Source organism: Streptomyces sp. NPDC033270 (assembly GCF_055576575.1).
Map to the genome: position 1 here is coordinate 36,340 of NZ_JBVIRA010000027.1, position 56,789 is coordinate 93,128.

A 56,789-nucleotide genomic window follows, 5' to 3' on the forward strand; every position below is an offset into this window, starting at 1 on the left:
GAGCCGATTCCGTCTCCGCCCCCCCTTCCCCCCCCCCCTCCCCCCCCCCCCCCCCCCCCCCCCCCCCCCCCCCCCCCCCCCCCCCCCCCCCCCCCCCCCCCCCCCCCCCCCCCCCCCCCGCACCCGGATCGATCCGCTCCGAAGAGCTCCGCTCAGCCCGCGCTCGCCAGCGACAGCTTCGCCGCGAAGCCGAGGAACGCCGCGCCGGCGCCCGCGGACAGCCCGGCCGTCAGCCGCCTGCGCCGCCGGAAGGTCGCCGCCAGGAACGTCCCGCTGAAGATCAGGATCGACAGATAGGTGAAGCTGAACAGCTGCGCCCAGGCGCCCAGCGTCAGGAACGACAGCACCGGGTGCGCGTAGGACGGGTCCACGAACTGCACGAAGAAGGAGATGAAGAACAAGATCGCCTTCGGGTTGAGCAGGCTGACCACGAGCGCCCGGCGGAACGGCCGCTCGACGGCCTCCTTCGCCGCCTTGGGCGCCCCCTCCGTCCGCTCGGCCCGGCGCGCCTCCCGGCCGCGCCACAGCGCCCAGGCGCCGCGCAGCATCCCGACCGCGAGCCACGTCAGATAGCCCGCGCCGGCGAACTTGACGACGGCGAACAGCACCGGGCTGGTCTGCAGCAGCGAGGCCACCCCGCCCGCCGACAGCGTCATCAGCACCGTGTCGCCGCACAGCACACCGGCCGCCGCCCGGTACGCCACCCGGGGCCCGCGCCGGGCCGCCACCGACACCACGTACAGCGAATTGGGGCCCGGCAGCAGAATGATCAGCGCCAGCCCCACCAAATAGGTGGACAGATCCGTTATCCCCAGCATGGGTGGCAGGATCTCACCCCCCGATACCGCCGCCACCGGATTTTTCAGCATGCGGACTTGCACCTCACGCGGCGTGAGGACACATCGTGGAGCGCGTACCGAGAAGGGAGCGGAAGTGAGCTATTCGGTAGGGCAGGTCGCGGCCTTCGCCGGCGTGACGGTGCGCACCTTGCACCACTACGACGAGATCGGACTGCTGCTGCCCGGCGAACGCAACCACGCAGGTCACCGCCGCTACGGCGACAAGGACCTGGACCGGCTGCAGCAGATCCTGTTCTACCGGGAGCTCGGCTTTCCGCTCGAAGAGGTCGCGACCCTCCTGGACGACCCGACCACCGACCCGCAGGAGCACCTGCGGCGCCAGCACGAGCTGCTGACCGCGCGGATCGGCCGACTCCAGGAGATGGCCGCGGCCGTCCAACACGCGATGGAGGCACGCAGAATGGGCATCAACCTCACACCGGAGGAGAAGTTCGAGGCCTTCGGGGACTTCGACCCCGACCAGTACGCGGCGGAGGCCGAGGAGCGCTGGGGGCACACCGACGCCTACAAGGAGTCGCAGCGCCGGGCGGCCACGTACACCAAGGACGACTGGAAGCGGCTGATGGCGGAGTTCGACGCCATCCACCGCAAGATGGCGGACCTGCTCGGGCAGGGGGTGCCGGCCGGCTCCGAGGCCGCGATGGACGTGGCGGAGGAGCACCGCCGGTTCATGGACGGCGCGTCCTACACGTGCACCCACGAGTTCCACACCTGCCTCGGCGAGATGTACGTCGCCGATGAGCGCTTCACCGCCACGTTCGAGGCGATCAGGCCCGGTCTCGCGGTCTACCTGCGCGACGCGATCGTCGCCAACGCCGCCCGCCACCAGTGATCCGTACGGGCCGGAGCACCCGCCTCCGGCCCGTACGGGTGTGCCGCCGACCGGCTCAGCTCTTCGGCGCGATCACCACGGCCGTCCCGTAGGCGCACACCTCGGTGCCCACGTCGGCGGCCTCCGTGACGTCGAAGCGGAACATCAGCACCGCGTTCGCGCCGCGGGAGCGGGCCTGCTCCACCAGCCGTTGCATCGCCTGGTTGCGGGTCTCGACGAGGGTCTTGGTCAGCCCCCGCAGCTCGCCGCCGACCAGCGACTTCAGGCCCGCGCCGATCTGGCTGCCGAGGTGGCGGGAGCGCACGGTCAGGCCGAAGACCTCGCCGATCACCCGATCCACGTGAAACCCCGGCACGTCGTTGGTCGTCACGACCAGGACGTCCGACTGCTCCTGCTGCCCACCGCCGTACTCGTCGATACCCATGGGTGCGCACCTCCTTGTGGCCAGCATCACCCGGCCCCGGGGGCTCGGCCAGCGGTCGGGGAGCGGTCGGGTGGAGGCCGGCGAGGTACGTCTGGAACCACGGGGGGTAGCACGGCGTTGATAGCTTTGGGCCGCACACGCGCCTGCAACCCCGTCGCTCGCACGATCCGGCGCCCTCGACCCAGGAGCCTTCACCCCGTGAATACTCTCGCGCTCGGCCCCCAGTGGCTGGACCCGGACTATCTGATCGCGACATTCGGCCTGATCGGCGTCCTGGTCATCGTCTTCGCGGAGTCCGGCCTGCTGATCGGCTTCTTCCTGCCGGGCGACTCGCTGCTGTTCACCACCGGTCTGCTGGTGACCACGAACAAGCTGGACAAGCCGCTGTGGCTGGTGTGCTCGCTGGTCGTGCTGGCCGCCGTCCTGGGCGACCAGGCCGGCTACCTCTTCGGCCGGAAGGTCGGGCCCGCGCTCTTCAAGCGCCCCGACTCCCGCCTGTTCAAGCAGGAGAACGTCGAGAAGGCGCATGACTTCTTCGAGAAGTACGGCCCCAAGTCGCTGATCCTGGCCCGCTTCGTGCCGATCGTGCGGACCTTCACACCGATCGTCGCCGGTGTGAGCCGGATGAACTACCGCTCCTTCCTCACCTTCAACATCATCGGCGGCACGCTGTGGGGCGCGGGCGTCACCCTGCTCGGCGCGCTGCTCGGGAACATCGAGTTCGTCCACAAGAACATCGAGATGATGCTGGTCGCGATCGTGCTGATCTCCGTGATCCCGATCGCCATCGAGTTCCTGCGCGCCCGCGGCAAGGCGAAGACGCAGCAGCCGGCGGCGGAGTCCGGCCCCGCGCGGCCGCACGGCGCCCCGGCGGAGCCCCGCCGCGGCCGGCACGCCAAGCGCTGACCCGCCACGGGGCGGGCCCGTCCCGCCCCTCCGCACCCGCCTCCGGCAAGGGCGCGGGCGGCCCGGCACCGCGCGGTGACCGGCTATGTACGCCCCGGGCAAGCGCGCCGACCCGGCATCAGGCATCGTGTCCTTGACCATCCCCCAGGAGGCCAACAAGGAGCGAAGACCTGTGGCGTCGGACCCACACGTATCGGAGCAGACGGGCGGACCCGAGGACCGTAAGCCCCTGTCGGACGAGGCGCACTCCGCCTTCACCCCGCCGCTCGGCGTCCCCCTGCCCCCGCCACCAGAGGAGGAGCACCCCACCTCCGAGTTCGCCCTCCCCACCGGTCTGCGTCCGGAGGCGCCCACCGAGCCGGAGGGCTCCGCTTTCGCACCGCCCGGCGGCACCACCGGGCAGACCCCGCTGCCCACCCCCGTCGGCGCCACCGCCCTCGGCCTGGCGTTCACCCCGCCGCACGGCATCCCGGCCGTCAGCCTCACCAAGGAAGCCCCTTGGCAGGACCGGATGCGGACCATGCTGCGCATGCCGGTCCACGAGCGCCCGATCCCCGAACGCGTGGAGCGCGGCGACGAGGAGACCGGCCCGGCCGTGCCCCGCGTGCTCGACCTGACGCTGCGTATCGGCGAGATCCTGCTGGCCGGCGGCGAGGGCGCGGAGGACGTCGAGGCCGCCATGTTCGGTGTCGCGCACGCCTACGGGCTGGAGCGGGTCGAGCCGACCGTCACCTTCACCCTGCTGTCGATCTCGTACCAGCCCTCACTGGTCGACGACCCGGTCACGGCCAGCCGGACGGTGCGCCGCCGCGGCGTCGACTACACCCGGCTGTCCGCGGTCTTCCGGCTCGTCGACGACATCACCTCCGAGGGCATCACCCTCGAAGAGGCCTACCGCGGTCTCGCCGAGATCCGCCGTAACCGCCACCCCTACCCGAGCTGGGCGCTGACGGTGGCCTCCGGCCTGCTGTCCGGTGCCGCGTCCATGCTGGTCGGCGGTACGGCGCTGGTGTTCCTCGCGGCCGCGGTGGGCTCGATGCTCGGCGACCGGCTGGCCTGGCTCGCGTCCGGGCGCGGGCTGCCGGAGTTCTACCAGTTCGTGGTCGCGGCGATGCCGCCGGCCGCCGTGGGCGTCGCCTTCGGCCTGGCCCACGCCAATGTGCAGGCCTCCGCGGTCATCACCGGTGGGCTGTTCGCGCTGATCCCGGGGCGGGCGCTGGTCGCCGGCGTCCACGACGGGCTGACCGGCTATTACATCACCGCCGCCGCCCGCCTGCTGGAGGTCGGCTACCTCATCGTCGGCATCGTCGTCGGCGTGCTCAGCGTGCTCTACATCGGCCTGCAGCTGAACCCGGGACTCAAGCGGATCGACCCCGAGCAGGCACTGGGCATCTACAACGAGCCGCTGGTGCAGATCATCGCGTCGATGCTGCTGGCGCTGGCGTTCTGCGTGCTGCTTCAGCAGGAACGTTCCACTGTCGCCTTCGCGACCCTGAACGGCGGCGTCGCCTGGGTGGTCTACGGCGCGCTGGTCTATGTCGCCGGCATCAATCCGGTGCCCGCCACCGCCATCGCGGCCGGACTGGTCGGCCTCTTCGGCCAGTTGCTCTCCCGCTACCGCTATGCGTCCGCGCTGCCGTACGTCACCGCCGCCATCGGCCCGCTGCTGCCCGGTAGCGCCACGTACTTCGGCCTGCTCAACTTCGCCCAGGGCCACCTGCCGCAGGGCCTGACGTCCCTGGTCCAGGCCGCTTCGCTGGCGCTGGCCATCGCCGTGGGGGTCAACCTCGGCGCCGAGGTCGCCCGGCTGTTCCTGCGCGCGCCCACCACCCAGGAGGAGGCCGGCGGCCGCCGCGCGGCCAAGCGCACCCGCGGGTTCTAGAACGACCCCCTCACGCACGACGGGCGGCAACCCGACTGGGTGCCGCCCGTTCGCGTAGGAAAATCAGCGCGTCAGTGCGCGCCGCCCTGCGCCTCGAGGCGCTTGAAGGAGGCCTCGATCTCGGCCTCGGCCTCGGCGCGGCCGACCCAGTTGGCGCCCTCGACGGACTTGCCGGGCTCCAGGTCCTTGTAGACCTCGAAGAAGTGCTGGATCTCCAGGCGGTCGAACTCCGACACGTGGTGGATGTCGCGCAGGTGCTCCACCCGAGGGTCGGACGCCGGGACGCACAGCAGCTTGTCGTCGCCGCCGGCCTCGTCCGTCATACGGAACATGCCGATGGCGCGGCACTTGATGAGGCAGCCGGGGAAAGTCGGCTCGTCCAGGATGACGAGGGCGTCCAGCGGGTCGCCGTCCTCGCCCAGGGTGTTCTCGACAAAGCCGTAGTCGGCCGGGTAGCTGGTCGAGGTGAAGAGTCGACGGTCCAGGCGGATCCGACCGGTCTCGTGGTCCACCTCGTACTTGTTCCGCGAACCCTTCGGGATCTCGATGGTGACGTCGAACTCCACGGGTGGCTCCTCCATGATCAACACATACGTCTGGTGATTAAGTGTCCCCCACGCAGGTGTGTGGTGGCGAAAGGGGCTGGTCCGAGGTGCCGGAGACCAGAACATGGCAGGTCAGATGGCAGTCGGTGCAGCGCTCCGCGCGGGCGGCGACCCGCGCGGCGGGACAGCGCGCACAGGCGGCGGCCGACGCCGCGCGGCAGGCCTGGCAGGCCATACCGCGCCACACCCAGCAAACCTGGCAGCTGACGGCGGTCTCCGCAGCCACCGGGCTGGCGGTCGCGATCGCCGCGGTGGCGGCGGCCGGCCCGTGGGACTCCGGTCAGCGTACGGCCGAGCGCGCGGAGGCGGCCGTGCTGGACGGTGCCAGTGGCGAGCATCACGCCGCGGACCCCGGTGCCCGGCCCAGCGCACCGCCGGTGCTGCCCGCACTCGGCGGCCGCACGACCGGCGCCGCGGGCGGCCGCGGCGCCGCCCCCGTCCCCACGAGCGAGGGGCTGGGCGACGCCCTCGACCCGCTGCTGGAGGATCCGGCGCTGGGCCCGCTGCGCACCGCCTCCGTCCTCGACGTGGCCGCGGGCCGCGAGGTCTTCGGCGCCGGCCAGACCAAGGCCGCCACCCCGGCGTCCACCGTCAAGATCGCCACCGCGGTCGCGGCCCTGGCCACCCGCGGCCCCGATCACCGCATCGACACCACCGTCGTCATGGGCGGCAGGAACCGCATCGTGCTCGTGGGCGGCGGCGACCCCACCCTCACCGCCCGCGCCCCCCGGCAGGGCGCCGCCGATCAGCCCGCGAACCTGCAAACCCTCGCCGACGCCACCGCCCGCGCCCTCCAGCGCCGCCACCTGACCAAGGTCAGCCTCGGCTACGACACCTCCGCCTACTCGGGCCCCGTCGAGCACCCCATCGGCCCCAACGAGAACCTCGCCCCGGTCACCGCGCTGATGGCCGACGAGGCCCGCCTGGACGACAGCGAGCACGGCCCCGCACCGCGTGCGGCGGACCCGGCCGACGCCGCCGCCCGCACCTTCGCCGACCTCCTCCACCAGCGCGGCATCTCCGTCGACGGCGAGCCCTCCGCCGCCAAGGCCCCCGCGCGGCCCGACCGCCTCGCCACCGCGCACTCCCTGCCGCTGTCCGCCCTCGTGGAGCGGATGCTCACCTACTCCGACAACGACATCGCCGAGGCCCTGGCCCGCCAGGCCGCCATCGGCTCCCGCCAGCCGGCCAGCTTCGCCGGCGCCGGCAAGGCCGTACGCACCGCACTGGCCCGCCTCCGCCTCCCCCTCTCCGGCGCCGTCTTCGCCGACGGCAGCGGACTGGACCGCGCCGACAGGGTCAGCGCCGCCCTGCTCTCCCGCCTCCTGCTGGCGGCCTCCGCCCCCGACCACTCCGCCCTGCGCCCGGTGGTCACCGGCCTGCCGGTGGCCGCGTTCACCGGCACCCTCAGCAACCGCTACGCGGGCCAGAGCGCCGGCGCCGGCGCCGTACGCGCCAAGACGGGCACCCTCACCGGCGTGAACACCCTCGCCGGCACCGTCGTCGACGCCGACGGCCGCCTCCTGGTCTTCGCCTTCATGACCACCGGCACGACGGACGCGCAGGGCGCGCAGCGGGCCCTGGACAACTTGGCATCTGCGGTGGCCAATTGCGGATGCCGCTGACGCTGGGTTGCTTCCCACGTTTTTGGCTTTCCCGCCGTGGTGGTTGTTCGCCGTTGCGCCTGGCGGCGGGCGGTTGTTTTTCGGGTGCGGCCCCGTGGTGCCGTCTCGCCGTTGCGCCTGCGGCGGGCGTTTGTTTGTCGGCTGCGGTGACAGCCCTACGGACTCCGTCCTACGGTCTGTCCCCTCCCGTGGGTGGATGGTGAACAGGCCGATGGGGGCGGGCCCCGTCCGTCGACTACCGGCACACGAACGCCGACGTTCAGGCCCACCGGTCTCCTTCCCCCACCCACGGGAGGGGGCGGACCGCAGGACGGAGTCCGGAGGGGCGCACCCGCTGCCGAAAACGCCCCGCGCAGCGGCACCAGCCCGCCGCAATGGCGAGAAAGCCAGACGAGTCGGCGGCAGCAAAGCGCAGCGGAGGGGCCCGCCGCAGGCGCAACGGCGAACAACCCCCACGGCGGGAAAGCCGACAACGTGGGAAGCAGCAAGGCGCAGCGAAACCGGCTACCAGCCCTCCCCCCAGCCCCGTACGGTGAACTCATGACGAGCATCGGTGGAGCCGAGATGGTCGACTGGAATCTCGCGGTGGCGACCGCGACCCGTTTCGTACGGCCGGGCCCAGAGGTGAGCCGGGACGAGGCGCGGGCGATCGTCGCCGAGCTGCGCAAGCACGCCAAGGCCTCCGAGGCGCATGTGCGCGCCTTCACGCGGATGGCGCAGCCCGACGCGACGGGCGAGACACCCCATGACACACCGGTTCTGGTCGTGGACCGGCCCGGCTGGATCAGGGCCAACGTCGCGGGGTTCCGGGCCGTGCTCAAGCCGCTGCTGGCCAAGATGGAGGACCGCCGCTCGACGCTCCCCGGGGGCGCGGTGCTCGGCGCGGTCGGCGGCAAGGTGACCGGCGTGGAGCTGGGCATGCTGCTGTCGTTCCTGGCGTCGCGGGTCCTCGGCCAGTACGAGACGTTCGCGCCGGCTTCCCGGAGCCTGCCGGCCGCGGCCCAGGGCGGCAGGCTGCTGCTCGTGGCGCCGAACATCGTCCATGTGGAGCGCGAGCTGGAGGTCGAACCGCACGACTTCCGGCTGTGGGTGTGCCTCCACGAGGAGACCCACCGCACCCAGTTCACCGCCGTCCCGTGGTTGCGCGACCACATCGAGGGCGAGATCCAGTCGTTCCTCGGTGAGACCGACATCGATCCGGGCACCCTCCTGGAGCGGCTGCGCGAGGCCGCCCAGTCGCTGGCCGGCGCCAAGCCCGAGGGCGAGCAGGGCGACGAGGGCCACTCGCTCGTCGATCTCGTGCAGACACCCGCGCAGCGCGAGATCCTCGGGCGGTTGACGGCGGTGATGTCCCTTCTGGAGGGGCACGCGGATTATGTGATGGATGGCGTGGGGCCCGATGTCGTGCCCTCGGTCGCCGAGATCCGGGAGAAGTTCCAAAAGCGGCGGGCCAGCGGTGCCGGCCGGCTCGACCTGGCGCTGCGTAAACTGCTCGGTCTGGACGCCAAGCTGCGGCAATACCGCGACGGCGAGCGCTTTGTGCGTGCGGTCGCGGAGGAGGTCGGCATGGACGGATTCAACCGGATCTGGACATCGCCGAACACGCTCCCCACCAAACAAGAGATCGCCAAACCGGCGGACTGGATCGCGCGGGTGCACCGCAAGGCGGACGGGGCACCGTAGAGGAACGTTGTGAGCTGGGCACGCCGCGTGGCAGAAGAGCGCCCCTTCAATCACCCGTCTGAGGGACCGTTGGCGAGGGATAGGCGTGCAATGCTCGGGGAACCGCTCGCCTCTGTCACCATCTAGGCACTCTGTGTGACGAAAACGCCCTCACCGGCTGAGGCTCCCCAGCTGAACGATTGGAAACGGACATGGGTCCCCATCCAGCGGTCGCCGCGATACGCCTGGCGGTCCGCCGCGTACTCCACGACGTGCTCACCCACCACTGCGCACAGGACCGGCACGAGCCCCCGCTCGTGCTCGCCGCGTGCTCCGGCGGCGCCGATTCGATGGCGCTCGCCTCCGCTCTCGCTTTCGAGGCCCCCAAGCTGGGCGTCCGCGCCGGGGGCGTCACCATCGACCACGGCCTCCAGGAGGGCTCCGACCTTCGCGCCGCCGAGGTCGCCCTGCGGATGCGGGCCCTGCGGCTCGACCCCGTAGAGGTCGTCGCCGTCACCGTGGGCCGCGAGGGAGGCCCCGAGGCCGCCGCCCGGGACGCCCGCTACGCCGCCCTCGACGCCACCGCCGAGCGCCACGGCGCCGCCGCGATCCTCCTCGGCCACACCCGCGACGACCAGGCCGAGACGGTGCTCCTCGGCCTCGCCCGCGGCTCCGGCACCCGCTCGCTCTCCGGGATGGCCGCGAGCTCCGGGACGGGCGGCCGCTACCGGCGCCCCTTCCTGGACGTGGACCGCCAGACCGCCCGCAAGGCCTGCCTCATCCAGTCGCTGCCCGTCTGGGACGACCCGCACAACGCCGATCCCGCCTACACCCGCTCACGGCTGCGCCACGAAGGGCTGCCCGCCCTGGAGAAGGCGCTCGGCAAGGGCGTCGTCGAGGCGCTGGCCCGTACCGCCCAGCTCTCCCGCGACGACGCCGACGCGCTGGACGCCTGGGCCGCCGCGGCCGAGGGCACGGTGCTCGACGACTCCGGCACCCTCGACGTCGCCGCCCTGTTCGCCCTGCCGCCCGCGGTCCGCCGCCGGGTGCTGCGCCGGGCGGTCATCGCCGCCGGTTCCCCGGCCGGTTCGCTCTTCGCCCGCCACATCGAGGAAGTGGACCGGCTGATCACCGCCTGGCGGGGGCAGGGAGCCATCAACCTCCCCGGGCGGGTGGGTGTCCGCCGGCAGGGTGGCAGACTGGTCATTCGGCAGGGTTGAGCCGCAGAGCTGCCCGGCCTGTGAAGTCCCACGACTTCTGCAGTCTCACGACTGGCGTGAACACCGAACCGAGCGAGAGTGGCACGGGTGGACGACAAGGACATGGGCGCCGACCTTCAGTCGGTACTCATCACCAAGGAAGAGATCGACGCGAAGCTGGCGGAGCTGGCTGCGAAGATCGACGCGGAGTACGCGGGCAAGGACCTGCTCATCGTCGGTGTCCTCAAGGGCGCCGTGATGGTGATGGCGGACCTGGCGCGTGCGCTGTCCACCCCCGTCACGATGGACTGGATGGCCGTGTCCTCCTACGGCGCGGGCACCCAGTCCTCCGGTGTGGTCCGCATCCTCAAGGACCTGGACACCGACATCAAGGGCAAGCACGTCCTGATCGTCGAGGACATCATCGACTCCGGCCTGACGCTGTCGTGGCTGCTGTCCAACCTCGGCTCGCGCGAGCCCGCCTCCCTGGAGGTGTGCACGCTGCTGCGCAAGCCGGACGCGGCGAAGGTCGCCATCGACGTGAAGTGGATCGGCTTCGACATCCCCAACGAGTTCGTCGTCGGCTACGGCCTGGACTTCGCGGAGAAGTACCGCAATCTGCCCTTCGTCGGCACCCTCGCCCCGCACGTCTACGGCGGCTGAGACCGTCACTTCCGACCGGCGGGAACCCTTTCGGGTCTCCCGCCGTTGGAGCAGGGTGAGCGGAATCCTCGGCTGCATGTTCACTCCCGGCGCAGGCGCCGGGTGACAATGCTGGGGTACCGTCCGAAGGCAGTTCTTTTTCGGGCCAGTAATACACCGTACGCACGACCAGCCCTCAGAGGGCGTTGTGCCTCACTGTGGCAGGAGGGACGGGGCCGTTGACGGCTCCGTATGGATGGACGTGAAGCGATACTTCCGTGGGCCGGTCATGTGGATCGTGCTGGCCGTCCTCGCCGTGGTCGTGTTGATGCAGGTCGTCGGCTCGTCCGGCGGCTACAAAACGGTGGACACCGGTCAGGTCGTCAAGGCGATCGCTGACAACAAGGTGAAGTCCGCCGAGCTGACGACCGGTGACGAGAACAAGATCAAGGTCGAGCTGTCCGGCTCCAACAAGGTCGACGGCTCCAACAAGATCCAGGCAAGCTACATCGGCGACCAGGGCGTCGATCTGGCGAAGAACCTGCAGGCCAAATACCAGACCGGCGAAATCAAGGACGGGTACACCGTCTCCCCGTCGAAGCAGAACCCGTTCGTCGGTGTGCTGCTCTCGCTGCTCCCCTTCGTCCTCATCGTGGTCGTCTTCCTGTTCCTGATGAACCAGATGCAGGGCGGCGGCTCCCGGGTGATGAACTTCGGGAAGTCGAAGGCGAAGCTGATCACCAAGGACACCCCCAAGACGACGTTCGCGGACGTCGCCGGGTCGGACGAGGCCGTCGAGGAGCTCCACGAGATCAAGGAGTTCCTGCAGGAACCGGCCAAGTTCCAGGCCGTCGGCGCCAAGATCCCCAAGGGCGTGCTGCTGTACGGCCCGCCCGGAACGGGCAAGACGCTGCTGGCGCGTGCCGTCGCCGGCGAGGCGGGCGTCCCGTTCTACTCGATCTCCGGCTCCGACTTCGTCGAGATGTTCGTCGGTGTCGGTGCCTCCCGGGTCCGTGACCTCTTCGAGCAGGCCAAGGCGAACGCCCCGGCGATCGTCTTCGTCGACGAGATCGACGCCGTCGGCCGGCACCGCGGTGCGGGCCTGGGCGGTGGCCACGACGAGCGCGAGCAGACCCTCAACCAGCTCCTGGTCGAGATGGACGGCTTCGACGTCAAGGGCGGCGTCATCCTGATCGCCGCCACGAACCGTCCGGACATCCTCGACCCGGCGCTGCTGCGCCCCGGCCGCTTCGACCGGCAGATCGCCGTCGACCGCCCGGACCTGCAGGGCCGTCTGGAGATCCTCAAGGTCCACCAGAAGGGCAAGCCGGTCGCGCCGGACGTCGACCTCTCGGCCGTCGCCAAGCGCACCCCCGGCTTCACCGGTGCCGATCTGTCGAACGTCCTGAACGAGGCCGCGCTGCTGACGGCCCGGGGCGACGAGAAGCTGATCAACAACCACTTCCTGGACGAGGCGATCGACCGCGTCGTGGCCGGCCCGCAGAAGCGGACCCGGATCATGTCCGAGAAGGAGAAGAAGATCACCGCGTACCACGAGGGCGGACACGCCCTGGTTGCGGCGGCCTCACCGAACTCCGACCCGGTCCACAAGATCACGATCCTGTCCCGCGGCCGGGCTCTGGGCTACACCATGGTCCTGCCCGACGAGGACAAGTACTCCACCACCCGCAACGAGATGCTCGACCAGCTGGCGTACATGCTGGGCGGGCGCGCGGCGGAGGAGCTGGTCTTCCACGACCCGACCACCGGTGCCGCGAACGACATCGAGAAGGCCACGGCCACGGCCCGCGCGATGGTCACGCAGTACGGCATGACCGAGCGGCTCGGCGCGATCAAGTTCGGCACCGACAACTCCGAGCCCTTCCTGGGCCGTGAGATGGGTCACCAGCGCGACTACTCCGAGGAGGTCGCCGCGCTGGTCGACGAGGAAGTCAAGAAGCTGATCGAGACCGCGCACAACGAGGCGTGGGAGATCCTGGTCGAGAACCGCGACATCCTCGACAACCTCGTGCTGACGCTCCTGGAGAAGGAGACGCTCAACAAGGAGGAGATCGCCGAGCTCTTCAAGCACGTGGTCAAGCGCCCGGCCCGCCCGGCGTGGACCGGCTCGTCGCGTCGTACGCCCTCCAGCCGCCCGCCGGTGCTGTCGCCCAAGGAGCTGGCCCCGGCCAACGGCTCCGTGACGACGACGGCCACCGTCTCGACGGAGAAGGCGGAGGCTTCCGAGGAGCCGCGCACAGAGAGCTGATCTCCTCGGGCCACCCGGCCCCCGGAATAAATGCCGCGCCCCTCAGGTTTAGCCTGGGGGGCGCGGCATTTCGCGATTCCACCCGCGCTGCTGAGCGGGCGCAGAAGGAACGAGGCACCACATGACCGACCCTGTGACGCTGGGCGTCGACGGCAAGATCGGCACGTTCGACGAGAAGCGTGCGGAGAACGCCGTCCGCGAGCTGCTCATCGCGGTGGGCGAGGACCCGGACCGTGAGGGGCTGCTGGAGACGCCGGCGCGGGTGGCACGGGCGTACAAGGAGATCTTCGCCGGCCTGTGGCAGAAGCCGGAGGACGTGCTGACGACCACCTTCGACCTGGGCCATGACGAGATGGTGCTGGTCAAGGACATCGAGCTGGTCTCCAGCTGCGAGCACCACCTGGTGCCGTTCGTCGGCGTGGCCCATGTCGGCTACATCCCGTCCACCGACGGCAAGATCACCGGCCTGTCCAAGCTGGCCCGGCTGGTCGATGTGTTCGCCCGCCGTCCACAGGTCCAGGAGCGGCTGACGACGCAGATCGCGGACTCCCTGATGGAGATCCTGGAACCGCGCGGCGTGATCGTCGTCATCGAGTGTGAGCACATGTGCATGACAATGCGCGGGGTGCGGAAGCCGGGTGCCAAGACCACGACGTCGGCCGTCCGCGGCCAGCTGCGGGACGCGGCGACGCGGGCCGAGGCCATGAGCCTGATACTGGCGCGCTGACGCCCGGGGGCGATTCCGTCGCGGCGGGGACGTAAGCCGCCGCGACGGCCGTTGCCGTCAGGCCTTCAGCCGGCTGCCCATCCACTGCAGGGCCGCCGGAATCTCGCGGCGCCAGGTGTTGAAGTTGTGGCCACCGCTGTCGAGGATGATCGACGAGATGCGGGTGGGCGACTTCGTCTCCTCGATGAAGCGCAGCGTGTGCTGGTAGTTGCTCTCGCCCTGCTTGCTGCTGGTGACCAGCAGGTTCACCGGCGGAGCGGGCATGTGGCGCTGCCGCCACAGCAGGTTGTTCTCCAGCTCCAGCCGCTTGCTGCCGCCGAAGAGGGGGCCGGTGGTGGCGTCCAGCGGCGCCCTGTACGAGCCGGAGAGCGAGACCGCGGTGGAGTACGCCTCGGGGTGGCGCATGGTCATCTTCAGTGCGCAGTAGCCGCCGGTGGAGTCGCCCATGACTCCCCAGTTCTTGGCCTCGCGACCTATTCGGTAGTGCTCGGCGATATCCGCGCGCAGATCCTTGGTGAAGAACGTCTCGGTCTGCGGGCCGTTCGGTATGTCGACGCACTCGGTGTCGCGGGGCGGCGCCACGGTCGGCCGCATCATCACCAGGACGGTCGGCTGCATCTTGCGGTGTTTGAGCAGCTCGTGCTGGGTCTGCGGGAAATGCAGCTTCTTGTACAGGGCCTCCGCCGTGCCGGGGTAGCCCGTGAGCACCAGCGCCGCCGGGAATTTCTTGTTCGCGTATTTCTTCTGGAAGTACTGCGGCGGCAGATACACGAATGCGGGGCTGGCGATCTTGGAATGCTCGCCCTGGATCAGCACCTTGTCGATACGGCCGGCGGCCGCGGGCCGGGAGCCGTTCTGGACGCTGATGCGCTCGGTGCCCAGCATCCGCAGCTTGGTGCCGTTCGGCCCGCTCTGGTAGTTCGTGACCACGCCCGGCTCCTGCTCCTGGCCGAGGAGGTCGGCCCAGGACGCGTAGAAACCGAAGGAATTGTTGGCGGACAGGCCGACCGCGGCGAACACGGAGAGCTGGGTCGCCAGCAGGAGCCCGACGCGTCCCAGGACGGCGCGCCAGTTCCCCTTGGACAGGCGCGGCCAGAGCCAGATGGTGAGGATGAAAAGTGCCACCGCGACGAGGACGGCAAGAAGCAGCACTTTCTTGCTGGTGAGACCCATGAGGTGCTTTCTTCCGGGCGGCCGGGCCATCCCGTGCCGCTATGGGAACCCCGAGCCCTGAAACGCCGTCATACAGGGCGCAAAAAGTCCAGATGCTGCGACAAGGCTCGCACGTTCTCTCGACCGGGGCGACGGGAAAGTGATGTCTGACAGGCTAGATGGCGAAAAGTCGGGGAAGGTTGCGTGGCGCACGCCACGCTGGCTCCGTGGCCCGCGGCCGGAGTCGGTGCCGGGGGTCGTCGGAACGGCCGGAGTGGTCGTCGGCCTGTTGAACCTGGCCGCCGGGGTGTTTCCGCGGTTCCGGCACAGCCGGGTGCACGCCCTCGCCGAGGTGCTGCCGGGCGCGGTGAGCCCGCTGGCGGCCGCCGCCTCCATTGTCGTCGGCATCCTGCTGCTCCTGCTGGCCCATGGACTCAAACGGCGTAAGCGGCGGGCCTGGGGCGCGGCCGTGGCGCTGCTCCCGGTGGGGATCGCCGCCCAGCTGGTGTACCGCCACTCCGTCTTCGGAGCGCTGCTCTCGCTGGCGCTGCTGGTGTTCCTGGTGTGGCACCGGCGGGAGTTCGCGGCGCTGCCCGATCCCCGCAGCCGCTGGAAGGCGGTGGCCAACCTCGTCGTCCTCGGCGGGGCCGGCTTCGCCATCGGCATGGTGATCGTCAGCTCCCACCCCCACAAGATCGTCGGCTCGCCGTCCTTCTGGGAGCGCGCCCAGCACGTCCTGTGGGGCCTGTTCGGCTTCGAGGGCCCGGTCGGCTACACCCACCAGGTCGACTACACCGTCGGCTACTCGCTCGGCGCGCTGGGCCTGCTGACCGTGGCCACCACCGCCTACCTCGCCTTCCGCCCCGAGCACCCGGCGGCCCGGCTGACCGACGAGGACGAGGGGCGGCTGCGCGAGCTGCTCGCCCGCCACGGCGCCCGGGACTCGCTCGGCTACTTCGCGCTGCGCCGCGACAAGGGCGCGGTCTTCTCCCCGTCGGGCAAGGCCGCGGTCTGCTACCGGGTCATCTCCGGCGTGATGCTCGCCAGCGGCGACCCGATAGGGGACGTCGAGGCCTGGCCGGGCGCCATCGAGCGCTTCATGGAGGAGGCGCGGGCGCACTCCTGGACGCCGGCGGTCACCGGCTGCAGCGAGACCGGCGGCCAGGTGTGGACCCGGGAGACCGGCATGGACGCCCTGGAGCTCGGCGACGAGGCCATCGTGGACGTGGCCGACTTCACCCTCTCCGGGCGCGCGATGCGCAACGTGCGGCAGATGGTCAAGCGCATCGAGCGCAACGGCTACGAGACCCGGGTGCGAAGGGTGCGCGATCTGGACCCGGCCGAGCTGGACCGGATCCAACAGGCCGCGAACGCCTGGCGGGACACCGACACCGAACGCGGCTTCTCCATGGCGCTGGGCCGGATCGACGCGGTGGCCGACGGCGACGCGGTGATCGCCACCGCGCACCTGCCCGTCGCCGAGGGCGAGGAGCCCGGCCCCTACGGCGATCTGAAGGCGATGCAGCACTTCGTGCCGTGGGGCGACAACGGGATCTCCCTGGAGCTGATGCGGCGTGACCGCGGCGCCGACCCCGGCATGAACGAGCTGCTGATCGTCGCCGCGCTGCAGGCCGCACCCGACCTCGGCATCAAGCAGGTGTCGCTGAACTTCGCGGTCTTCCGCTCCTCCCTGGAGCGCGGGGAGAAGCTCGGGGCCGGTCCGGTCATCCGGGTCTGGCGGGGAATGCTGATCTTCCTGTCCCGCTGGTACCAGATCGAGTCGCTCTACAAGTTCAACGACAAGTTCCGGCCACGCTGGGAGCCCCGCTTCGTGGTCTTCCGCAACAGCCGTGACATCCCGCGCATCGGTCTGGCGGCGCTGCAGGCCGAGGGCTATCTGGAGCTGCGCCTGCCGCGCGTACTGCGCCGCGGGAACGCCGCCGAGCCCCGGCCGTGCGTGCACACGGTGGAGCCGGTCCACGCGGCGGGCGCGGTCGAGCGGGCGGCCTGACGGGCGCCCGGCCCGGCCGCCCGGGCAGGGCGCGCGCCCCGCGCCACGAGGGCCCGGCGGCGGGCGCGTACCCGCACGCGACGGCCGCAATCCGGCCGGTCGGCACACGGCCTACGCTGGTGCCATGAGTACCTTGCGTGGCCAGGTGGCCGGACTGCCGGACTGGGACCGCTGCGCGGTGATGGGCGTCGTGAACGTGACGCCCGATTCGTTCTCCGACGGCGGCGAGTGGTTCGACACCGAACTCGCCGTCAAACACGGTCTCGACCTGGTGGCGCAGGGCGCCGACATCGTCGACGTGGGCGGCGAGTCGACCCGGCCGGGCGCCGCGCGGGTGGACGAGGCCGAGGAGCTGCGCCGGGTCGTCCCGGTCGTCCGGGAGCTGGCCGCGGCCGGCGCGGTGGTCTCCGTCGACACCATGCGCGCCTCGGTCGCCGAGCAGGCGGTCCGGGCCGGGGCGCGGCTGGTCAACGACGTCAGCGCGGGCGCCGCCGACCCGGCGATGGTGCCGGTGGTGGCCGCCCACCACGTCCCGTTCGTCGTGATGCACTGGCGCGGCCAGTCCATCGACATGAACAACCGCGCCGTCTACGGGGACGTGGTCGCGGAGGTCGTCGAGGAGCTCGCGCAGGCCATGGACCGCGCGGTGTCCGGCGGCATCGACCCGGACCGGATCGTCATCGACCCGGGGCTGGGCTTCGCCAAGGAAGCCGGGCACGACCTGGCGCTGGTCGCCCAACTGGCGCGGCTGCGGGCGCTGGGCCGGCCACTGCTGGTGGCGGCTTCGAGGAAACGGTTCCTGGGCAGGGTGCTGGCAGGTGGCGAGGGAGCCGCCCCGCCGCCGGCCCGGGAGCGGGACGCCGCGACGGCGGCGGTATCGGCGATGGTGGCGCGAGAGGGGGCCTGGGCGGTGCGGGTGCACGAGGTCAGGGCGAGCGCGGACGCGGTACGGGTGGCCCGTGCCGTGGAGGGTGCGGCGGCAGCGTCCGCCAAGGGGGACGCGGCCGGCCCGGCCGCTGACGGAAAGACGGACGGGACGACGGCGACCACGACGGGAGCGGTGTGAGCGGCTTGGGCCCACGGACGGACATCGAGCTGGTCGAGCAGGCGAACACGACCCTGTACGAGACCATCGAGCGCGGCGATCACGAGGCGCTGTCCGAGCTGTGGCTGGACGGTCAGGTGAGTGTGGTCCACCCCGGCTGGCCGGTGTTGCGCGGGCGCGGCGAGGTGCTCCGCTCGTACGCCCTGATCATGGCGAACACCGAGTACATCCAGTTCTTCCTCACGGACGTGGAGATCGATGTCATCGGCGACACCGCGCTGGTGACGTGCACCGAGAACATCCTCAGCGGCGGGCCCGCCGAGGACGACGGCTCGGTGGGGCCGCTGATCGGCCAGCTGGTCGTCGCGACCAACGTCTTCCGGCGCACGGAGGACGGCTGGCGGGTGTGGTCGCACCACGGCTCGCCGGTGCTGGCGGACCGCGAGGACGAGGAGGACGAGGAAGGGGACGGCGAGGGCGACGAGGACGCCCTGTGAGCTAAGTCCTCGCGCGTGCCGGGTGCGTACGCCCGCTGAGCGGGCCGTCCCGGGCGCAACGGCGTTTCCACGGGCCCGGGCGGGGCGGCGTGTGAGCCTTGCCATGGCCGCCCGCCCTTGCGCTCACGGCGATGGCCTGCGCAAAGCGTCAGCGGCGGGCGTCAGCCGTCCGGGCGGGGGCGCACCCGTTCGAGCCAAGTGCGGCACGGGTAGGGGTGGGGCGTGGGCAGGGGGGTAAGAGGCCGCGCGGACGATCTCCCGGCCCGCGGGGCGCGCCGCGCCTAGCAGCAGGTCGGGGTCTTGTCCATAGCCCCCGTGGGCGAGGACTGTCGGTGCTCGAAGGTAGATTCGATGGCGGGGCAGTGTTGCCGGATCGCTCCGGCGCCTGCCCGGAACCGACGATCAGTGGCGCCAGAGGTGCCGTGGACCAGTGGGAGTGATTCGCGTGGATCGTGTCGCGCTGCGTGGGCTGAAGGCCCGGGGCCACCACGGGGTTTTCCCCCGTGAGCGCGAGGAAGGCCAGACCTTCATCGTCGACCTGGTCCTCGGTCTGGACACCCGCCAGGCGGCTGCCTCCGATGATCTCGCGAAGACCGTGCACTACGGGGTCGTGGCCGAGGAGGTGGTGGCCGTCGTGGAGGGCGAGCCCGTCGACCTCATCGAGACCTTGGCGGAGCGCATCGCCGACCAGTGCCTCAAGCACGCGGGCGTGCAGGAAGTGGAGGTGGTGGTGCACAAGCCGGACGCGCCGATCACCGTCCCCTTCGACGACGTGACCATCACCATCACTCGGAGCCGAGTATGAGCAGCAGTGACCCGACCGTACAGCCGGTGCCCGCCTCGGTGGTGGAGCAGGTTGACGCCGCCGACGTGACGCTCTCCAACCCCAAACGCGCCGTGATCTCCCTCGGCAGCAACCTCGGCAACCGCCTGGAGACCCTCCAGGGGGCCGTCGACGCGCTGGAGGACACCCCTGGTCTGCGGGTCAAGGCGGTCTCCCCGGTGTACGAGACCGAGCCGTGGGGCGTGGCACCGGGCAGCCAGCCGTCGTACTTCAACGCCGTGGTGCTCATCAAGACGACGCTGCCGCCGGACTCCCTCCTGGAGCGCGGACACGCGATCGAGGAGGCCTTCGAGCGGGTCCGCGACGAGCGCTGGGGCCCGCGCACCATCGATGTGGACATCCTCGCCTATCAGGACGTCCTCTCCGACGACCCGCGGCTGACGCTGCCGCACCCGCGCGCCCACGAGCGGGCGTTCGTGCTGGTGCCGTGGCACGACATCGACCCGGAAGCGGTGGTCCCCGGGCGCGGCGCGGTGGCCGAACTTCTCGCGTCGATCGGCCACGCCGGCGTGGCGCCGCGGGCGGATCTGGAACTGCGGCTGCCGGAGTAGCCGTTAGGGTTGCGGGTCGGTTCCCTGCGGGAGGCATGCGTACGGAACGGACAGCGCGGCCATAACGGCAAGATGGTCGTGACGGCAGGGATGGTCATGACGGTGCGAGGGGCGATCGCTCGGTGAAGCAGCTACACATCAAGGTGCTGGTCGGGCTGTTTCTGGCGGCCGGGGTGCTGGCCTGGGGCGGCGCCCGGCTGTGGGACTCGTTCGGGACGTTGCCCAGCGTGCCGGTGGCCGCGCCGATCGTGCTGGCACTGATCGCCGCGGTGCTCGCCGCCACCGCCCTCTCGCTCCGCTCGCGGCTGCGCGCCCAGCGAGAGCGCCGGCCCGGCGCGAAGGGCGTCGATCCGCTGGTGGCCGCCCGGGCGGTGGTCTTCGGGCAGGCGAGCGCCCTGGTGGCGTCGCTGGTCGCGGGTCTCTACGGCGGCGTCGGCGTCTTCATGCTGACCGCCGGGCTCGATGTCGCACCGCGCCGGGACCAGGCGATCTACGCCGGTCTGTCGGTGCTCGCCGGGGCGGCGGTGGTCGCCGCGGCGATCTTCCTGGAGCGGGTCTGCAAGCTTCCCGACGACGAGGGAAACGGCGGGGTGGACGCCGCGGTGTGACGTCGCGGCCGCCGCGATCCGCCGTCGGCCGCGGTCAGGCTCCCGCGCCCGGGACCGTGTCGAGCAACACCTCGCCGCGCGGGAGGTTCCCGGCGTCCGCGGCGGTGGACCGGCGCAGCGCGCCGTGCAGCCCGGCAGGCGTCAGGACACCCAGATGGCGCTCTCCGTCGCGGACCGCGACCCAGCCGGCGTCGTGCCGCAGCATCGCGCTGAGCGCGTCCTTGAGCGGAGCGCCGAGCGGCAGCCAGGCGTCCATCCGCCGGGCGTGCTCACGGACAGTGCCCCCGGAGGCGGCCTTGTCGAGACCGCGGCCCGCCGGCGGGCCGCCCGCCGCTCCCGTGAGCGCCGCGGCCGCCACCCAGCCGTACGGTGATCCGTCGGCCTGAAGGACGACCGCCCAGGGCGCGCCCTCGGAGGTCAGCCGCTCGGCGGCGCGGGCCGCGGGATCGTCGAGGCGGACGACCGGCGGCTGTTCGAGATCACCGGGGTCGACGGGCGTGACGGAGAGCCGCTTCAGGCCCCGGTCCGCGCCGACGAACCGGGCGGCGTACGGGGTCGCCGGCGCGCCCAGCACCGTCGCGGGGGTGTCGAACTGCTCGATGCGCCCGGCCCCGTAGACCGCGATCCGGTCGCCGAGCCGGACCGCCTCCTCGATGTCGTGGGTGACGAACAGGACCGTCTTGCGGAGCGTGGACTGCAGCCGCAGGAACTCGTTCTGGAGGTGCTCGCGGACGACCGGGTCGACGGCGCCGAAGGGCTCGTCCATCAGCAGCACGGGCGGGTCGGCGGCGAGCGCGCGGGCCACGCCGACGCGCTGGCGCTGGCCCCCGGAGAGCTGGTCGGGGTAGCGGTCGCCGTACGTCGACGGGTCCAGGCCGACCAGGTCGAGGAGTTCGGCGGCGCGGGCCCTGGCCTTGCCGCGCGGCCGGCCGAGGAGGTGCGGGACGGTGGCGGTGTTGTCCAGGACGGTCCTGTGGGGGAAGAGCCCGACCTGCTGGATGACGTAGCCGATGCGGCGCCGCAGCTGGACCGGGTCGATGGTGGATATGTCCTCGCCGTCGAGGTGGATGCGGCCGCTGGTGGGCTCGACGAGGCGGTTGACCATCTTCATCGTGGTGGTCTTGCCGCAGCCCGAGGGGCCGACGAGCGTGACGAGTTCCCCCTCGGCGACCTCGAAGGTGAGGTCGTCCACGGCTTTCGTACCGTCGGCGTAGCTCTTGGTGACGTGCTCGAAGCGGATCATGGTTTCCCCTTGTCGACGGGCCCATTGTGGCCGGGGCCCTGTGAACGCGGTGTTGCGCGCGGATGGCGATGCAGCCGGTGAGCTGCGGGGCCGGGCCGATTGTCAGTGGCGGGGTTTAGGGTCGCAGAAAGCCACCGCAAAGGTGTGCGACAGGGACGGGGGAGGTGACGAGCCATGAGCGGCAGTGCCGCCGGGCCGAGCTGTCTGGTGACGAACGACTGGATCTGTGGTGAGTATCTGCGCACCCGCAGCCAGGAGTTGGTGGACGCGACGGTCCAGCACCTCGGCATCACCGCCGTGTCCGTGGCGATCGGCCTGCTGATCGCCTTTCCGCTGGCGCTGCTCGCCCGGCACCGCCGGGGCGCGGCCGGGCCGGTCCTGGGGCTGACGACGGTGCTGTACACGGTCCCGTCGCTGGCGATGTTCGCGTTGCTGACACCGGTGTTCGGGGTCTCGGCGGCGGTGGTCGTCACGGGCCTGGTGCTGTATTCGCTGACGATCCTGGTGCGCAACATCCTCGCCGGTCTGCAGGCGGTGCCCGCCGAGGTGCGGGAGGCCGCCCGCGGGATGGGGTACGGCTCCGCACGGCTGCTGTTCGAGGTGGAGCTCCCGCTGGCGCTGCCCGCGGTGGTGGCCGGCCTGCGGATCGCGACGGTCTCGACGGTGGCGATGACGACCGTCGGCTCCGTCGTCGGATACGGCGGCCTGGGGAATCTCATATCCAGCGGCATGGAGGGCTTCTTCAAGGCGGAAGTGCTGACGGCGTCGGTGCTGTGCGTGCTGCTGGCGCTGGCGGCCGATGTGCTGCTGATGGGCCTTCAGCGGCTGCTGACGCCCTGGACGCGGGCGCAGGCGCGGGCGACGTCCCGTGCGCGGCGCGGCGCACGGACGGCGAAGGCGGTGGGCTGAGCATGGGGGCGATCGCGGATGCCTGGCAGTGGCTGACGACGGCGGCCAACTGGGCGGGGGAGAAGGGGGTGTGGCATCGGCTGGCCGAGCATGTCTGGCTCAGCGGGCTGTGCCTGCTCCTCGCCTGCCTGATAGCCCTGCCGCTGGCGCTGTATCTGGGGCACATCGGCAAGGGCGGGGCCCTGGCGGTCAACCTCTCCAACGTGGGGCGCGCGGTACCGACGTTCGCGGTGCTGGTGCTGCTGACGCTCAGTCCGCTGGGGCGGCACGGGGACTGGCCGACGATCATCGCGCTGGTGCTGTTCGCCGTACCGCCGCTGCTGACCAACGCCTATCTGGGCATGCGGGAGGCGGACCGTGACGTGGTCGAGGCGGCGCGTGGGATGGGGATGTCGGGGCCGCAGCTCCTGGTGCGGGTCGAGATACCGCTCGCCTACCCGCTGATCATGACCGGCCTGCGGTCGGCCACGGTCCAGGTGGTGGCGACCGCGACGCTGGCCGCGCTCGCCGGCGGCGGGGGCCTGGGCCGGATCATCACCGCCGGCTTCGGCAACTACGACACCGCCCAGGTCGTCGCGGGCGCCGTGCTGGTGGCCGTGCTCGCCCTGGCCGTGGAGGGCGTACTCGTCCTCGCGGAGCGGCTCCTGGACCCGATGCGGGGGCGGCGCCGCGCCGCGCGGACGGCCTCGCGTACGACCGGGGGCGCGGGCGAGGGGCGCAGCCGCGGCACACCGGCATCGGCACCCGCCCCGTAGGGACCGAAGCCGGCCGACGTCCCCGACCGCCTCGACCGGTCCGGCCGCGCGCCCTTGCCGACCCGGCACGACCTGACCCGACCACGACCCGACCGCCCCGATCACAACCTGACCGACCCGAACCCGACCGGACCACGAACCGAACCCGACCCGGCCGGACCCGAGCTGATCCGAACGGACTGAATGGTGGCATCCATGAGCAGCAAGTCGCGCGCGGCCCGGACCGCGCTTGTCGCGGGCACCGTCGTCGCGCTGGCGGCCGGACTGGCCGCGTGCGGTGGCCAGAGCCTGGAGGAGAAGGGCGGCGGCGACGGCAAGGGAGGCAAGGGCGAGCTCGTCATCGGCTCGGCCGGTTTCACCGAGTCGAAGGTGCTCGCCGAGATATATTCCAAGGTCCTCGCCGACGCCGGATACCGCACCCGGGTGCAGACGCTCGCCAATCGCGAGCTGTATGAACCGGCCCTGGAGAAGGGCCAGATCGATGTGGTTCCGGAATACGCCTCCACGCTCGCCGAATTCCTCAACGCGAAGAAGAACGGCAGCAAGGCGAAGCCCGTCGCCTCCAGTGACGTCGACAAGACGGTGGCGGCGCTGAAGAAGCTCGCCGGGCCGCGCGGACTCAAGGTCCTGCCCGCGGGCGGGGCGACGGATCAGAACGCGTTCGCGGTCACCAAGGAATTCGCCGCCGAGCACAAGCTGAAGACCCTCTCCGACCTCGGCAAATCGAAGCAGAAGATCAAACTCGCGGCGGGCGAGGAGTGCGAGACCCGGGTGTTCTGCAAGCCGGGCCTGGAGCGGACGTACGGCATCGACATCACGGGCCTGGACCCCAAGGGAGTCGGGACCCCGCAGGCCAAGCAGGCGGTCAAGGACGGCACCGACCAACTGGTGCTCACCACGACCACGGACGCCACGCTCGACAACTTCGACCTGGTGCTTCTCAAGGACGACAAGAAGCTCCAGAACGCCGACAATGTGCTGCCGGTGGTGAATGCCAAGAGCGCAGGTGGCAAGGAGATCGAGGCCGCCCTCGGGAAGCTCGCGAACGCCCTGACGACCGAAGATCTGATCGACCTGAACCGCAAGGTGGATGCCGAGCGGCTCAAGCCCGCGGATGTCGCGCAGGCGTTTTTGGAGTCCAAGGGGCTGGCCAAGAAGTAACCAGCGGGAAACGGATTGGCGGGCGGGGCCCCATAGGTCCCGCACGCACGGTAAGTTTCTGGCCATGCCACGAGGACGCCACCGCCATTCACCACCCCTCCACCGGCTGCTTCCTCCCTCGACGGTCGCCGGTGCGTCAATCGCCTGCGCCGCGGGCGCGTGGTTTGTCGGCGACGATCTGGTGCAACGGGTGCTCGCCGCGGGCGCGGCAGCCGCCGCACTGACCGGCGCCGTCCTGCTGCGGAGCTGGGACCGCAAGGCCGGCCGACGGGTCGCCGAACTCACCCGCGCCCGGGTGCGCGACGAGTGGCGCACCGAGGAGCGGATAGCCGAGCTCGAAACGGACGTCGAGGAGTCCCGCGAGCTCCGCGCGGCCCTGGACACCAAACTGCGCGCCAAGCGTGCCGAATTGGCCCGGCTGCGCAGCGAGCACGCCGAGCTGCTGCGCCGCTACGCCACCGCCGAGACCGAGCGGGCCAGCGCCCTGGAGGGCCGCCGGCTGCTCGCCATAGAGGCCGCCGCCCCGACCAGGGCGCTGCCGGCCGTCGCCGGGCCCGTCCCGGCCCAGCGCGAGCCCGCCACACCCCCGGGCCGCCCGGCCGCGGACCGCCAGGGCCCGACCCCCGCCCTGTACGCGCGGGCCGACCGGGCGCTGGGCCAACTGGCCCGTAACGCCGCCCGGCAGCGCGCCGCCCAAAACGGCCACACCGCCCCCAGCGCCCAGAGCGCCCAGGACGGTGAGAACAGCCGGGGGAACAGCCGGGCGGCCGCCGCCGAGCGCACGGGCGAGGCACGCCACGCCCGTACGGCCACCGCCGCCGGACCCGCGCTCCGCCCCGTCCCGGCCACCGCCACCGCCGTCGCCCCGCACCGCCCCACCGCCTCGCGCGAACTGGGCGGCTTCGACTTCTTCGGCAACGCGGCTGCCGCCGGCCCCCGGGAGCTGCCCGCGCCGCTGGAGGACGATCTGGCGGACGTCGTCGGCGACGAGGCGCTCGCGGAGCAGTCGGCCCGCGCCAAGGCCCGTGTGGCGCGTACAGAGGCGCGCAAGGAGGCTCGTGCGGAGCTGACCGCGGGGCGCGCCGGGACGGACGGCGAGGAGGCCGCCGAACCGGTCGCGGACGGCGAGACCACCACCGGCGCGGGCGAGGTCATCGACCTCACCGCGCACGACGAGACCGAACAGCTCGACCTCGGCGCGCTGCGCACCGCGATGTCCTGACCACCTCGGTCGCCACATCCGGCAGTTCGGCCCCGGAGCCCTCACAGGCTCCGGGGCCGAACGCTTTCCGACGGTCTGGGCTCCCGCGACCCCCGTCCACAGGGTGTGGACGAGTCGCCCGCCGCCTACTTGTCGATGTCGCCCACGACGAAGAAGAGCGACCCGAGAATCGCCACCATGTCGGCGACCAGCGTCCCCGGCAGCAGCTCCACCAGCGCCTGGATGTTGTTGAACGACGCCGAGCGCAGCTTGAGGCGGTAGGGGGTCTTGTCGCCCTTGGAGACGAGGTAGTAGCCGTTGATCCCCAGGGGGTTCTCGGTCCAGGCGTACGTCGTGCCCTCGGGCGCCTTCAAGACCTTGGGGAGCCGCTGGTTGATCGGCCCCGCTGGCAGCTCGGCGATCCGGTCCAGGCAGGCATCGGCGAGATCGAGCGCGTTGTGGCTCTGCTCCAGCAGGCACTCGAAGCGCGCCAGGCAGTCGCCCTCCTGCCGGGTGACGACCTTGAGCGTGGACTGCAGCTCCCCGTACGCCAGGTACGGCTCGTCGCGCCGCAGGTCGAAGTCGACACCGGAGGCGCGGGCGATCGGCCCGGAGACGCCGTACGCGTGCACCGTCTCGGGCGCGAGCACGCCGATCCCCCGCGTACGGCCGCGGAAGATCTCGTTGCCCAGGACCAGGTTGTCGAAGACGTCCATCCGGGAGCGCACATCGGCGACGGCGTGCCGGGCCCGGCCGAGCCAGCCGGCCGGCAGGTCCTCCTTGAGACCGCCGACGCGGTTGAACATGTAGTGCATCCGGCCGCCGGAGATCTCCTCCATGACGGTCTGGAGCTCCTCGCGCTCACGGAACGCGTGGAAGACGGGGGTGATACCACCCAGCTCCAGGGGGTAGGAGCCGAGGAACATCAGATGGTTCAGCACGCGGTTCAGCTCGGCCAGCAGCGTCCGCACCCACACCGCGCGCTCGGGCACCTCCATGCCCAGCATCCGCTCGACGGCCATCACCACGCCCAGCTCGTTGGAGAACGCCGACAGCCAGTCGTGCCGGTTGGCGAGCATGATGATCTGGCGGTAGTCGCGCGCCTCGAAGAGCTTCTCCGCGCCGCGGTGCATATAGCCGATCACCGGCTCGGCGTGCTGGATCCGCTCGCCGTCCAGGACGAGGCGAAGCCGCAGCACACCGTGCGTCGAGGGATGCTGCGGGCCGATGTTCAGCACCATGTCGGTGCTCTCCGCCGCGCCGCCGATGCCGACCGTCGTCTCCGTCATGGGAACAGTCTCGCAGCACCCGGTCCACGCCTCTCAGGTGTCCCACCCCTTGAGCCGCTCAGGCCTCCCGCCCCGTGAGCAGTCCCGCGCACTCCCCGCCCACCGGCTCCAGGAGCCAGCCGAAGCCGCCCAGGCCCGCCGGGTCGGTCAGCTCCGCCGCCGCACCCGCCGCGCTCAGCGCCCGCAGGTAGGCGCCCGGGTCCGTACCGGCCAAGGCGAGCGGCGGGCGCCGGCCGTCCACCCCCAGGGCGCGCAGCGCCTCGCGCTGGGTCAGCCGCTCCGCCGACGGGCCGGCGCAGGCGTCCAGCGCGACATGGGCGGTGAGGTCGCAGCTGCCGTCCGGGACGGGGTGCACCTCGCGGCCGTCGCGGAAACCGGTGAGGGTGCCGAAGAGCGGGCGGCCGCCCCGTTCGTGGGCGTAGTCGGCGGCGACCGCGAGCCCGGCGCGCAGCGAGCGGACCGCCCGCGCCCAGGCCTGGTCCCGGGGACGGCCGATTTCGGCGCGCAGCCCGGGGGAGGGGGCATCGGCCGTGGCGTCCTCGGAGGCGCTCAGCGGAGGTGCCCACCACCGGCGCAGCCACTCCGCGTCCGCCCCGTCGACCGGCTCGCCCAGCCGCTCGGTGCCGTCGGCGCGGACCAGGACCCGGCGCGGCACGCCGTCCGCATCCGTCTCGACGACGTCGACCGGCACGTTGTCGAGCCATTCGTTCGCGAACAGCAGCCCGGTGACCGAGCCGGGGGCGGGCAGCTCGGCCAGCCAGCCGATCCGCCGGTCCAGGCCCTCGGGGCGGGCGGCGCGCTCCACGGCGTACGGACGCAGCCGTGCGGCGACCTCGTCGGGCAGCGCGGCCAGCACCCCGGTCAGCAGCTCGCCGCGCCCGGCGCCGACGTCGATCAGCGCCAGCTCGTCCGGGTGGCCGAGTGCGGCGTCGACGCGGCACAGGAGCGTGGCGACCGCACCGGCGTAGAGCGGAGAGGCATGGACGGAGGTACGGAAGTGGCCGGCCGGGCCGGGGCCGCCGGGCCGGGTGTAGAAGCCGTCGTCCGCCCCGTACAGCGCCCGCTCCGTCGCGTCCCGCCAGCCGCACCACTCGTTCGTCACCTGCCCCACGGTACGGGCGGGCTCGGGCGCCCGGCCGACGGGGAGACCTGGGGACCGCGGATCGGCTCGCGGGGCGACGACGGGGACCGGCCCAGGCGGAGAAGCGGATCGGCCCAGGCGGAGAAGCGGCTCGGCCACGCGGAAACCGCGAGGAGATGTGGAGATCGTCCTCCGGTCCACCACATTCGGCGCAGAGAGTCTCCACCTTGCGGAGTAGGCCGGTCGCCCAGGATCGCTCCTCCGGTTGACCCGTACACCTATCCGGCCTGCCTACGCTGGGTTACGTGCAGCGCCTCTACGACTTCCTCCGCAGGAACCCGACGGGAGTGGACACCTTCTGGGCCGTCCTCCTCCTCGGGTTCAGCGGGCTGTGGCTCGCGGCCGAGACCTCGGGCACCGAGCAGATCATCGCTGCGATCTTCACAGTCGGCCTGTGCCTCGTCATCGCGCTGCGCCGCAAGGCGCCCGTGAAGATGCTGCTGCTGACGGCCGCCATCGGCGTCGGCCAACTGGTCTTCGCCATCCCGACCAACCCAGGTGACTTCGCGATGTTCGTGATCACCTACACCGTCGCCTCCGGCCCCACCATCCCCCGCTGGGCCTCCCGCTGCGCGCTCGCCGGCGCCCTCCTGGGCCCCGCTCTGTCCCTGTGGCGCTTCTCCGAGGGGCCCACCAGCCGGCCGGTGTGGGAGATGGCGTTCTTCACCGCGCTGCTCACCGTGCCCTTCGTGCTGGCCTGGGTGCTCGGCGACTCCATGCGCACCCGCCGCGCCTACTGGGCGCAGCTGGAGGAGAAGGCCGCCCGGCTGGAGAAGGAGCGCGAGGCGCAGTCCCGGATCGCGGTCGCCGCCGAACGCGCCCGGATCGCCCGCGAGCTGCACGACGTCGTCGCCCACAACGTCTCGGTGATGGTCGTCCAGGCCGACGGCGCCGCCTACGTCCTGGACACCGCCCCCGAACAGACCCGCCAGGCCCTGGAGACGATCTCCGGCACCGGGCGCCAGGCACTGGCCGAGATGCGCCGACTGCTGGGCGTACTGCGCACCGGCGAACAGCCCGAGAGCGGCGAGTACGTCCCCCAGCCGGGCGTCGAGCAGCTGAGTGATCTCATCGACCAGGTGCGCGGCGCCGGACTCCCGGTCGACTTCCGGGTGGAGGGCGAAGCCCGCCCGCTGCCCAGCAGCGTCGAACTGACCGCGTACCGCATCGTCCAGGAAGCGCTCACCAACACCCGCAAGCACGGCGGCCCCGATGTCGGATCCACCGTCCGCCTGGCCTACAAGGACGACGAACTCGACCTGCTCGTCGAGGACGACGGACGGGGCGCCCAGCACGAGCTCTACGAAGAGGGCGGCGCGGACGGCCTCGGGCACGGCCTGATCGGCATGCGCGAACGGGTCGGCATGGTCGGCGGCAGCCTGACCGCGGGCCCGCGACCGGGCGGCGGCTTCCGCGTCACCGCCGTACTGCCGCTCAAACCGGAGCGGTGAGCACCGTCGGCAGGCCGCCACGGCCCGCCACGGTCCGCGCCGCCGACGCACCCGCCCCGCCCACCGCCTCGACCCCGTTACGCTCGGCCGCCCCACTCTCCTGCCTGAAGGGATCCCCACGCCATGACCATCCGCGTGATGCTCGTCGACGACCAGGTGCTGCTGCGCACCGGCTTCCGGATGGTGCTGGCCGCGCAGCCCGACATGGAGGTCGTCGCCGAGGCGGGTAACGGAGTGGAGGCCCTGGAGGTACTGCGCTCCACCAAGGTCGACGTGATCCTCATGGACGTCCGCATGCCGCATCTGGACGGGGTGGAGGCCACCCGCCGGATCTGCGAGGGCGGGCAGAAGGAGGGCGCCCCGAAGGTGCTCATCCTGACCACCTTCGACCTGGACGAATACGCCTTCTCCGCGCTGAAGGCCGGCGCCAGCGGCTTCATGCTCAAGGACGTGCCGCCCAACGAACTGCTCGCCGCCATCCGGGCGGTGGAGAGCGGCGACGCGGTCGTCGCGCCGTCCACCACCCGCCGGCTCCTCGACCGCTTCACGCCGATGCTGCCCGCCACCGCCGCCGAGCCGTCCCGGCCCGAGCTGGAGCGGCTGACCGAACGCGAGCGGGAGGTGCTGCTGCTGGTCGCCCAGGGCCTGTCGAACGGTGAGATCGCGGCCCGGCTGGTGCTGTCGGAGGCCACCGTCAAGACCCATGTCGGCCGGATCCTCACCAAACTGAGCCTGCGCGACCGGGTCCAGGCAGTGGTCCTCGCCTACGAGACGGGGCTGGTACGGGCGGGCGGGTCAGGCGGAGCGGGCGCGTAGCGGAGCGGACGCGGAGCGGGCTCCCTCAACGCAGCACGCCTTCAAGGAAGTCGCTTCCCAGCCGGGCCACCACCTGGAGGTCCAGCTGGTGCAGCACATAGCGCCCACGGCGCCGCGTCTGGATCAGCCCGGCCTTCTTCAGCATCGCGACATGACGTGACACCTCCGGCGGGGTGATGCCGTACGCGTTCGCCAGCTCCCCCGTCGTGTGCGGCCCCCGCGACAGCGTGCGGCACAGCTGCATCCGCATCGGGTGCGCCAGCGCCTCCAGCCGCTGCTGTACGAGTTCCAGCGCGGCCGGCGCCGGCAACTCCGGGCTGGCGACCGGGTACTGGATCACCGGACGCCACCCCGGCGCATGGCTGAACACCAGATGCGGCCAGCCGAACGACGTCGGCAGGAACGTCACGCCGGGGTCCGCGGGGCTCGCATACGCCGTCGTACGGCCGCTGGCCAGCTTGTCGATCATGATGCGTACGCCGCCGCTGCCGTCCTGCGCCTCCTCCAGCGACAGCGCCGCCGACGTCGCGGGCAGCGTCTCGGCCAGGCCCTTGCGGCGCAGCAGCTCGGTCTTGTGCCGGGCGTCCGCGGCCAGTTGGATGCCCACCCGCCGCCAGATGTCCCCGAAGAACGCCTCCTCGCAGTCCTCGAACAGCCGGCGCAGCCACACCCGCAGACCGTCGGGATCGGTCAGCATCCGGTCGGTGAAGGCCGCCTGCCGGGGGCCCCGCGCGGCGGCCATCTCCCGTACGCGCGCCCGCTCGTCCGCGTCGACGAGGGGCGACGGGGTGGGGTGGGTGTACTTCGCCGAGCAGGAGATCTCGAACGCGGCGGCCACGAACCGCTCGTCGTCGATCTTGTCCAGCTCGTCCAGGTCCTCGGCCAGCGTCGCCCCGGGACGGGCCGGCAGCAGGAGGTCGGAGCGCGAGGAGCGCCACAGGAAATCCGCCTCGCACAGCCGGTCGGCGAGGTCGGTCTTCAGCGCCGCGTTGGTGGCGGTGACCCAGCCGTGCAGCCCGGGGTGGTGCCCCGGCTCGGACAGCGCGTGCAGCGCGGCGCTCAGCTCCGCCAGGGGCGAGGGGGAGAAGACGATGCGCTCCGACGGCAGCCCGGTGATGTCGATGACGTTGGCCATGAACCCATCATGCGCGAGCCCGCGACCTGCACGGTCGTCGATTGACGGCTCCCGTCAATCGACGCGCCCCGGCATGCCCGAGCGCCCCACAGTGGGAGCCATGGACGCCATGCAGCAGCACCTCCTCGACACCTATCGCGCCGCCCAGCGAGCCGAAGCCACCCCACCCGCCCCGGGCCTCCACACCGTCCGCACCGCCCACGAGATCCGCCGGTGGCGACGCTTCCAGGCCGTGGTCCTCGGAGCGCAGGGGGTGGGGCTGGGGCGGATCCGGCGGGCCGTACGCGCAGCCGTCCCGGGCTTCCCCCGCCCCCGCCCCCGCCCCGCCCCCCACCCCCTCGCCCCCACCCCGGCCGAGAACCGCTCGTCGCAGTCGACCACCCGAGACGGCAACGGCTTGCTCCGCGCCTAGGGGGCCCGCTGGGCCAGAGCCGGACCAGCGGGCCAGCGCTCCGGACTAGACCCCAGCGCTCCGGCGCCCAGGCCCCAGCGCTCCGGCACCGGCGCCGGAGCGGCTCTAGGCACCCCCGAGCCGATGCCCCCGGCTCCGCGCGACGCGCAATGGGGTCGCCATCCGTCGAGAGCAGGTAACACGGCCTTCCGCCTGGGCTTGACCAAGGGAGCAGGCGTGGACACATCTCTAGGAGGTCTAGAGATCGCCAGGAGGGCAGCGCCGCCATGGTTGGCCAGGACAAGCAGTCGCCCAAGTACCAGCGGATCGCCGAGTCTTTGAAGCAGGCCATCGCCTCAGGCGCATAGCAGCCGGGCGATCGCCTGCCCGGCGAGAACGATCTGATGGCCGAGCACGGCGTCGCGCGGATGACGGCGCGTCAGGCTCTGGGAGTGCTGCGTTCCGAGGGGCTGGCCGAGTCGCGTAAGGGCGCTGGAGTGTTCGTGCGGAGTTTCCGGCCGATCCGGCGGCGCGGGGTTCCTCGCCCGGCGCGGGAGCGCCGGGGGCGCCGGGCAATCGGTCTGGTCGGCTGATGTGCCCGATCGGGACCTGGTGGTGGATGAAGCCACCATCGGCGAAGAGCGGGCGGGCGATTCCCTTGCGGCGCGGCTCGACATCGCGCCGGGTGCGGCTGTCTGTGTACGCAGGCGTCGCTTCGTGCTCGACGGGAAACCCGTGCTGCTCTCCACGTCCTTCCTCCCGGCCGATCTGGTGGCAGGGTCGGCGATCACCCAACCCGATAGCGGGCCTGGCGGCATTTACGCCCGGCTCGCGGAACTGGGTGCGGGACCGGTGCGCTTCCGGGAGGAGGTGCGGGTCCGCATGCCCTCGACAGACGAGGCCGAGCGGTTGCGTTTGCCCTCCGGCACGCCTGTGATCCTCATCAGCCGTACGGCGGTGACCGAGGAGGGGCACGCGGTTGAGGTCAACGAGATGACGCTCGACTCGTCGGCCTATGTGCTGGAGTACGACTTCGACGCGTGAGCCGGTCCGTCCGCCGAGTCCGCAGCCGCGGGGGTCGGGCCGCCGGAGGCCAGAGCGTCGGGTCGCGTGGCGCGCCGCGTGCTCTGGGATGCCGGGGCGTGACTCGGTACCTGCCTCGGTCGTGTCCGGGACGAAGTCCGTGCCGATGCGGCCCGGTCCGTGTCCGTGCGGCCCGGCCCGTTGTTAGGAGGCCGTCCCCGTCACCCTCCTCACATAGCCCATGAACTCCGCGACCGCCGTTCGGACGTCCGTGGCGGTCCACTCCATGGCGGAGGCGGCGACCGTCATCTCTGTCATCGCCACCCCGGGCGGCCCGGCCAGATCCGGCTCGAACCATTTGCGGAACACCGTCGTCCTGGTCTCCTCCGCCTGCCGGACCACGGCCTCGTTCAGCGCCGCGGGCGGGTACGGCAGCCACAGCTGGAACTCGTGGGTGTGCGGAACCTGTGGGTGCACCCTGAACCACGGCACACCCGCCTCGGCCAGACCGTCGCGCAGCGCCCGCGCCACGACCTCGGCGTGCGCCACGTACCCGGGCAGCCGTGGCAGCTCGTGGTCCAGGCCGGCCAGAGCGGCCAGTGCGGTCGGCCACTGCTGGAACAGTTGGCCGCCGTATCGGTGCCGCCAGGCGCGCGCCTCCGCCACGAAGTCCTCGCTGCCGGCGAGCGCGGCGCCCGATATGCCGCCGAGCGACTTGTAGTACGAGACGTACACGCTGTCCGCGAGGGCCGCGATCTCCGGGAGGGAGCGGTCGAAGTGCCGGCCGCACTCCCACAGCCGTGCCCCGTCGAAGTGCACCACCGCATCGCGGTCCCGGGCCGCCGCCACCACAGCGGTCAGCTCCTCCCAGGCGGGCAGCACGAACCCGGCGTCGCGCAGCGGGAGTTCGAGCGCGAGGGTGCCGAACGGCTCCTGGAGGTCGTATATCTCGGCGGCGGTCGGCAGCCGGGGAGCGCCGGTCGGATGCACCATGCGCAGCCCGCTGACCACCGCATAGGCATCGCGCTCATGCACCTCCAGATGGGAGCGGGGGTGACCGGCGACCGTCGCGTTGCCCGTACGCCCCGCCCAGCAGCGCAGCGCCACCTGCTGGGCCATCGTGCCGGTCGGGAAGAAGGCGGCGGCCTCGGTGCCCAGGATTTCGGCCGTCCGGCGCTCCAGCTCGCCGACTATGCCGTCGCCGTTGCCGTAGACATCGATCCAGTCGTCCAGGTCGTATGCGGCGGGAGCGTCGGCCACCAGGCGCTTCAGCCGCTCGCGGACGGTCTCGACGGGCGCCCCGCCCGGCAGCACCCGCTCCGAGCCGCGGAACGCCGCGAGCATCCGCTCCCGCTCGACCGGTGCGCCGCCGGCGTCCCGCGCAGATCCGTCCGGAGCGCCGTCCCCTGCTTGCGTCATGTGCTTCATCGGTCCCCCTGCCGTGCTCTGTCCGCTGCCTGCCTGCCCTTTTCCCGCGCCTTCCGCGCGCCGATGCACTGATCATGACCTAGCCCGTCGCGGGCCCGCGACCCCTGTGGATAACTCTCGCGAGAGACCCCCGTCTCACCCTCCGTACAGCACGGAAGCACGCCGGAAGCACTCGCGTAGCATGGCGAGGAATCGTCCGGTACCCCCCGCGGACTGGAACGGAAGGCCATCGCCGCGTGAACGCAACCACACCCATCGAGGCCCAGGACCGCCCCGCCCGGCTGACCGTCGGAGTCGTCGGCGCAGGCCGTGTCGGGCCCGCCCTCGCCGCGTCGCTGCAGCTCGCAGGGCATCGCCCGGTAGCCGTGTCGGGAGTCTCCGACGCCTCCGTACGGCGTGCCGCCGAGCTGCTGCCCGACGTCCCGCTGGTCACCCCGGCCGAGGTGCTCGCCCGCGCCGACCTCGTCCTGCTGACTGTTCCCGACGACGCCCTCGCGGGCCTGGTGAGCGGGCTTGCGGAGACCGGCGCCGTACGGCCGGGCCAACTGCTGGTGCACACCTCGGGGCGCTACGGGACGGCGGTGCTGGACCCGGCCACCCGGGCCGGTGCGCTGCCGCTCGCCCTGCACCCGGCCATGACGTTCACCGGCACCTCCGTGGACGTCCAGCGGCTGGCCGGCTGCTCTTTCGGGGTGACCGCCCCCGACGAGCTGCGGATGGCCGCCGAGGCGCTGGTCATCGAGATGGGCGGGGAACCCGAATGGATCGCGGAATCCTCCCGTCCGCTCTACCACGCGGCGCTCGCGATCGGCGCGAACCACCTGGTCACGCTCGTGGCCCAGTCGATGGAGCTGCTGCGCGACGCGGGCGTGCAGGCCCCGGACCGGATGCTCGGCCCGCTGCTCGGCGCGGCGCTGGACAACGCGCTGCGCTCCGGTGACGCGGCGCTGACCGGACCGGTCGCGCGTGGTGACGCCGGCACCGTGGCCGCCCATGTCGCCGAGCTGCGCCGGCACGCGCCGCAGAGCGTCGCGGGCTATCTCGCCATGGCCCGTACGACCGCGGACCGGGCGCTCGCCCACGGCCTGCTGAAGCCGGAACTGGCCGAGGACCTCCTCGACGTGCTCGCGGACGCCGGCGACGGCCCCGGCCCCGCCTCCGGCGCAGCCGCCCCCGGCACGACCGGCCAGGGCTCCGGCGCCCCCGGCACGACCGGCCACGGCTCCGACGCCCCCGGTACGGCCGCCCCGGACCCCGGCGCCCCCGGGCCGTGCCCCGACACCCCCGGCACCCCGGAACAAGGCCCCGACACCCCCGACCACGGCCCTGAAGGAGACGACCGGTGACCTCCTCGCCCGTGAGCCCGACGCCGGCACCGCAGCCGTCCCCGGACCCCGCACCGGCGCACCCCGCCCCCCTCCTGCACACCGCCGCCGCGCTGCGCGACCTGCCGCGCCGAGGCGGCGCTCGCGCCGTCGTCATGACCATGGGGGCGCTGCACGAGGGACACGCCACCTTGGTCCGCACCGCCCGCCGCCGGGTCGGGCCGGACGGTCAGGTCGTCGTCACCGTCTTCGTCAATCCGCTGCAGTTCGGGGCGGGCGAGGACCTGGACCGCTACCCGCGCACCCTGGACGCGGATGTCGAGCTGGCCGTGGCGGCCGGCGCGGATGTGGTCTTCGCCCCGTCCGTGGAGGAGGTCTACCCGGGCGGCGAGCCGCAGATCCGGATCGCCGCGGGCCCCATGGGCACCCGCCTGGAGGGCGCCAGCCGCCCCGGCCACTTCGACGGTGTGCTCACCGTCGTCGCCAAGCTGCTGCATCTGACCGCGCCGGACCTCGCGTTCTTCGGCCAGAAGGACGCCCAGCAGCTCGCCGTCATCACGCGGATGGCGGCCGACCTGAATTTCCCCGTCGAGATCGTCGGCGTCCCCACGGTGCGCGAGGACGACGGCCTCGCCCTCTCCAGCCGCAACCGCTACCTGTCCACCCCGGAGCGGCGCACCGCGCTGGCGCTGTCCGCCGCCCTGTTCGCGGCCCGCGACCGGCTCACCGCCGAGGAGGCGCTGCGCGCCCGCGCCGCCTTTGCCGGCCACCCGGCACAGGACCGCTCCGCGGCGCTGGCCGCGATCGGCGAGGACCGCGCCGCCGCCGACGCGCACGCCGTCGCCTACGCGGCCGCCGGCCCGCCGCACGGGCCGTCCGTGGCGCGCGCCGCGGCCCGCGCGGTCCTGGACGACGCCGCCCAGCTCGATCCGCCGCTCGCGCTCGACTACCTGGCACTGGTCGATCCGTCGGACTTCACCGAGATCCCGGACGGCTACCAGGGCGAGGGCATCCTCGCGGTGGCCGCCAAGGTGGGCACCACGCGCCTCATCGACAACATCCGTCTCGTCTTCGGAGCCTCGCCCCCACAGGACGAGGCCGCCCACCGGGCAGCGCCCCGCTCCGGCGGGACGACGCCGGCCCCCGGCGCGTCCGCCACACCCGCCACACCGCCCACCACCCCCCAAGGCCCCCTCGGAGCGACCCGATGACCGCCACCGGAACAGGCCCTGCCACCGGAGCAGGCACCGACCCCGTACCAGGCACCGGCATACGTCTGAACGCCCCCGCCCCCGGCTGGTCCATCGAGGCGGACGTCGTCGTCGTGGGTTCCGGCGTGGCCGGGCTGACCGCCGCCCTGCGCTGCGCCGCGGCCGGCCGCCGGACCGTCGTCGTCACCAAGGCCCGCCTGGACGACGGCTCCACCCGTTGGGCGCAGGGCGGCGTAGCGGCGGCCCTGGGCGACGGCGACACCCCCGAGCAGCACCTTGCCGACACCCTGGTCGCGGGCGCCGGACTCTGCGACGAGGTGGCCGTACGCACCCTGGTCACCGAAGGCCCGGACGCCGTCCACCGGCTGATCGGCACCGGTGCGCGCTTCGACACCGCACCGGGCAGCGACGAGATAGCGCTCACCCGTGAGGGCGGCCACCACCGCAGCCGTATCGTGCACGCCGGCGGCGACGCCACCGGGGCCGAGATCTCCCGCGCGCTGGTCGAGGCGGTCCGCGCCGCCGGACTGCGCACCATCGAGAACGCCCTCGTCCTGGACCTGCTCAAGGATGCCGAAGGCCGAACCTCCGGCGTCACCCTGCACGTCATGGGGGAGGGCCAGCACGACGGCGTCGGCGCCGTCCACGCCCCCGCCGTGGTCCTCGCCACCGGAGGCATGGGGCAGGTCTTCTCCGCGACCACCAACCCGGCAGTCTCCACCGGTGACGGCGTGGCCCTCGCCCTGCGCGCCGGCGCCGAGGTCTCGGACCTCGAATTCGTGCAGTTCCACCCCACGGTCCTGTACTTGGGCCCGGGAGCGGAGGGCCAGCAGCCGCTGATCTCCGAGGCCGTACGGGGCGAGGGCGCACACCTCGTCGACGCCGACGGCACCCGCTTCATGGTCGGCCGGCACGAGCTGGCCGAACTGGCGCCGCGCGACATCGTCGCCAAGGGCATCACGCGCCGCGCCCAGGAGCAGGGCACCGACCACATGTACCTGGACGCCCGGCACTTCGGCGCGCGGATGTGGGAGCAGCGCTTCCCGACGATCCTGGCGGCCTGCCGTTCCCACGGCATCGACCCCGTCACCGAGCCGATCCCGGTCGCGCCCGCCGCGCACCACGCCTCCGGCGGAGTCCGCACCGACCTGCACGGCCGGACGACCGTGCCCGGCCTGTACGCGTGCGGCGAGGTCGCCTGCACCGGCGTGCACGGCGCGAACCGGCTGGCCTCGAACTCCCTCCTGGAAGGGCTGGTGTTCGCGGAGCGGATCGCCGCCGACATCACCGCCCGCCCGGTCCGTACGCCCGGGCCGCCCGTCACCCCGGAGGGCCCGTGCGCACCGCTGCTCGCCCCCGAGGAACGGACCACGATCCAGCGGGCCATGACCGCGGGCGCCGGAGTGCTGCGGTCGGCGCAGAGCCTTACGGAGGCGACCAAGGCGCTCCTCCGGCTGCAGCGCCAGGCCGACGGCCCGGATGCGGCCGGCGCCGAGGACGCGGCCGGCGTCGAGGACCACAAGGCGGTCGAGCCCGGCGTGGAGGGGTGGGAGACGACCAACCTCCTGCTCGTCGCGCGGGTGCTGGTGGCCAGCGCCCGGGCCCGCGAGGAGACCCGTGGCTGCCACTGGCGCGAGGACTTCCCCGAAAGCCGGGACGACCTCTACCGGCACCACTACATGGTCACCTACCGCCCGCCCCACACCGTGGCCATCAGCGGCATATCCGACTCGCCCAACTTCCCCGCCACCCTTCCCGAAACGGAGCCGAACCCGTGAGCACGCCCGAAGACCTCCCCCTCCTCCAGATCGGCGGGCCCACCGGCGGCGCCCCCACCGGCGGAGGCTGCGGCGACGCCTGCGGCTGTGCCGGCGGCCCGTACGAGATCGACCCGCTGACCTGCGGCCTCGACCCCGACCTGGCCGCCCTCCTGGTGAATGCCGGCCTGGACCCCGTACAGGTCGAGGACATCGCGCACCTCGCCGTCGAGGAGGACCTCGACCAGGGCGTGGACGTCACGACGGTGGCCACCGTCCCCGAAGACGCGGTCGCCACCGCCGACTTCACGGCCCGCGAGGCCGGTACGGTCGCCGGGCTGCGGATCGCCGAGGCGGTGCTGTCCATCGTGTGCACCGACGAGTTCGCCGTCGAGCGGCACGTCGAGGACGGCGACCGGGTCGAGGCCGGCGCCAAGCTGCTGTCCGTCACCACCCGCACCCGCGATCTGCTCACCGCCGAGCGCAGCGCGCTGAACATCCTGTGCCGGCTGTCGGGCATCGCGACCGCGACCCGCAGGTGGGCCGACGTCCTCGAAGGCACCAAGGCCAGGGTCCGCGACACCCGGAAGACGACGCCGGGGCTGCGCGCCCTGGAGAAGTTCGCGGTGCGCTGCGGTGGCGGCGTCAACCACCGGATGTCGCTGTCGGACGCGGCGCTGATCAAGGACAACCACGTGGTCGCGGCGGGCGGAGTGGCCGCGGCGTTCACGGCCGTACGGGCCGAGTTCCCCGGTGTGCCGATCGAGGTGGAGGTCGACCGGCTCGACCAGATCCCGCCGATCCTGGCCGAGGGCGCCGACCTGATCCTGCTCGACAACTTCACCCCGGAGCAGACCAAGGAGGCCGTGGACCTGGTGGCGGGCCGCGCGATGCTGGAGTCCTCCGGGCGCCTGACCCTCGCCAACGCCCGTGCCTACGCCGAGACCGGCGTCGACTACCTGGCCGTGGGCGCCCTGACCCACTCCTCCCCGATCCTCGACATCGGCCTCGACCTGCGCGAAGACGAAAGCGACGGCGAGTACGGGGCCGGGGCCGCCGGGGCGGGCTCCGGAGACGACCTGCGCGAGGGCCGCTGACCGCCATGCTGCTGACCATTGACGTGGGCAACACCCACACCGTTCTGGGCCTCTTCGACGGCGAGGAGATCGTCGAGCACTGGCGGATCTCCACCGACGCCCGCCGCACCGCCGACGAGCTCGCCGTCCTCCTCCAGGGCCTGATGGGCATGCACCCGCTGCTCGGCGACGACCTGGGCGACGGCATCGAGGGCATCGCCATCTGCTCCACCGTGCCCTCCGTCCTGCACGAGCTGCGCGAGGTCACCCGCCGCTACTACGGCGATGTGCCCGCCGTCCTGGTGGAGCCGGGCGTCAAGACGGGCGTGCCGATCCTGATGGACAACCCCAAGGAGGTCGGCGCCGACCGCATCATCAACGCCCTGGCGGCGGTCGAGCTCTACGGCGGTCCCGCGGTGGTCGTCGACTTCGGTACGGCCACCACCTTCGACGCGGTCAGCGCGCGCGGCGAGTACGTCGGCGGCGTGATCGCGCCGGGCATCGAGATCTCCGTGGACGCGCTGGGCGTCAAGGGCGCCCAGCTCCGCAAGATCGAACTCGCCCGGCCGCGCAGCGTCATCGGCAAGAACACCGTCGAGGCGATGCAGTCCGGCATCCTCTACGGCTTCGCCGGCCAGGTCGACGGCGTGGTCCAGCGGATGGCGCGGGAACTGGCCGAGGACCCGGACGAGGTCACCGTGATCGCCACCGGCGGGCTGGCGCCGATGGTGCTCGGCGAGTCCTCGGTGATCGACGCGCACGAGCCCTGGCTCACGCTCATCGGACTGCGACTGGTCTACGAGCGGAACATCGCCCGGTCCTGAGCAAGGCCGGAGCACCGGGCCGGAAGACCGGACCGGTGAACGGTGGTGCGGCTCGCTGCCGCGCCACCGTTCACGAATTAAGCGGCTTTTGTCGAAAACGGTCGTAAAGTCGCCACATGCCAATGCCAAACGGAACCCGCGGCGGCATGGCGTTCAGCGCCGATGAGTTGCGTGTGCTCCGTCGCGCCCTCGCCCATGCCCTCCAGACGGCGGACCGCGCCGCCCCGCCCGCCGCCCCCGGCCCGGAGTGGCCGCAGGACATCCGGGAATACCTCCGGCTGGCCGAGGCGGTCGACGAGGCGGTGTGCGAAGGCGGCCGGCTGCGCGCCTTCCTGCTCGCCGACCTCGTCCGCTACCGCGAAGCCCTGCCCGGCGCCGCCGTCGGCTACCTCGCGCACCTGAAGGAGGCGCTGGCGGCCGGGTACACCCCCGACGCCGACGACCTCGCCGCCCTGCGCGCGCTGTGCACCCCGCACATCGGGGCCGCCGAGCACGAACGCCGCAGCGCCCTGCTGCGCGACTGCGAGCAGCTCGCCGAACAATCCGTACGGGTCCGGCTCCGCGCGCTGCCAGGCGGCCGCTCAGGGCCCCGCAGCGGGGGCGAGCCGGACCCGACGCGAAAGCCCAAACCCGAGCGGAAGCCGGCACCCGCTCCGGCGCCGGGACCCAAGGCCCCGCGCCCGGACCGCCCGATCCCCACCCCGGGCGAGGTCTTCCCGCCGCGCCGCAAGCCCGCCCCGCCCCCCGAGAACCGCACCGCCTGAGCGCTGCGTACCCTGGCTGCGTAGCTTTTGGTTGCTTACGCCCTATGGGGAGGCCATACGCCATGGATTACGTCGCAGCGCTGCTCCCGCCCGTGGTGATGGCCGTGGCCTTCACCGCCCTGATCGTGACGATCATCAAGAGCCAGGGCGGGGAGAACAAGTCCAAGGAGGACGCCGCCGTGGACGCCGCACTGGCCCGCGCCGAGTCCGCCGGGGAGCCCAGCGCGCACGGCGCCTGAACCGCCCGCCGCCATTCGGGCGGCCCGCACGCACTGTCACGGCCCGGGACCCACCGTCCCGGGCCGTACATCCTTTTTCCGGCCCGGCACACGGGACGGCACAAACGCAACGAGATCAACGGGCATTCGCGACATCTCCCACTATTGTTCTTGTGTGCCGAGACCATTGGGTGATCTGGAAGACGCGGTCATGACGCGGGTCTGGGAGTGGAACCGCCCGGTCACCGTTCGAGAAGTCCTGGAAGATCTGCAGAAGGAACGGTCGATCGCCTACACCACGGTCATGACCGTATTGGACAACCTCCATCAGAAGGGCTGGGTGCGCCGCGAAGCAGAAGGCCGCGCCTATCGATATGAGGCGGTCTCCACTCGCGCCGCCTACGCGGCCGCACTGATGAACGAGGCATGGTCCGCCAGTGACAACCCCGCGGCCGCTCTTGTGGCCTTCTTCGGCATGATGTCGCCGGAACAGCGACATGCCCTGCGCGATGCCGTACGGATGGTGCAGGTCGACGAACCGGCCGAAGAGCCGGAAGCCGCAGAAGGCACGGAACGACAGGTGGAAGCGGCCCCGCGGCCCGCGCCGGCCGAAGAAGGCGGAGCACAAGCCGCGCCGGAAGCCGACGGGGAAGGCGGATCCTCCGAAGGGGATGAACCCGGGGCGGGCGCGGGCGGCAAGGGGCGATAGCGTCCCGGCATGCCTCCGCATTCAAAAGGCCTCACCGTTCGCCGCGCCAGGACCGGCGATGTGCCGGCCGTACGCCGTCTCATCGACGCCTACTCACGCGACGGGATCCTGCTCGACAAAGCCACCGTCACGCTTTACGAGGACATCCAGGAGTTCTGGGTCGCCGAGCGCGACGAAGACGGCGAGGTCGTCGGCTGCGGCGCACTCCACGTCATGTGGGAAGACCTGGCCGAGGTCCGCACCCTGGCCGTGGACCCGCAGCTGAAGGGCTCCGGCGTCGGCCACCAAGTGCTCGACAAGCTGTTGCGCACCGCCAGCCGGCTGGGAGTGCGGCGCATTTTCTGTCTCACCTTCGAAGTCGAGTTCTTCGGCAAGCACGGCTTCGTGGAGATCGGCGAGGCTCCCGTAGACGGTGATGTCTACAGCGAGCTGCTGCGTTCCTATGACGAGGGCGTTGCCGAGTTCCTCGGCCTCGAACGAGTGAAGCCCAACACCCTGGGTAACAGCCGGATGCTTCTGCACCTGTGATGAGTGTTCTATGTCCGAATCGCTCCCCTATCTCATGGCTACGGAAGCATGTGTTCCCCGGTCTGCGGGCAAGTGAACCCTACCCAAGGGTTTGTGTTTTTCCCGGAAAAGCGGTTTGCTTTCCGTCGTAATCCGCATTCGATGAAAGGGAAACCGGTGGCACAGAAGGTTCAGGTTCTTCTTGTCGACGACCTCGACGGCGGCGAGGCGGAGGAGACGGTGACGTTCGCTCTCGACGGCAAGTCCTACGAGATCGACCTCTCCGACACCAACGCGCAGAAGCTGCGTGAGTCGCTCGCGGAGTTCGTGAAGGCCGGTCGCCGTACCGGTGGGCGTTCCGCGGGTCGCGGCAAGGCGCGTGCGGTGGCTTCCGGCGCCGGCCAGGACACCGCGAAGATCCGCGCCTGGGCGAAGGAGAACGGCTACAACGTCAATGACCGCGGCCGTGTCCCCGCCGACATTCGCGAGGCATTCGAGAAGGCCAACGGCTGATCGCCGTAGGCGCGGTCCGATTGGGCATTACCAGCACGCAACAACCGGGCACGGTGGCACTCTGTCGCCGCCGCGCCCACGAGTCGTACGAGGTCGGGGACGCCCCCACCGTCCCCGATTCCTGTCCCGAGCCCCGTGGTGGGCAGGGAATTCTCCGCCTCGTACCCGGGCTGGGGAGGTCGCACCCATACCGCGGCCTCCCGCGCGCCGAATCCGCAGGGCGGCGATGCCGGTGACGTGCCAGTGGGGAACGACGGTGCCGGCATCCGGTCCCCGGCTCCTCGCGCCGTGAGATCCGAGGCGAGGGAACCCCACTCCAGCCATTCCAGGATTCCCGGGAGTTCCTCGGCGCCACCGGCCGCGATGAGCATGAGCAATTTCGGCCGATCAGACGGCTGCTTCCCGTCGCCTCCGGTCCGCAGGAGCGCCACCGGACCGGTCCGCGGCCAGCGCCGCAGGACGGCGCGGCCCGCGCTGGCCGGCATCTCCAGGACGTCGAAGCGCAGCCCCGTCAGCAGCTCGACCGGCTCGGATCCGGTGGTCGGCCAGCCCAGCTCGTCCTCGTACCAGCTGCGGACGTGGTCGAGAGGGCTGCGGGGGCGCGGAAGCACGCGGGCCATGCCCGGTGCAACTGCCCACCACCCGGGAAGTTACGCTGGGTAGGGGCACGGGAGCGGAACGTGTTCACGGAAGAGGCGTGGCGGGGCATTCGGTGGCGCGCGGATGTTCGCCCGTAGCGGATGGAAGCGGCCCGCGCCGCATGGAGTGTCAGTGGCAGCGGGTAAGACAGTCTCAGTGGGAAGAGACGGTGTGACCGGCGCACGAGGCGCCTCGACCCGGCCGATGGCGGGATGTGGGCGGCGTGTCGCAGAGTGGCGCGTTCGCCACGGGCGTAGTGGCCAAGGGCGTATATGCCTGGCCTGCGGGAACATCGTCTCGCACCATCGAGTTGGAGCAGATGTCAGCTGTTCGGCAGTAAATTTCCCCGCCGGAGCGGGGGTGATCCGGACGGGTGTCGGCAGTTGGAATGAGCTGTCCCGCCCCGCGGGACTAGCATGCGGAAGGACAGGGAGGGGACCGACCCCTAACTGCCTGACCGCTCTGAGGAGCGATTAACGATGTTCGAGAGGTTCACCGACCGTGCGCGGCGGGTTGTCGTCCTGGCTCAGGAAGAAGCCCGGATGCTCAACCACAACTACATCGGCACCGAGCACATCCTCCTGGGCCTGATCCACGAGGGTGAGGGTGTCGCCGCTAAGGCCCTGGAGAGCCTCGGGATTTCGCTCGAGGCGGTCCGCCAGCAGGTGGAGGAGATCATCGGGCAGGGGCAGCAGGCTCCGTCCGGTCACATCCCCTTCACTCCCCGTGCCAAGAAGGTCCTGGAGCTGTCGCTCCGCGAGGCCCTCCAGCTCGGCCACAACTACATCGGCACCGAGCACATCCTGCTCGGCCTGATCCGCGAGGGCGAGGGCGTCGCAGCCCAGGTCCTGGTGAAGCTGGGCGCCGATCTCAACCGGGTGCGGCAGCAGGTCATCCAGCTGCTCTCCGGCTACCAGGGCAAGGAAGCCGCCACCGCCGGCGGCCCCGCCGAGGGCACGCCCTCGACCTCCCTGGTCCTGGACCAGTTCGGCCGCAACCTCACGCAGGCCGCTCGCGAGACCAAGCTCGACCCGGTCATCGGGCGCGAGAAGGAAATCGAGCGCGTCATGCAGGTGCTGTCGCGCCGCACCAAGAACAACCCGGTCCTCATCGGCGAGCCCGGCGTCGGCAAGACGGCGGTCGTCGAGGGCCTGGCGCAGGCCATCGTCAAGGGCGAGGTGCCCGAGACCCTCAAGGACAAGCACCTCTACACCCTCGACCTCGGTGCCCTGGTCGCCGGCTCCCGCTACAGGGGCGACTTCGAAGAGCGCCTGAAGAAGGTCCTCAAGGAGATCCGCACCCGCGGCGACATCATCCTGTTCATCGACGAGCTCCACACCCTGGTGGGTGCGGGCGCCGCCGAGGGCGCGATCGACGCCGCCAGCATCCTCAAGCCCATGCTGGCGCGAGGCGAGCTGCAGACCATCGGTGCCACGACGCTCGACGAGTACCGCAAGCACCTGGAGAAGGACGCCGCCCTCGAGCGCCGCTTCCAGCCCATCCAGGTCGCGGAGCCGTCGCTGCCGCACACCATCGAGATCCTCAAGGGTCTGCGGGACCGCTACGAGGCCCACCACCGCGTGTCCATCACGGACTCCGCGCTGGTCGCCGCGGCCACTCTCGCCGACCGCTACATCTCCGACCGCTTCCTGCCGGACAAGGCGATCGACCTGATCGACGAGGCCGGCTCCCGGATGCGGATCCGCCGCATGACCGCACCGCCGGACCTGCGCGAATTCGACGAGAAGATCGCCGATGTGCGCCGGGAGAAGGAGTCCGCGATCGACTCGCAGGACTTCGAGATGGCCGCGGGCCTGCGCGACAAGGAGAAGCAGCTCCTGGCCGCGAAGGCGAAGCGGGAGAAGGAGTGGAAGGCCGGCGACATGGACGTCGTCGCCGAGGTGGACGAGGAGCTGATCGCCGAGGTCCTGGCCACGGCCACCGGCATCCCCGTCTTCAAGCTCACCGAGGAGGAGTCCTCGCGTCTGCTCCGCATGGAGGACGAGCTCCACAAGCGCGTCATCGGCCAGAAGGACGCCATCAAGGCGCTCTCCCAGGCCATCCGCCGCACCCGTGCCGGCCTGAAGGACCCCAAGCGTCCCGGTGGCTCGTTCATCTTCGCCGGCCCGTCCGGTGTCGGTAAGACCGAGCTGTCCAAGACGCTGGCGGAGTTCCTCTTCGGCGACGAGGACGCGCTGATCTCCCTCGACATGTCGGAGTTCAGCGAGAAGCACACGGTCTCGCGACTGTTCGGCTCGCCTCCCGGCTACGTCGGCTACGAAGAGGGCGGTCAGCTCACCGAGAAGGTGCGCCGCAAGCCGTTCTCCGTCGTGCTCTTCGACGAGGTCGAGAAGGCCCACCCGGACATCTTCAACTCGCTGCTGCAGATCCTGGAGGACGGTCGCCTGACCGACTCCCAGGGCCGGGTCGTGGACTTCAAGAACACGGTCATCATCATGACGACCAACCTCGGCACGCGGGACATCTCCAAGGGCTTCAACCTCGGCTTCGCGGCCCAGGGCGACACCAAGTCCAGCTACGAGCGGATGAAGAACAAGGTCAACGAAGAGCTCAAGCAGCACTTCCGCCCCGAGTTCCTCAACCGTGTCGACGACACCGTCGTCTTCCACCAGCTGACCGAGGAAGACATCATCCAGATCGTCGACCTCATGATCGCCAAGGTGGACGAGCGGCTCAAGGACCGCGACATGGGCATCGAGCTCAGCGGCGAGGCCAAGTCGCTGCTGGCCAAGCGCGGGTACGACCCGGTGCTCGGCGCCCGTCCGCTGCGCCGCACGATCCAGCGCGAGATCGAGGACGCCCTCTCGGAGAAGATCCTCTTCAGCGAGCTGCGTCCGGGCCACATCGTGGTCGTCGACGTCGAGGGCGAGGGTGACAGCGCCAAGTTCACCTTCCGCGGCGAGGAGAAGTCCGCACTGCCGGACGCCCCGCCGATCGAGTCCGCGGCCGGCGGCTCGGGCCCGAACCTGAGCAAGGACGCCTGAAAGGACGCCTGAGCGGATCGCGCCCCGAGCGCCTATCCGCAAAGGGCGCATAGGGCACATAGGGCACATAAGGGACTGCCCCGGAATCGTTTCGTGCGATTCCGGGGCAGTCCCTTTTCCCGTTCTGCGGGATTGCGAAGCGGAGAAAGCGACCCGGTATGCACACGAGGGGCTATTTTCGGTCACCGAATGCGCCAAACGTATCGGCGCCCCTTCGCCTCCCCCGGCCGCCCGCTACATCCGCACCATGCGAATGCCGTCGGGAACACCGTTCACCGGCGGAATACGGCGGCCGATCCGAAGCGTGTCGAGATTCGGAAAGGCCGACAGCCACTCCATGGAGCCCCCCAGGTCGTAGGCGAGCCACAGCCGGGTCAGGCCCTCGGCCGGAGCGATGCCCTCGATCAGCTGATCGGGGGTGAAATACCCGTCGATCCGCAGATGCGGACGGCCGCCCAGCCGGCGCAGCGCATGCAGTTCCTCCAGGTCGCAGACCGGGAAATACAACTCGGCCGGTTCGAGATGGGCGATGATCTCGCGGGCGTAGCGGGCCGTGTCATAGCGGCGCCAGGCCCCGGCGAGCTGCGCCCGGATGTCGTGATGCGCCCGCTCACGCAGCCCCACCAGATAGTCGATCGCCATATCGTCCGCGATCGAGGTGGCGGTGATCGCGAGCAGCTGCGCCTCGCTGTCGGAGGCCTCGGCCGGGTCGGGGAGCATCTCCAGCACGATCGGCCCGATCCAGCCCAGGGCACGGGCCGCCGACGGAGTGCTGGGGCGCACCATGTCGCGGGTGAAACGCCGCACCCGCGCCCGGACCGCCGGATCCAGCTCGGTGGCGTGCTCCAGACAGGCCGCCGCCAGCAGCTTGCGGTGCCGGGCCTCGGCGGCCCGTACGCCCGCGTGCGGCGCGAGCAGCCCGTCGAGCAGGGCCGCGCACTCATCGGGGCGGGCCAGCGCCACGGCCATCCGGATGACGTCCTCCCAGTCGTCGTGGTGCGCATGGTCGAGCAGCAGGGCGAAGTCGTGCCGCTGAACGGCGGCGCGGGCCGACAGGTAGTCCTGGAACGTGCGGTGCACGAAGTCGACGGTGCCGGGCGTGGGCTCACGCAGCAGCCCGGTCCGGTTCAGCAGATGCCGGAACACCTCCTGCGGGCCGCCCTGGCGGGCCGCGTCCGGGATGGCGGGCAGATGCCGGGCCAGGGTGTCGACGGCCGTCGCCTGATCCATCTCCGAGCGGCCGTTGACCAGCATCCAGTGAGCGAGCTTCTGCAACAGCTGGATCTTGGGCTGCCGGGTCAGCTCCACACCGTCGGTGGCGACCATCGCCCGCTCCCGGTCACGCCGCTCCAGCAGCATCGACAGTGCCGCGTCGTAGAGCTCCTTGCGGCCGTTGGGCAGATAGCCGCGGCGATCGCGGTGCAGGGCGCACAGCAGCCCGCACATCAACGGATTGGTCGCCAGCCGCCCCAGATCGCGGGTGATGCGTACGGCGTTGAGCAGCGTCCGCTCGTAATGGCCGAGCCGGTCGAGATCCGCCGGGCTCCGCTGGGCGGCCGCACGGTGCCAGCGCTGGATGAACGCGGCCACGTCCTCACGGCTCATCGGTGCCAGCGACACCTCGCCGAACCCCTCCGCGGCGAGCCAGCCGGCGGGCACGGCGGACGGCCGGGAGGTGACGATCCAGACGTTCCCCGGGTACCGGGCCGCCCACTCGCCGAGCTTGCCGCGCAGCTGCTCGCGGTCGCTCTCCGGGGCCTCGTCGAGCCCGTCGACCAGCAGCAGCGCCCGCCCGGCACCGAGCACCCGCCGCGCCCAGCCGTCCGGCGCCGCCTCGGCGTCCCGATAGCCGACGGCGCTCACCAACGTCTCCGGGGAGGGCAGGCCCTCGCGGGCGAAGCGGCGTACCGGCAGCAGGAACGGGACCCTGCCGCGCAGCGCCGCCAGCGCCTCGGGCAGCTCATCGCGGGCGGTGGCGACGGCCAGCCACTGCAGCAGCGTCGTCTTGCCGGACCCGGCCACCCCGCGGATCAGGACCTGGTCGCGACCGGACAGCGCCTGCTCGGCGGGGAGCGGAGGGTCGTCCTGCTCGGTGCCCTCGCGGCCGTCCGGGGAGCCGGACTCGCACCGCAGCCCCAGATAGGCGGCGTCCAGCGGCCAGCTGTCGGGGGAGTGGGCGAGGTCGATGCCGAAGATCGTGAGGTGGTTGTGGAGCGCGGCGGTGTCCTGGGCGTAGCGCGCCTCGAAGGCGGCGTCCGCGCCGGCCCGGTCCCCGCGGGACGGTGGCGGGACGGCGGCGCGCTGCCCGTGGACCAGCTCGGCGAGGGTACGGGTCTGCTCGACGAGGGTGCGGGCGACGTACGTCGAGCGCTGGGTGAGGAAGTGCAGGATGTGCAGGGCCGCGACGTCCATGAGGAGGCCGTGTGTCCGGGCCGCGTCGCCGGTCAGGGACGCGGTGCCGCCCGGCACGGCCTCGCACAGCCGGCGGGCGAACTCGGCGGGCAGCAGCCGGGCCGCTTCGACGTCGTCCATCTCGATGTCGGCGAGCGCCCGGAGACTGCGGGCCACGGCGGTGGCCAGGGCCGGCTCCTCCCCGCCGGTCGCCAGCTCGACCAGTGCCGCCGCGAGGCCGTCCAGCTCCCGTTCCGTCAGCAGCGGCTTCTCACCGGCGAAGGAGACCAGGCGGGAGATCCGCACCGGCCGGTCGGCCGGCTCGGCCGCCGGCTCGTCGGTGCGGAAGAGCCGGCGGATCAGCGGGTCGACGGCGCGCGGCGCCAGGCGGGCGGCAAGGGCGGAGGGATCCATGGGCTGCTTCCCGTAACTGCGGTGCTGGGCCGGGCGGTTGAGGAGTGCCCTCCAGCCTACGTGCGGGGGCGCGGGAAGACAGTCAGTTTGGTACCGGGAGGGAGGGGGTGGCCGCCGGGCGCGGGGTGGAGGTGGGAGAGATGGACCTCTTGGAGGTCGGGCAGGGAGGTCAAGGGGGGAAGGGTGAGGGGGGCATCGATCATGCCGTACAGCTGAAGCGTGCGGACGCCGGGGAAGGCCGGGAGGGCCGAGTCCAGCACATATCTCAAGTGCGTTGCCGGGTGACGCGATGGGTTGAGGATGCTCAGCGTCTTGACGTGGGGAAGCCGGAGACCGCGAGGCATGCGCAGCGTGACGTCTTCGTCTGCCAAGCCGAACGAGAACGCCTCCAGTGTGCTCAGTGAGGCCAGTGCGTGCCACTGGTCCTCGGCGAAGTCGTCTGTGATGCGGTGCAGTTGGACGCTGCGCATCTCGGGCCAGAACGCCAGGGTGGTGAATTCCGCGCCGATCGGCTGACCGAGAGTCAGGCGGCTCAACGGGGCAGCTACGGGGAGTGCGGCCAAGCCTTCCGGCGGGAGCGCCGAGTGGAGGAACAAGTCGCGTGTGTGACGCAGAAGGCTGAGTCCGTGCGGAGTACGCGCATCTTTGTCGGGTGGCCCGGAGATGGCCAGGGTGTGGATGCCATGGTCCGCGAGTGGAGCGACGCTTTCGACGCAGGGACAGTCCCAGAGCTGCAGCCACTCCAGGGCCGGGAACTCGCGGAGGAAAGCGAGGTCGGTGACCTCTGGGTTCCCCATGATGGACAGGCTCACGACGGACTCGGGCCGCAGCGCGTAGAGCAGTTCCTGTGCGGTGAAGGGACCGTTCACCGAGACCCGGGGGCGACCACCGAGTGCTCTGAGCGCGCGCAGTTCGGAACGAGAGGTGACGGTGACGGTCACCTCGGGGGCGAGGTGCCGGATGATCTCCTGGGCGTACTGGTCCGAATCGTATCCGGGCCAGGCAACCGCAAGCTGGTGCCCGGTTTCCGTCCAGGGGTGATCCCGGAAGCGTTTCATGACCTCCAGCCCCGCATCCGAGCCGATGAGCGCGGCGGTCACCACCACCTCCTGCGCCTCGTCGTCCTCCAGACCGTCCGGTCCGGGCAGCAGCTCCAGCACGAGGGGCCCCACTTCGGCGAGCAGCCTCGACTCCTCGCGGCTGCGCGGCGGCAGAATCGCCCGCGCCCGCTCGTTGACCTCCTGACGTACGCGCGGATCGAGCTCCGTGGCGTGCTCCAGGCATGCCATGGCCAGGAGGTGGACGCGCAGGCGGGCGGCGTCGCTCCCGGCGCCGTCGCCGCGGGCGAGCAACCCGCGTAGGAAGTCCGCCCGTTCACGCGGCCGGGCGTGCGCCACCGCCATCCGCAGCACGTCCTCCCACTGGGAGTCCTCCGCATGCGCCACCAGCAGCCCGAAGTCCCCGTCCTCGACCGCCGCCTTCGCCCCCAGGTAGTCCTGGAACGTACGGTGGACGAATTCGACCGAGCCCGGCGTCGGCTCGCGCAGCAGCCCGCTGCGCAGCAGCAGATGCCGCAGGACGCCCGGTGCCGAGCCCTGCTCCGCCGCCGCCGGAACCGCCGGCAGCGCATCGCCGATGATCCGCTCCGCCCGCTCCCGGTCCAGCTCCGTACGGCCGTTGCGGATGAGCCAGTACGCCAGCCGCTGCAGCAGCTGGATCTGCGGCTCTTCGCTCAGCTCGATGCCCGTGGGGGCGGCCATATCGCGTTCGCGGTCGCGGCGGGAGAGCAGCATCGACAGCGCCGCGTCGTACAGCTCCTTGCGGCCGGTGGGCAGATAGCCGCGGCGGTCGCGGTGCAGCGCGCAGATCAGCCCGCACATGAGGGGATTGGTGGCCAGCCGCGCGAGGTCCTGCTTGGTGTGGACGGCGGCCAGCAGGGACTGCCGGTAGGCGTCGAGGCGTTCGGTGTCCTCGGCGTCGCAACGGGCCGCGTCGTGCCAGCGGCCGATGAACGCGGCGACCTCGGTGCCGCGCATGGGGGACAGCGTCAGCTCGCCGAAGCCGTCGGAGGCCAGCCAGTCGTCGCGTACGGCGGAGGGGCGGGTGGTGACCAGCCACCGGTTGTCCGGGAACGCGTCGAGCAGATCGCGCAGCCAGCGGCGGGCCTGCTCGCGCTCACGGTCGGGGATCTCGTCCAGGCCGTCGACGAGGAGGAGCGCCCGCCCGGAGGACATCACGCGGTCGGCCCAGCCACCGGGCTGCGACCCGGAGACCGGGCAGCCGACCGCGGCGAGGAAGCGGTCCGGGGTGGGCAGGGGCGCGCCGTCGCGGGTGAGGGTGCGCAGCGGGAGGACGAAGGGGATGCGGCCGTAGAGGTGGGGGAGGGGCGCCTGAGCGGGCGCCTTGGTGCAGGAGACGGCCAGCCACTGGACCAGGGTGCTCTTGCCGGAGCCCGCGACGCCGCGCAGCAGGACCCGGTCGCGGCCGGCCAGGGCCTGGTCGGCGGGGGCGGGAGCGGACGGGCCGATCGGATGGAGATCGTCCTCGACCCAGGGGCCGCCGAGGGGGTTCACCTCGCGCGCGCCCGACGCCGTCGCCTCCAGGCTCATATACGCCGCGTCCAGCGGCCACCGGTCCGGGGAGTTGGCCAGGTCGATGCCGTAGATGGTGAGCCGGCTGTGCTTGCGCGCCACGTAGGCGAGGTAGCTGCGCTCGAAGGCGGTGTCCGCCGCCGGCTGCGAGGGGTACCGGGCGAGGAACTCGTCGATCACCGTGATCAGGTCGTCCAGGCTGCGGCTCTGCTGGACCAGGGTGCGGGCCACGAAGGTCGAGCGCCGGCTGAAGAAGTGGACGATGTGCAGGCAGGCCGTGCCGAGCAGGGTGCCGTGCAGCAGCTCGGCGTCCCGGGACAGGCCGCGGACGGCGTGCGGGGCGGCCGCCTCCAGGCGCTCGGCCAGGGCGGTGGAGCCCAGCCGCACGGCCTGTACGTCGTCCATGTCGAGGTCGCCGAGGCCGCGCAGCGTGGTGGCGAGGGCGTCGGCCACGGCCTGCTGCTCGTCCTCGTCGACCGGGCGCTCGCCGGGGCCGGCGGCGCGGACGGCGCGGTCCACCAGCTCCGCGGCGAGGCGGCGCAGGTCCTTGTCGGACAGCGTGCGCTTCTCGCCCTTGAAGGACACCAGCGCGGAGAGTCGTACGGGTGCCGGGGTCAGGCCGGCGCCCGGCCCCTCCTTGACGAACAGCTTCCGGACCAGCGGCGCCACCACGCCGGAGGCGAGCCGGACGCCGACTGTTGACGGGTCCATCGTGCGCTGTGCCCTCCCCCGTGGCCGGTGCCGACGCCGTCGGGCCAGGTTAGCGGGAAAGGGTGTGGCGGCGGTCACGGAATTCGGTATTCCGCCGGCTTCCGAAGGGTGCGTTCGACGGGCCCGGGTAACCCACGTCACAAATAACCGAGTAACCCGGGTCACACGGAAAAGGCATTTGATCTCGTCCGGGCGTGACATGACGCACAGGCGATATGACGCCTACTAAAAGAATTAGGGGAAGTGCGGCGCCGGGGCGCAGGGGATGTCGGGCTCCGGCGCGGGGGTGCCGGGCGGCTAGCGGGGCGAGCGGCGCACCACCCGTGCCACGTACGGGTAAAAAGCCTGATCAGAGCAGGTATGGCAGGCGCCATGCATGACCGAAATGAACCTGTTTAGAGGGTTTCGTTCGATCGATCATCGACGGCGCAAGGGCCTGAACCACACGCTGCCCAATACGGGGCGGGTTAGTAGAAAGCCCCCTTGGCGGGATGGTTCGGGCGGGTTACCAAGGAATGGCGATCCCGGTCCGCAGCCGGGAAACCAATCAAATTCCGGAGGGCAAACCCGCATGTCGAAGTTCACCGCCATACGTAATTCGAAGAAGTCCGTGCTGCGTAACCGCGCCGCCGTTGTCGCCGCCGGTATCGGTGTGACCGCCGCGCTCGGCGCCGGTGTCGCCTCCGCCGCCGACGGCGGCCTGCTGAGCCTCACCTCCGGCGTCGGCAAGACCGTCTCCGCCCAGGCCGACGCGCAGGCCAAGGCCGCCGCCGACGCCAAGGCGGCCAAGGTCGCCAAGGCCGCGAAGGCGGCCAAGGCCAAGAAGGACGCCGCCAAGAAGGCGAACGCCTGGGGCAAGCCGGTGGAGAAGTACACCCTCGGCTCGACCTTCGGCCTGGCCGGCAGCCACTGGTCGCACAACCACAGTGGTCAGGACTTCGTCGTGCCGACCGGCACCGCCGTGAAGTCCGTCCACAAGGGCACCGTCGTCAAGGCCGGCCCCTGGGGTGGCGGCGACGGCCCGGCGTACGGCAACGCGATCGTGATCCGTCACGACAACGGCATGTACACCCAGTACGCGCACCTGTCACAGATCAAGGTCCAGCCCGGCCAGCGGGTCGGCACCGGCCAGCTGATCGGCCTGTCCGGCAGCACCGGCAACTCCACCGGCCCCCACCTGCACTTCGAGGTCCGTACCGGTCCCAACTACGGGACGGGCATCGAGCCGACCGGATTCCTGCGGGCTCACGGCGCTTCCGTCTGAGCTGAGTCCGGCCGGACTGGCCGGCGGTTCGGCGGGTTCGCCGCCGTGACCAGTTCTGTGGCGACCTCGAGGATGGCCTTGCGCTTCTCCTCGGGGTCGCCTTCGACGTTCTGCATCGCGAACATGCCCGCATGCATGGAGAACAGCGCCGTGATGCAGCGCACCTGATCCGACAGCTCGGAATCGGGCTCCTTCAGCAGGCCGAAGAGGGTCAGCATCCGCTCCTTGAACCGCTCGCCGATGCTCAGGTCGCGCACCGCGGCCTGGTTCTCCTGCATGAAGCGGAAGAGCGGCTCGGCCGCGCGCAGGGACTCGCTGTAGCGGCGGATCAGCTCGTGCTTGGTCTCCAGAGTGCGCGGCTGCTCCTGGGCCCAGACGATCAGCTCGTCGATCGGGCTGGTCAGGTCCTGGAACAGGCTGATGACGATGTCTTCCTTGGTCTTGAAGTGGTAGTACAGCGCCGCCTTGGTGACCTCGAGCTTCTCGGCGATCTCGCGCAGCGAGGTCTTCTCGTAGCCCTGCTCGGAGAACAGCTCCAGAGCGACGTCCTGGATGCGCTGGCGGGTGTTTCCCCTGCGCGCCTGCGGTGTGCTCATGCTGCTCTCCTGCGTCGTCGGTACTGGTCAGAGGGCTGCCCGGGTGGGCGCCAAGGAAACTTACTTGACGCCCGGCTAGTTGCCCGCCTACCTTCATCACTGTAACGAACTAGCCGGGCGGCAAGTAAGTAGGAGTGAAGTAATGGGGAAGTCGCAGGCTGCGACCCCGACGGGGGAAAGACAGCAGACCGCGGTCGAGGAACGACCCGAGTCCGCACAGAGCACGGGGGCGGGCAAGCAGCCGGCGAGCGTACGGGTCGTGCTCTTCGCACTGATGATCGCGATGCTGCTCGCGATGCTGGACAACATGATCGTCGGCACCGCGATGCCGACCATCGTCGGCGAGCTGGGCGGCATGAGCCACCTGTCCTGGGTGGTCACCGCGTACACCCTCGCCACCGCCGCCTCGACGCCCATCTGGGGCAAGCTCGGCGACATGTACGGACGCAAGGGCGTCTTCCTCACGTCCATAGCCATCTTCCTGCTCGGCTCGGCGCTCTCCGGCATGGCCCAGGACATGGGCCAGCTCATCGGCTTCCGCGCCGTCCAGGGCCTGGGCGCGGGCGGACTCATGGTCGGCGTCATGGCGATCATCGGCGACCTGATCCCGCCGCGGGAACGCGGCAAGTACCAGGGCATGATGGCCGGCGTCATGGCCGTCGCGATGATCGGCGGACCACTGGTCGGCGGCACCATCACCGACCACCTCGGCTGGCGCTGGAGCTTCTACATCAACCTCCCGCTCGGCGCGATCGCCCTGGTCATGGTGACCGCGGTGCTGCACCTGCCCAAGAAGCGGTCGCAGACCCGCATCGACTACGTGGGCGCCGCGCTGCTCACCATCGGCATCACCGCGCTGGTACTGATCACCACCTGGGGCGGCACCGAGTACGACTGGCTGTCCACCCAGATCATCGGCCTCGCCCTCCTCGGCGTACTCGCGCTCCTCGCCTTCGTCCTGGTCGAGCGCAAGGTCAGCGAGCCGGTGCTGCCGCTGCACATCTTCCGCAACGGCAACTTCTCGCTCGTCACGCTCATCGGCTTCCTGGTCGGCTTCGTGATGTTCGGCTCGATGACGTTCCTGCCGCTGTTCCAGCAGACCGTGCAGGGCGCCTCGGCCACCAACTCCGGCCTGCTGCTGCTGCCGATGCTGCTCGCGATGATGGTCGTCTCCCTGTTCGCCGGCCGGGTCACCACCGCCAGCGGCAAGTACAAGGTCTTCGTCGTCGTCGGCGGCGGCCTGATCACCGCCGGCCTGGCGCTGCTGTCCCTGATGGACACCGACACCACCCGCTTCACCTCCGGCGTCTACATGGCGGTGCTCGGCGCCGGCATGGGCTTCCTGATGCAGACCACGATGCTGATCGCGCAGAACAGCGTCGAGATGAAGGACATGGGCGTCGGCTCCTCGTCCGCCACCCTCTTCCGTACGATCGGCGGCTCCTTCGGCGTCGCGATCTTCGGCGCGATCTTCACCCACCAGGTGGACTCCACGATGGTCGAGCGCCTCGGCAAGGCCGCCGGCGAGAAGATCACCAGCGGCGGAGCGCAGATGGACCCCAAGGGCCTCGCCCAGCTCCCGCCGATGATCAAGGACGCCTACGCGCACGCGGTGGCCTCCGGCACCCACCATGTCTTCCTCTGGGGCGCCGCCGTCAGCATCATCGGCTTCGCCGCAGCCTGGTTCCTCAAGGAGGTTCCGCTGCGCGGGGGCCCCGCCAAGGCGGAGTAAGTCTGCATCCCACGTTGTCGCCTGCGGCGCCGTGCCGGTGCCGCTGCGCTTGGGCTGGCTTCCCACGTTGTCGGCTTTCCCGCCGTGGTGGTTGTTCGCTGTTGCGCCTGCGGCGGGCGTGGGCTTGTCGGGTGCGGTGACAGCCCTACGGACTTCGTCCTACGGTCTGTCCCCTCCCGTGGGTGGGTGGGAAGACAGGCCGGTGGGGGCGGGCCCCGTCCGTCGACTTCCTGCATGCGAGGGCTCACGGGGACCCCC

The 56,789-nt window shown here is 71.4% G+C and carries 48 protein-coding genes and 1 pseudogene; 36 read left to right on the forward strand and 13 right to left on the reverse strand.

The features are described from left to right. Positions 1–152: 152 nt before the first annotated feature. Positions 153–818: a leucine efflux protein LeuE gene (gene leuE / locus ACZ5XZ_RS30915; RefSeq protein WP_468983939.1), complete on the reverse strand. Its 666-nt coding sequence runs from the start codon at positions 816–818 to the stop codon at positions 153–155. 115 nt (positions 819–933) lie between these two features. On the opposite strand from leuE, the gene ACZ5XZ_RS30920 reads away from it, so the two are divergent. Further along, a complete protein-coding gene (locus tag ACZ5XZ_RS30920; RefSeq protein ID WP_468983941.1) occupies positions 934–1,692 on the forward strand; it encodes a MerR family transcriptional regulator in 759 nt (252 codons plus the stop codon). 55 nt (positions 1,693–1,747) lie between these two features. On the opposite strand, the gene ACZ5XZ_RS30925 is transcribed toward ACZ5XZ_RS30920, so the two are convergent. Continuing rightward, entirely contained in the window at positions 1,748–2,116 is a 369-nt protein-coding gene (locus ACZ5XZ_RS30925) for a YbjQ family protein (protein ID WP_468983944.1), read from the reverse strand. Between the two features lie 198 nt (positions 2,117–2,314). Between ACZ5XZ_RS30925 and ACZ5XZ_RS30930 the strand changes: the two genes are divergently transcribed. Together ACZ5XZ_RS30930 and ACZ5XZ_RS30935 are read left to right on the forward strand one after the other, a co-directional pair. Continuing rightward, positions 2,315–3,022, forward strand: a complete 708-nt coding sequence (locus ACZ5XZ_RS30930; protein ID WP_468983946.1) for a DedA family protein — start codon at positions 2,315–2,317, stop codon at positions 3,020–3,022. Between the two features lie 172 nt (positions 3,023–3,194). Then, positions 3,195–4,904, forward strand: coding sequence for a threonine/serine exporter family protein (locus ACZ5XZ_RS30935; protein WP_468983949.1), 1,710 nt, complete (start codon positions 3,195–3,197; stop codon positions 4,902–4,904). Between the two features lie 71 nt (positions 4,905–4,975). On the opposite strand, the gene ACZ5XZ_RS30940 is transcribed toward ACZ5XZ_RS30935, so the two are convergent. Further along, a complete protein-coding gene (locus ACZ5XZ_RS30940; RefSeq protein ID WP_017949744.1) occupies positions 4,976–5,470 on the reverse strand; it encodes an inorganic diphosphatase in 495 nt (164 codons plus the stop codon). Between the two features lie 86 nt (positions 5,471–5,556). Here ACZ5XZ_RS30940 and dacB point away from each other — a divergent pair, with 86 nt between their 5' ends. The 6 genes from dacB to folE all read left to right on the forward strand — a co-directional run bounded on the left by dacB (position 5,557) and on the right by folE (position 13,633). Beyond that, positions 5,557–7,134: a D-alanyl-D-alanine carboxypeptidase/D-alanyl-D-alanine endopeptidase gene (gene dacB, locus ACZ5XZ_RS30945; protein WP_468983951.1), complete on the forward strand. Its 1,578-nt coding sequence runs from the start codon at positions 5,557–5,559 to the stop codon at positions 7,132–7,134. A 540-nt stretch (positions 7,135–7,674) separates the two neighbouring features. Beyond that, positions 7,675–8,817: a zinc-dependent metalloprotease gene (locus tag ACZ5XZ_RS30950; protein ID WP_468983954.1), complete on the forward strand. Its 1,143-nt coding sequence runs from the start codon at positions 7,675–7,677 to the stop codon at positions 8,815–8,817. Positions 8,818–9,008: 191 nt separating this feature from the next. Next, complete coding sequence (gene tilS, locus ACZ5XZ_RS30955; protein ID WP_468983957.1) at positions 9,009–10,016, forward strand: tRNA lysidine(34) synthetase TilS; 1,008 nt, start codon at positions 9,009–9,011, stop codon at positions 10,014–10,016. 102 nt (positions 10,017–10,118) lie between these two features. After that, positions 10,119–10,658: a hypoxanthine phosphoribosyltransferase gene (gene hpt / locus ACZ5XZ_RS30960; protein WP_384428194.1), complete on the forward strand. Its 540-nt coding sequence runs from the start codon at positions 10,119–10,121 to the stop codon at positions 10,656–10,658. Between the two features lie 235 nt (positions 10,659–10,893). Then, complete coding sequence (gene ftsH / locus ACZ5XZ_RS30965; RefSeq protein WP_468983959.1) at positions 10,894–12,906, forward strand: ATP-dependent zinc metalloprotease FtsH; 2,013 nt, start codon at positions 10,894–10,896, stop codon at positions 12,904–12,906. A 121-nt stretch (positions 12,907–13,027) separates the two neighbouring features. Next, the gene (gene folE / locus ACZ5XZ_RS30970; protein WP_467662519.1) at positions 13,028–13,633 is read left to right on the forward strand and encodes a GTP cyclohydrolase I FolE; all 606 of its coding nucleotides are present in this window, start codon (positions 13,028–13,030) and stop codon (positions 13,631–13,633) included. Positions 13,634–13,690: 57 nt separating this feature from the next. On the opposite strand, the gene ACZ5XZ_RS30975 is transcribed toward folE, so the two are convergent. Next, positions 13,691–14,806: an alpha/beta hydrolase gene (locus ACZ5XZ_RS30975; RefSeq protein WP_468983963.1), complete on the reverse strand. Its 1,116-nt coding sequence runs from the start codon at positions 14,804–14,806 to the stop codon at positions 13,691–13,693. 142 nt (positions 14,807–14,948) lie between these two features. Between ACZ5XZ_RS30975 and ACZ5XZ_RS30980 the strand changes: the two genes are divergently transcribed. From ACZ5XZ_RS30980 to ACZ5XZ_RS31005, 6 genes are all read left to right on the forward strand, one after another. After that, entirely contained in the window at positions 14,949–16,796 is a 1,848-nt protein-coding gene (locus ACZ5XZ_RS30980) for a phosphatidylglycerol lysyltransferase domain-containing protein (RefSeq protein ID WP_468983965.1), read from the forward strand. Between the two features lie 124 nt (positions 16,797–16,920). Then, entirely contained in the window at positions 16,921–17,862 is a 942-nt protein-coding gene (gene folP, locus ACZ5XZ_RS30985; protein ID WP_468983968.1) for a dihydropteroate synthase, read from the forward strand. A 5-nt stretch (positions 17,863–17,867) separates the two neighbouring features. Continuing rightward, complete coding sequence (locus ACZ5XZ_RS30990; protein ID WP_468984107.1) at positions 17,868–18,338, forward strand: nuclear transport factor 2 family protein; 471 nt, start codon at positions 17,868–17,870, stop codon at positions 18,336–18,338. A 445-nt stretch (positions 18,339–18,783) separates the two neighbouring features. Continuing rightward, positions 18,784–19,143 carry a dihydroneopterin aldolase gene (folB, locus tag ACZ5XZ_RS30995; protein ID WP_384428063.1) on the forward strand — a complete coding sequence of 120 codons (360 nt, stop codon included), beginning with the start codon at positions 18,784–18,786 and terminating at the stop codon, positions 19,141–19,143. Beyond that, complete coding sequence (folK, locus tag ACZ5XZ_RS31000; protein ID WP_468983970.1) at positions 19,140–19,733, forward strand: 2-amino-4-hydroxy-6-hydroxymethyldihydropteridine diphosphokinase; 594 nt, start codon at positions 19,140–19,142, stop codon at positions 19,731–19,733. The genes folB and folK overlap by 4 nt, the downstream gene beginning before the upstream one ends. Before the next feature lie 122 nt (positions 19,734–19,855). After that, complete coding sequence (locus ACZ5XZ_RS31005) at positions 19,856–20,341, forward strand: DUF3180 domain-containing protein (protein WP_468983971.1); 486 nt, start codon at positions 19,856–19,858, stop codon at positions 20,339–20,341. 34 nt (positions 20,342–20,375) lie between these two features. On the opposite strand, the gene ACZ5XZ_RS31010 is transcribed toward ACZ5XZ_RS31005, so the two are convergent. Beyond that, on the reverse strand, positions 20,376–21,584 hold the full coding sequence (locus ACZ5XZ_RS31010) for an ABC transporter ATP-binding protein (RefSeq protein WP_468983974.1): 1,209 nt from the start codon (positions 21,582–21,584) through the stop codon (positions 20,376–20,378). Between the two features lie 174 nt (positions 21,585–21,758). On the opposite strand from ACZ5XZ_RS31010, the gene ACZ5XZ_RS31015 reads away from it, so the two are divergent. From ACZ5XZ_RS31015 to ACZ5XZ_RS31030, 4 genes are all read left to right on the forward strand, one after another. After that, positions 21,759–22,493, forward strand: coding sequence for an ABC transporter permease (locus tag ACZ5XZ_RS31015; RefSeq protein ID WP_468983977.1), 735 nt, complete (start codon positions 21,759–21,761; stop codon positions 22,491–22,493). Between the two features lie 2 nt (positions 22,494–22,495). Further along, on the forward strand, positions 22,496–23,248 hold the full coding sequence (locus ACZ5XZ_RS31020) for an ABC transporter permease (RefSeq protein ID WP_468983980.1): 753 nt from the start codon (positions 22,496–22,498) through the stop codon (positions 23,246–23,248). 195 nt (positions 23,249–23,443) lie between these two features. After that, on the forward strand, positions 23,444–24,409 hold the full coding sequence (locus ACZ5XZ_RS31025) for an ABC transporter substrate-binding protein (protein ID WP_468983983.1): 966 nt from the start codon (positions 23,444–23,446) through the stop codon (positions 24,407–24,409). 64 nt (positions 24,410–24,473) lie between these two features. Then, positions 24,474–25,631 carry a hypothetical protein gene (locus ACZ5XZ_RS31030; RefSeq protein WP_468983985.1) on the forward strand — a complete coding sequence of 386 codons (1,158 nt, stop codon included), beginning with the start codon at positions 24,474–24,476 and terminating at the stop codon, positions 25,629–25,631. A 125-nt stretch (positions 25,632–25,756) separates the two neighbouring features. Here ACZ5XZ_RS31030 and ACZ5XZ_RS31035 read toward each other — a convergent pair whose 3' ends face one another. Together ACZ5XZ_RS31035 and ACZ5XZ_RS31040 are read right to left on the reverse strand one after the other, a co-directional pair. Next, positions 25,757–26,899 carry an NADH-quinone oxidoreductase subunit D gene (locus ACZ5XZ_RS31035; protein WP_468983986.1) on the reverse strand — a complete coding sequence of 381 codons (1,143 nt, stop codon included), beginning with the start codon at positions 26,897–26,899 and terminating at the stop codon, positions 25,757–25,759. Between the two features lie 58 nt (positions 26,900–26,957). Beyond that, a complete protein-coding gene (locus ACZ5XZ_RS31040) occupies positions 26,958–28,001 on the reverse strand; it encodes an SAM-dependent methyltransferase (RefSeq protein WP_468983989.1) in 1,044 nt (347 codons plus the stop codon). Positions 28,002–28,285: 284 nt separating this feature from the next. Between ACZ5XZ_RS31040 and ACZ5XZ_RS31045 the strand changes: the two genes are divergently transcribed. Continuing rightward, positions 28,286–29,491 (forward strand): sensor histidine kinase, encoded by a 1,206-nt coding sequence (locus tag ACZ5XZ_RS31045; protein ID WP_468983991.1) that lies wholly within the window; start codon positions 28,286–28,288, stop codon positions 29,489–29,491. 123 nt (positions 29,492–29,614) lie between these two features. Next, positions 29,615–30,307 carry a response regulator gene (locus ACZ5XZ_RS31050; RefSeq protein ID WP_468983993.1) on the forward strand — a complete coding sequence of 231 codons (693 nt, stop codon included), beginning with the start codon at positions 29,615–29,617 and terminating at the stop codon, positions 30,305–30,307. A 25-nt stretch (positions 30,308–30,332) separates the two neighbouring features. Here ACZ5XZ_RS31050 and ACZ5XZ_RS31055 read toward each other — a convergent pair whose 3' ends face one another. Continuing rightward, a complete protein-coding gene (locus ACZ5XZ_RS31055; RefSeq protein WP_468983995.1) occupies positions 30,333–31,442 on the reverse strand; it encodes a DUF5937 family protein in 1,110 nt (369 codons plus the stop codon). Positions 31,443–31,542: 100 nt separating this feature from the next. Between ACZ5XZ_RS31055 and ACZ5XZ_RS31060 the strand changes: the two genes are divergently transcribed. After that, entirely contained in the window at positions 31,543–31,854 is a 312-nt protein-coding gene (locus tag ACZ5XZ_RS31060) for a hypothetical protein (RefSeq protein ID WP_468983998.1), read from the forward strand. A gap of 266 nt (positions 31,855–32,120) precedes the next feature. Beyond that, positions 32,121–32,877: pseudogene (locus tag ACZ5XZ_RS31065) on the forward strand (GntR family transcriptional regulator). 183 nt (positions 32,878–33,060) lie between these two features. Here ACZ5XZ_RS31065 and ACZ5XZ_RS31070 read toward each other — a convergent pair. Continuing rightward, a complete protein-coding gene (locus ACZ5XZ_RS31070) occupies positions 33,061–34,284 on the reverse strand; it encodes a threonine aldolase family protein (protein ID WP_468984001.1) in 1,224 nt (407 codons plus the stop codon). Positions 34,285–34,520: 236 nt separating this feature from the next. Here ACZ5XZ_RS31070 and ACZ5XZ_RS31075 point away from each other — a divergent pair, with 236 nt between their 5' ends. The 10 genes from ACZ5XZ_RS31075 to ACZ5XZ_RS31120 all read left to right on the forward strand — a co-directional run bounded on the left by ACZ5XZ_RS31075 (position 34,521) and on the right by ACZ5XZ_RS31120 (position 43,188). After that, positions 34,521–35,630 carry a Rossmann-like and DUF2520 domain-containing protein gene (locus ACZ5XZ_RS31075; RefSeq protein ID WP_468984003.1) on the forward strand — a complete coding sequence of 370 codons (1,110 nt, stop codon included), beginning with the start codon at positions 34,521–34,523 and terminating at the stop codon, positions 35,628–35,630. Positions 35,631–35,641: 11 nt separating this feature from the next. After that, on the forward strand, positions 35,642–36,820 hold the full coding sequence (gene panC, locus ACZ5XZ_RS31080; RefSeq protein ID WP_468984110.1) for a pantoate--beta-alanine ligase: 1,179 nt from the start codon (positions 35,642–35,644) through the stop codon (positions 36,818–36,820). Continuing rightward, positions 36,817–38,598, forward strand: coding sequence for an L-aspartate oxidase (locus tag ACZ5XZ_RS31085; RefSeq protein WP_468984006.1), 1,782 nt, complete (start codon positions 36,817–36,819; stop codon positions 38,596–38,598). Before panC ends, ACZ5XZ_RS31085 begins: the two co-directional genes overlap by 4 nt. Then, complete coding sequence (nadC, locus tag ACZ5XZ_RS31090) at positions 38,595–39,674, forward strand: carboxylating nicotinate-nucleotide diphosphorylase (RefSeq protein WP_468984008.1); 1,080 nt, start codon at positions 38,595–38,597, stop codon at positions 39,672–39,674. The genes ACZ5XZ_RS31085 and nadC overlap by 4 nt, the downstream gene beginning before the upstream one ends. Before the next feature lie 5 nt (positions 39,675–39,679). Beyond that, the gene (locus ACZ5XZ_RS31095; protein WP_384428101.1) at positions 39,680–40,477 is read left to right on the forward strand and encodes a type III pantothenate kinase; all 798 of its coding nucleotides are present in this window, start codon (positions 39,680–39,682) and stop codon (positions 40,475–40,477) included. A 146-nt stretch (positions 40,478–40,623) separates the two neighbouring features. Continuing rightward, complete coding sequence (locus tag ACZ5XZ_RS31100; protein WP_468984112.1) at positions 40,624–41,241, forward strand: hypothetical protein; 618 nt, start codon at positions 40,624–40,626, stop codon at positions 41,239–41,241. A gap of 62 nt (positions 41,242–41,303) precedes the next feature. Beyond that, positions 41,304–41,480, forward strand: a complete 177-nt coding sequence (locus ACZ5XZ_RS31105; RefSeq protein WP_468984011.1) for a hypothetical protein — start codon at positions 41,304–41,306, stop codon at positions 41,478–41,480. A 190-nt stretch (positions 41,481–41,670) separates the two neighbouring features. Beyond that, complete coding sequence (locus ACZ5XZ_RS31110) at positions 41,671–42,168, forward strand: BlaI/MecI/CopY family transcriptional regulator (RefSeq protein ID WP_468984115.1); 498 nt, start codon at positions 41,671–41,673, stop codon at positions 42,166–42,168. 9 nt (positions 42,169–42,177) lie between these two features. Beyond that, positions 42,178–42,696, forward strand: a complete 519-nt coding sequence (locus ACZ5XZ_RS31115; RefSeq protein WP_468984013.1) for an amino-acid N-acetyltransferase — start codon at positions 42,178–42,180, stop codon at positions 42,694–42,696. A 156-nt stretch (positions 42,697–42,852) separates the two neighbouring features. Continuing rightward, positions 42,853–43,188, forward strand: coding sequence for a histone-like nucleoid-structuring protein Lsr2 (locus ACZ5XZ_RS31120; protein WP_468984118.1), 336 nt, complete (start codon positions 42,853–42,855; stop codon positions 43,186–43,188). On the opposite strand, the gene ACZ5XZ_RS31125 is transcribed toward ACZ5XZ_RS31120, so the two are convergent. After that, entirely contained in the window at positions 43,119–43,808 is a 690-nt protein-coding gene (locus tag ACZ5XZ_RS31125; protein ID WP_468984016.1) for an SCO3374 family protein, read from the reverse strand. The genes ACZ5XZ_RS31120 and ACZ5XZ_RS31125 overlap by 70 nt on opposite strands. Positions 43,809–44,306: 498 nt before the next feature. Between ACZ5XZ_RS31125 and ACZ5XZ_RS31130 the strand changes: the two genes are divergently transcribed. Further along, the gene (locus ACZ5XZ_RS31130; protein ID WP_468984018.1) at positions 44,307–46,832 is read left to right on the forward strand and encodes an ATP-dependent Clp protease ATP-binding subunit; all 2,526 of its coding nucleotides are present in this window, start codon (positions 44,307–44,309) and stop codon (positions 46,830–46,832) included. Between the two features lie 234 nt (positions 46,833–47,066). Here the strand turns inward: ACZ5XZ_RS31130 and ACZ5XZ_RS31135 are convergent, their stop codons facing one another. Next, a complete protein-coding gene (locus tag ACZ5XZ_RS31135; protein ID WP_468984020.1) occupies positions 47,067–49,637 on the reverse strand; it encodes an NACHT domain-containing protein in 2,571 nt (856 codons plus the stop codon). Positions 49,638–49,693: 56 nt separating this feature from the next. Continuing rightward, entirely contained in the window at positions 49,694–52,939 is a 3,246-nt protein-coding gene (locus ACZ5XZ_RS31140) for an NACHT domain-containing protein (RefSeq protein ID WP_468984023.1), read from the reverse strand. 571 nt (positions 52,940–53,510) lie between these two features. Here ACZ5XZ_RS31140 and ACZ5XZ_RS31145 point away from each other — a divergent pair. Then, positions 53,511–54,203, forward strand: a complete 693-nt coding sequence (locus ACZ5XZ_RS31145; protein WP_468984026.1) for a M23 family metallopeptidase — start codon at positions 53,511–53,513, stop codon at positions 54,201–54,203. On the opposite strand, the gene ACZ5XZ_RS31150 is transcribed toward ACZ5XZ_RS31145, so the two are convergent. After that, positions 54,185–54,799 carry a TetR/AcrR family transcriptional regulator gene (locus ACZ5XZ_RS31150; protein WP_384428115.1) on the reverse strand — a complete coding sequence of 205 codons (615 nt, stop codon included), beginning with the start codon at positions 54,797–54,799 and terminating at the stop codon, positions 54,185–54,187. The genes ACZ5XZ_RS31145 and ACZ5XZ_RS31150 overlap by 19 nt on opposite strands. A 142-nt stretch (positions 54,800–54,941) precedes the next feature. Here ACZ5XZ_RS31150 and ACZ5XZ_RS31155 point away from each other — a divergent pair, with 142 nt between their 5' ends. Further along, entirely contained in the window at positions 54,942–56,531 is a 1,590-nt protein-coding gene (locus ACZ5XZ_RS31155; RefSeq protein ID WP_468984031.1) for an MDR family MFS transporter, read from the forward strand. Positions 56,532–56,789: the final 258 nt, after the last annotated feature.

Excerpts from the sequence above, each read along its gene's own strand:
- folK (WP_468983970.1), top strand. The coding sequence starts at position 19,140 with ATGAGCAGCAGTGACCCGACCGTACAGCCGGTGCCCGCCTCGGTGGTG.
- ACZ5XZ_RS30925 (WP_468983944.1), bottom strand. The coding sequence starts at position 2,116 with ATGGGTATCGACGAGTACGGCGGTGGGCAGCAGGAGCAGTCGGACGTC.
- ACZ5XZ_RS31025 (WP_468983983.1), top strand. The coding sequence starts at position 23,444 with ATGAGCAGCAAGTCGCGCGCGGCCCGGACCGCGCTTGTCGCGGGCACC.
- ACZ5XZ_RS31125 (WP_468984016.1), bottom strand. The coding sequence starts at position 43,808 with ATGGCCCGCGTGCTTCCGCGCCCCCGCAGCCCTCTCGACCACGTCCGC.
- ACZ5XZ_RS31060 (WP_468983998.1), top strand. The coding sequence starts at position 31,543 with ATGGACGCCATGCAGCAGCACCTCCTCGACACCTATCGCGCCGCCCAG.
- ACZ5XZ_RS30980 (WP_468983965.1), top strand. The coding sequence starts at position 14,949 with ATGTCTGACAGGCTAGATGGCGAAAAGTCGGGGAAGGTTGCGTGGCGC.
- hpt (WP_384428194.1), top strand. The coding sequence starts at position 10,119 with ATGGGCGCCGACCTTCAGTCGGTACTCATCACCAAGGAAGAGATCGAC.
- tilS (WP_468983957.1), top strand. The coding sequence starts at position 9,009 with ATGGGTCCCCATCCAGCGGTCGCCGCGATACGCCTGGCGGTCCGCCGC.
- ACZ5XZ_RS31050 (WP_468983993.1), top strand. The coding sequence starts at position 29,615 with ATGACCATCCGCGTGATGCTCGTCGACGACCAGGTGCTGCTGCGCACC.
- ACZ5XZ_RS31035 (WP_468983986.1), bottom strand. The coding sequence starts at position 26,899 with ATGACGGAGACGACGGTCGGCATCGGCGGCGCGGCGGAGAGCACCGAC.
- ACZ5XZ_RS31150 (WP_384428115.1), bottom strand. The coding sequence starts at position 54,799 with ATGAGCACACCGCAGGCGCGCAGGGGAAACACCCGCCAGCGCATCCAG.
- folP (WP_468983968.1), top strand. The coding sequence starts at position 16,921 with ATGAGTACCTTGCGTGGCCAGGTGGCCGGACTGCCGGACTGGGACCGC.
- ACZ5XZ_RS31095 (WP_384428101.1), top strand. The coding sequence starts at position 39,680 with ATGCTGCTGACCATTGACGTGGGCAACACCCACACCGTTCTGGGCCTC.
- ACZ5XZ_RS31155 (WP_468984031.1), top strand. The coding sequence starts at position 54,942 with ATGGGGAAGTCGCAGGCTGCGACCCCGACGGGGGAAAGACAGCAGACC.
- ACZ5XZ_RS31055 (WP_468983995.1), bottom strand. The coding sequence starts at position 31,442 with ATGGCCAACGTCATCGACATCACCGGGCTGCCGTCGGAGCGCATCGTC.
- ACZ5XZ_RS31010 (WP_468983974.1), bottom strand. The coding sequence starts at position 21,584 with ATGATCCGCTTCGAGCACGTCACCAAGAGCTACGCCGACGGTACGAAA.
- ACZ5XZ_RS30975 (WP_468983963.1), bottom strand. The coding sequence starts at position 14,806 with ATGGGTCTCACCAGCAAGAAAGTGCTGCTTCTTGCCGTCCTCGTCGCG.
- ACZ5XZ_RS30950 (WP_468983954.1), top strand. The coding sequence starts at position 7,675 with ATGACGAGCATCGGTGGAGCCGAGATGGTCGACTGGAATCTCGCGGTG.
- folE (WP_467662519.1), top strand. The coding sequence starts at position 13,028 with ATGACCGACCCTGTGACGCTGGGCGTCGACGGCAAGATCGGCACGTTC.
- ACZ5XZ_RS31130 (WP_468984018.1), top strand. The coding sequence starts at position 44,307 with ATGTTCGAGAGGTTCACCGACCGTGCGCGGCGGGTTGTCGTCCTGGCT.
- ACZ5XZ_RS31070 (WP_468984001.1), bottom strand. The coding sequence starts at position 34,284 with ATGAAGCACATGACGCAAGCAGGGGACGGCGCTCCGGACGGATCTGCG.
- ACZ5XZ_RS31100 (WP_468984112.1), top strand. The coding sequence starts at position 40,624 with ATGGCGTTCAGCGCCGATGAGTTGCGTGTGCTCCGTCGCGCCCTCGCC.
- ACZ5XZ_RS31030 (WP_468983985.1), top strand. The coding sequence starts at position 24,474 with ATGCCACGAGGACGCCACCGCCATTCACCACCCCTCCACCGGCTGCTT.
- leuE (WP_468983939.1), bottom strand. The coding sequence starts at position 818 with ATGCTGGGGATAACGGATCTGTCCACCTATTTGGTGGGGCTGGCGCTG.
- ACZ5XZ_RS31115 (WP_468984013.1), top strand. The coding sequence starts at position 42,178 with ATGCCTCCGCATTCAAAAGGCCTCACCGTTCGCCGCGCCAGGACCGGC.
- ACZ5XZ_RS31085 (WP_468984006.1), top strand. The coding sequence starts at position 36,817 with ATGACCGCCACCGGAACAGGCCCTGCCACCGGAGCAGGCACCGACCCC.
- ACZ5XZ_RS31140 (WP_468984023.1), bottom strand. The coding sequence starts at position 52,939 with ATGGACCCGTCAACAGTCGGCGTCCGGCTCGCCTCCGGCGTGGTGGCG.
- ACZ5XZ_RS31145 (WP_468984026.1), top strand. The coding sequence starts at position 53,511 with ATGTCGAAGTTCACCGCCATACGTAATTCGAAGAAGTCCGTGCTGCGT.
- ACZ5XZ_RS31020 (WP_468983980.1), top strand. The coding sequence starts at position 22,496 with ATGGGGGCGATCGCGGATGCCTGGCAGTGGCTGACGACGGCGGCCAAC.
- ACZ5XZ_RS31110 (WP_468984115.1), top strand. The coding sequence starts at position 41,671 with ATGACGCGGGTCTGGGAGTGGAACCGCCCGGTCACCGTTCGAGAAGTC.
- ACZ5XZ_RS31105 (WP_468984011.1), top strand. The coding sequence starts at position 41,304 with ATGGATTACGTCGCAGCGCTGCTCCCGCCCGTGGTGATGGCCGTGGCC.
- ACZ5XZ_RS31135 (WP_468984020.1), bottom strand. The coding sequence starts at position 49,637 with ATGGATCCCTCCGCCCTTGCCGCCCGCCTGGCGCCGCGCGCCGTCGAC.
- ftsH (WP_468983959.1), top strand. The coding sequence starts at position 10,894 with ATGGACGTGAAGCGATACTTCCGTGGGCCGGTCATGTGGATCGTGCTG.
- ACZ5XZ_RS31015 (WP_468983977.1), top strand. The coding sequence starts at position 21,759 with ATGAGCGGCAGTGCCGCCGGGCCGAGCTGTCTGGTGACGAACGACTGG.